A 57,671-nucleotide genomic window follows, 5' to 3' on the forward strand; every position below is an offset into this window, starting at 1 on the left:
GCCCGTAAAACGATTTGTTTCTCTAAATCTAAATGGCTTCATGATGCCGTGATTGGACTATTCATCAATCGCTATGAATTTGACTTAGATATCTAACTGCCAATCCACAGGTCTAGAACATTACCAAGAAGAGGAAGTGGAATTATTAGAGTATCACAATTTTGAGGAGGCATACCAAGAGATTGGCAAGTTTTTAGACGATGTTTACACGAAGAGAATTCATTCGTCGTTAGGATATTTAACGCCAACAGAGTTTGAGAATCAATGGAAAGAATGTAAAAAGAGTAAAGGAGAGATAGAAAATGTAATGACTTGATGTATGATGTGGAGAATAAATCAATTTGCCTAAAGCTGGCTTTTTGGATGTCCAGTTTTAGGGATGCATTACAGATATAAATTCGGGTTATCTGCCTGAAGGTGCTCTAACTGAGCAGCCCTGAGCAAGGGGGCTGATAAGTCAATGCATCCCATTGGGATTTTATTTTCACGCAACTCTCTTAGATCGTTTTCTGACTCATTCCTGTGCTGCGCTGTGCGATCGCTTGAACAGCGCAGTTGTTGCAGGCGTTTTCTGCTCGCTTAAGAATTGTTGATCGGTTGAAGCTCATGGAATAGATCTGAGTTCAAGAAAGCTTGGCTTGGTGTCAGGTCGGGTTGACAAGTCGGCATCCAAAGCTCCACTCCAGCAGGAACCAGCGATCGCCCGTGAACGGGGAGAGGATGGAGTCATTGCTGTTCAAGTGCCTTGATCTTATCTTAGACGACGCTCTTATCTTTATTGTGTAACGCTCAAGTCCTCTATGCCATCTGTCGAGCCATGAGTTGAGCAAATAATCCCGCTTGATTTTTCAGTTCTGTAAAACTTCCTTGCTGGACAATCCGACCAGCTTGCAACACGTAAATGCGATCGGCATTGCGGATGGTACTGAGTCGGTGAGCAATCACTAAGCGAGTTACCTGTAATTGATCGAGACTGGCACTGACAATCGCCTGAGTTTTATTGTCTAACGCACTGGTGGCTTCATCAAATAGCAATATTTTGGGTTTCAAAGCTAACGCCCGAGCGATCAACAGTCGTTGTCGCTGCCCTCCAGAGAGATTGGTGCCACCTTCACGACACTGTGTGCATTCCCATAGGCATCGCAGCAATGTCGTCTGCAAAGCCAGCTAGTTGGGCAGCGTCCCAGGTAGCATCCAGAGTCATCAGGGCATTTCCAGCAATATTCTCAAAGATCGAAGCCGACATTAATCGACCATTTTGGAGCACAACTCCTAACTTATTTCTAAGGATGCCATAGCTAACTCAGCAAAATGGTTCATTATTTGGTTCAGTTTTCTGGTTCATTGCGGGCTACAGTCTTTGCTCTTCAAAACGAGTTGCGAAGAGTTGATCCAAACTTTAGTCGAAGAGACCAGAGAGACGAAAATCTTTGTCCAGCTGCTGTAGAGATCGGCTCACTCATATTGATCAAAAACAGTTTGCAGTAATGGGCGATCGCCTCTTCCTCCCGTACTCAAACTTGTCTTGGCGCAAGGGAAGGTTTGACAAAAGTAGATAATTCATCCGAAAAGATTCTATATGGAGGTTCAGAGGCGATCGCCCGTTGCTCCATCAAACCAATGAATCGATTGAGTTGGCAGTGTCAGCATTATGGTCTGACCGCTGCTAATCCCTTCAGACGCTCTCAGGAGGACGCGCAAGGTATTCGGTTCTCCCAATGGATTTTGGACTCGTACACTGAGTAAATTGTGCATACCCAGATTCTCAATCAAGAACACCTGACCTTTGATAGTTTGTGGGTCTTCAGACGCTGCAAGGGTAAGATGTTCTGGTCGGATACCCAAGATAATCTCTTGAGAAGATGTAGAGAGGGTCAGGTCAAGAGGTAGAGGAATCCGAGTATTGCCAAAAAGTGCTGTATTGCCTTCATGGTGAAGCTTCAGAAAGTTCATTTGTGGGCTGCCAATGAAACCTGCCACAAATTGATTCGCAGGTTGAGAATAGATGCGTTCCGGCGTATCAAGCTGTTGTAAGAATCCGTTATCAAGTACTGCTACTTTAGTTGAAAGAGTCATCGCCTCTGTTTGATCATGAGTCACGTAAACCACTGGCGCATTTTGTTGCTCAAACAACTGCCTTAACTCAGCCCGCACACGTTCTCGCAAGAGAGCGTCTAAGTTGCTGAGGGGTTCATCTAACAAAAATACATCAGGACGACGAACTAACGCTCGTGCCACAGCGACACGCTGCCGTTGTCCACCCGAAAGCTGACCCGGTTTGCGGTTCATTAAGACCTGTAAGCCTAAAAAATCCCCAACTTCATTAACCCGTTGTTTAATTTCTGTTGCAGCAATTCTTTGCAGCTTTAAGCCGGAAGCAATGTTGTTATATACAGTCATGTGCGGGTAGAGCGCGTAGCTTTGGAAAACCATAGCAATATTACGATCGCCAGGTCTTAGTCGAGTGATGTTGCGTTGGTTCATCATGATTTGTCCGCTAGTCGGCTGCTCTAATCCAGCAATCAATCGTAAAATGGTTGACTTACCGCATCCTGATGGTCCTAATAAGGTTAAAAATTCTCCTTGGCTCACACTCAGATTCATCTGTTTAACAGGAACTATCTGTGGTGTATACGCCTTAGACAAATTTATCAGTTCAAGTTTCTTATCCATCACATCCTCTTCTGCTTGATCTTTTATTCTTCCTTCAGGAGAGCCAAAGGAACCACCAATCTTTTATCCCTTCACTGCTCCTGCCGTTAAACCTTGCACAATTCGACGTTGAAAGAACAGCACAAGCACCACTAAGGGTAAGGTGCCCAGAACGGTTGCAGCCGCAATTGGACCAAAGGGAATTTCAAAAGGTGAAGCACCAGCGAGTTGTGCACTTGCAACTGGAATCGTTTTCATAGACTCTTGTGTAATAAAGGTCAAAGCAAAAATGAATTCATTCCAGGCTGCAATAAATGTGAGGATACCTGTTGTAACAAGCGCTGGAATTGTCATGGGTAAAACGATTTCTAGCAACATCCGCCCAGTGCTGTAGCCATCCACCCTGGCAGCATCTTCTAGATCTTTGGGAAGATCTTGGAAGAAACTCCGCATGACTAGAATCGTTAGAGGTAGATTAATCGCAGTGTAAGGAATGATTAGAACTAGGTAATTATTAGCCAAGTGCAAGTATCGAACGACTTCTAGCAACCCGAGAAAAAGTAGAATAGGCGGAAATAAGGTGACGATGAGAATAGCTGCTAAAATTATGCTCTCACCCTCGAGTTTGAGACGAGCCAAGGCATAGGCAGCAGGAGCACCGAATCCTAGGGCAAGAATGCTTGAGAGTGTGGCGACGAGAACGCTGTTGAGCAGGTAGTTAATTAAAGGACGACGCGAAAATAGTTCGACGTAGTGACTAAGGGTGTACCGATGGGGAATATAGACGGTAGGAACACTGGAAATATCAGCATTTACTTTAAATGAAGTTAGTAATTGCCAAAGTATTGGAGTCAAACAGAATACCACCGTTAAAAGAATTGCCAGTGGTAAGACAATTCGCTGGAGGAGTTGGTGAACGATCGCAGGAGGGAAGTGTCGTTTAGTCTGCTCACGTGGAACTGTTGTCATTGATGATCTCCAGATATCCTAATTTTAGATTGATTGAGACAGAAATTAGCGATCGCCACCACCACAATCAACAGCACAAAGGTCACAACCACCAACGCTGCACCATAACCAAAATCCAGGTAGCGCATCACCGTTGTATAAATGTAAAGAGAAACCATCTCAGTAGCCCCACCGGGACCGCCGCCTGTCATCACTGCAATCAGGTCAAAGCTACCAAACGCCTGAGCAAAGCGAAATACTAGAGCAATCACAATTTGAGGCACCAATAATGGCAGCGTAATTTGATGAAAGCTTTGCCAAGAACTTGCACCATCAATAGCGTGCGCCTCATACAAATCGTTGGAAATTGACTGTAAGCCTGCTAACAACAAAATACTAATAAACGGTGTTGTTTTCCACACGTCTGCTACAATCACTGAAATCATTGCCAGTGTTGGATCGCCCAACCAGTTAACGCCTGCATTGATCAGTCCTAAACGAAGCAAGATATCATTAACGATACCGTATTGATCATTGAAGATCCACGTCCACGCTAAGGCAATTAGAGCGGTAGGTAATGCCCATGGCAATATGGCGATCGTGCGGACAACGCCCCGTCCTTGAAAGGATTGGTTGAGGACTAAAGCAATCCCCATTCCTAAAATCAACTCTAAAATAACCGACGCTCCAGTAAAGACGATCGAGTTCCATAGGCTCTGCCAAAACCTTCCATCCTGGATCATCCGTCCAAAGTTGTGCAAACCTGAAAATACAGGCTCTAACTCAGTTCCTAGATTTTGGGTAAACAAACTCTGCCAGAAGGCTCGACCAATCGGGTAAGCAAACACCAGTGACAAAATCAGCAAGGCAGGAATGAGTAATCCCCAACCTATTATTCGTTCTTGTGAGCGCATTATGTTCTAGAGAATCAAGGGAAAGAAGATGACTTAATTGTCTAATCTAGGCTTTATTGCCATTGTTTAATAGCGATCGCGTTTCGGTTGCAGCGGCTTGCATAGCCGCTTGTGAACTCATTCGCCCTGACAGGGCAGCACTGAGATATCGTTGCAAAATATCAGAGGTTTGAGCATATTGAGCAATGGGAGGACGCAAAACTGCATTATCTAATACTTGTAGCATGATCGGGAAAAAGCTGTATTTTTCTAATATTTGAGGATCGTTATAAAGCACTCGACGGCTGGGTAAATAGCCAGTATTCAAGACAACCTGACGTTGAGCCGCTTCGCTGGTGAGAAATTGCACCGCTTTCCAAGCTTCTTGAGGGTGCTTTGTAGTACTAGAAATACCCCATCCCCATCCTCCCAAACAAGCAGCACTGTCATAGCCAGAAGCATGAACCATAGGCTTGATTCCCACTTTGCCCTTAACCAGAGAATCTTCAGCATTCAGCAACGTCCAAGCGTAAGGCCAATTGCGCATCAAAAGCGTATTACCGCTTTGAAATAAACGACGAGGTTCGTCTTCTTGATAGGTAATCACTCCGCTCGGTGAGATGCCCTGTTGAATGGTATTGACTAAAAACTGAAGAGCGGCGATCGCTTGCGGTTGATCCAAACCAACCTCTTTCGTTTCAGAATTAATCCAAAACCCGTTGTTACCCTGTAGCACCTCCATAAACATGGCAACAACACCTTCATACTGTCGACCTTGCCAAACGTAGCCCCATTGAACTGCATTGTTCTTTTGCAATATTGTTGCAGCCTGTACAAGATCAGTGAATGTTTTTGGGGGTTGCAGTTCTGCTTGTTCTAAGAGATCTTTGCGATAGTAAAGCATTCCTGCATCTGTACGCCAAGGTAAACGATATATCTTACCGTTATAGCGTCCACCGTCTATATCGGCGGGTAAAAACGCTGTCAGTTCTGTATCAGAGATTAGACTAGATAAATCTTTAAGCCAGCCAGCGGCGGCAAATTTGGAAGTCCATGTTACATCTAGATTGATCAGATCGTAAGGCGAGTCTCCTAGTAAAAAAGCTGAAGTATTTAGATCTTCGATCAGATTTGAGGCAAGTGGACCTTCGACCATATTGAGACGAATTCCTGGATTTTGCTGCTCAAATTCCTGAATAATAGGTCTTAAGGGTTCAACCTCGGGTGCATTCATCAAAAAAGTTAGTATGACTGGCTGCGATGTTGCAGATATAGCCACCAGTAAACTACTCAGCAGGCACACCGCGAGCAAGCTAGTACCCCGAAATAATTTAGATCGTCGCCACAGATTTAAAAGAGTTCTGCTACACGGCATAAGTTTTTTCATACGTCAGCAACTAATCATTGTTTAAATGAATTTTGAGACAATTTTATGCTGATTCTGCTTCCTTTGACCTACACCCATCTGAAATTTAGCTCAGTTTTTAGCTCAGTTTTTAGCTCAGCTTTTAAATTGGCTTAGTTCGCAGACATTATATAGATAGAATAGGGTAGCTAAGATATACAGGCAGTCTAAAAAGATTGCTCTTTGTTGCCCTCAGACCCCCCATGAGAGACAATTTGCAGCTTCCATTACAAAAGCTTTTTCGACGGCTTAATGTTCGACGACCTTGGGCGCTTCTTGCAATTTTTCAAATAGTGTTGCTGCTAGTGCTGTTGCTCACACCTCGCCCCCCTGTTCCTGTAGCTTTTGTAGTGCCTCCCGATGAGGTGGAACAGTGGTCATCTTTGGTTAAAGAGTTTCATAAGCACCACTCAAATATTCGGATTAGTTTATATCGGGGTGGGATAACAACTGACCAAAGATGGGGAGTCTATACTTCAGATTTGAGAAATTCTGAATTAAAAAAAACCTCCCCTTATTACGATCTCGTCTACATGGATACAATTTGGGTGCCTATTTTTGCATCTTTAGGATGGCTAGCAGATTTGTCTAATCTCTTTTCTCCTGAGGAGTTAGAGCAATTTCTGAAGGCAGACATTGAAGCTGGAACATACCAAAATAAACTATACCGGATTCCCTTTCATTCGGGAGCAGGCGTACTTTACTACCGTAAAGACTTGCTGGAGAAACAAGGACTTAAACCTCCTCAAACTTTTCAAGATCTGGAGGAAATTTCTCAAAAGTTAAAAGCCAGCAAATTAGCAAATTGGGGTTACGTTTGGCAAGGAAACCAGTATGAAGGATTAGTCGCAACATTTTTGGAAGTACTTGAAGGATATGGTGGCTTTTGGATTGATGAAAAGGGCAATGTAGGTCTTGATCAAGAACCTGCACTGAAAGCAGCAAAGTTTTTGCGTGACACAATTAGGAAGAAAATTACGCCTCCAGATGTGATTACTTACGATGAAGTCCAATCTCTGCAAAAGTTTATGAACGATGAAGTCGTTTTTCTACGGAGTTGGCCTTATGCTTGGAAGCGATTGAATGAAGACGATCGCTTGAGAGGTCACGTGGGGTTCACCTCTGTCGTTCATGATGTCAACCAGCGCAGTACTCCTTGTCAAGGGGGCTGGGGGTTCGGAATTACCAAAAATTCTCAGCATCCTGAAGAAGCTCGGCAAGTCATTCAGTTTTTTGCCACTCAAGAGGTACAACGACAAGTTGCATTAGATTTGGGCTATTTACCAAGTCGGCGATCGCTCTTCAATGATCCAGCATTCGTTCAACAGTATTCTAGCTTTCCTGCTTTTTCTAAAATGATTGCTCAATCGGTGTCACGTCCCGCGATCGCTAATTACAACGATGTATCTCAATTATTGCAGGAGGCGCTTAGCAAGATTTTGAAGAAAGAAGCCTTTCCCGACCCAAAATACTCTGCTGTAGATTCTCAACAAATTGTTGAGAACACGATGCGTAATGTGGCGAAGGATACTCGCGGATTAATCAAAGAAGCTGAAAAATGACGAGATAACAGCGTGGCTAAGTATTACTTTGGACAAATGATTAACGGAATATTCTGATCGCTCAGATTGACGGAACTGACACTTTTAGAACATTGGTTCTGCATCTCTTGCCACTCTGCCCAATTCTTCCTCGCAGACAAACATGTGAATATCAGGAGAATAGATAACCCAATGTTGAAACACAATAATAAATTATTAGAAAGAAGATAGCGATCTTTCTGCAACCGTTCTAGAATTTCTTGAGCGTTCAGCGGTCGGTTCCCTGGGAAAGGAGACATTAGATCGTTAATTAAATTTGCGAACCACGAGGAAATGCCTGGAGCACTGTCTCGCCATTTTAAAGTACCTGTCTTGGCACTTTCTAGAAAATCGATGGGGTGTTTACCCGTCATTAAATGAACCAAAGAACGACCTAGAGCATAGAAATCAGACTGTGGAACAGCTTTACCATTTGCTTGTTCTAGAGAGGTATAGCCAGGAGACACAATGCCTGTAATATCGCGTCCACCGCCAACTTTTGCCAGGTAAGTGTTGGTAATTTGTCGTACTGAACCGAAATCTATCAGAACCAGTTGTCCATTAGGTTGCAGCATGATGTTGGAGAGCTTAATGTCTCGATGGAAAAGTTTGTTTTGATGCAGCAGATTAAGGATTTCGAGTAATTGCTTTAGCCAATCAACTGCCAGATCTTGGGAAATCGGCTTTTGTTGAGCTAACCATTGCTCTAGATTCTGCCCATCAATTTTTTCCATGACCAGACAATGGAGTTTCAGGGTTTTCCGGGAGTCGTTGCTGAGGGCAACGGTAAAGTAACCATCCGGCTCAACATGAGGAATACCAGGGTGTTGAAGGTGTTGAAGAGTTCTAACTTCCCGTTCAAACAGTTGTACCAAGTTTGGACTTCTGATAATCTTCAAAACTCGAATAATACCTTGATCGTCAACCTCGAAAACTTCAGAGTAACTGTGTTCATCGAGTTCTCGCAGGGGATGAATCAGCCGGTACCGATTTTGGATAAGCAGAGCGGTTCCACAAGACTGACAGAACTCCAATAAATCTGGATTCTGGCGATGAAGACACTTAGGATTAATGCAATAGCTCATGCTCGTTTCCTTTGACTTTATTCTCCTAATTGACAATTAATGTATTCTCTTACAACAGGAGGTAATGTAAACCCTGCACTGCTTTTCTCAAGGAACGATCGCCTGACCAACGATTCTACTGACTCATACAAGTTAGACGGCGATACCTGCTCTAAAGCCTGTTGCAGGGTCAGAAAAGACATAGGTTCCGTTGTCGATGCTAACTGAATCGTAACCTGCTTCTCTAGGCTTGATAATCGGCTGAACAGCACCTCAATGAAACGTCTTAAGTCTCCTGTAACAATTGTGCCGCTATTCCTGAGAAATTCCGAAACGTTGCCATTCCACGAATCTCCGATTGTTGCAGCAACCATTTTTAACATGATTGGATTACCTCGGTAAATTTGAATCAAGCCTCCCCATTGTGTTTCTTCAGTCAATCCTTTTGCTCTTAAAAGTTTCCGGGCTGCCTCATCGTCCAAACCTTTCAGTTGCAGGGAACGAACAGGCAGATTCACACCTTCTAATTGAGCGATCTCTGGAGTTTTCTCTCGACTAGTGAGCACTAAACAACTGTTATGAGACTCCTGTCCAACTCGTCTCAAAAGCTCACTGTAGCCTTTGTGAGCCTCTTGGTACTGTCCAGCGAAGCCATCGTTGCTTAAAATCGTTTCAAGTTGATCTAATACCAGCAAGGAGCGACGTTGCTCGAGACAATTAATGAGGCAGGAAATTTTACTATCTAGGGAGTCTGGAATAGTGAGTTCAGAATCATCTGTAAGGAACTGGATCAATTCATTGATAAACATACCAGCCGGGACAGTCGAAAGGAGAGATCGCCAAATTAGACACTCAAAATGAGTCTGAATTTGTTCAGCAAGTTTAGCCACTAACAGCGTTTTACCGATTCCGCCCATCCCCAGTAGCGCAATCACACGACAACGAGTCGATGTATCTCCAATCATCCATTGAGTTAAACTTGCAAGTTCTGCCGTTCGTCCATAGAATACTGAAACATCAGGCACACCATCCCACACTTTAACCAATGGACTCAAAGTTGTTTGATCAACGATGTCCTGCCAACGTGCCCCGACTGCTTCACAGAGACGAACAAAAGATTCTCTACTGACTGGTTCTCTTTGCCAGAATCGTTTTAAAGTTGCAAGTGTAGTAAGCGCCGTCTCATACCAGATTGAAGCCTGACGTTTCCAACCCCGTTTTATCCTGTGTTGATCGATGATTTCTAGCCCTCTAGCAGAAGCTCTAAGGGAGCCAGACAGATTTCCTACAATACTTTCATCAAACATGTTTACTACAATCCTTTCAGAGTAAATATGTAAGTTATGCCGTCAGTCCATGCTTCATTATCCGACAAGGTATCACGTTTATTCCAATAAACTCAACCTCGATTACTTGGGCATTGCAATACCATGCCTGAAAGCAGCATTAGGGAGTTGCGTGAAAATAAAACCCTAATGGGATGCATTGACTTATCAGCCCCCTAAATCCCCCATTCTGAGGGACTTCCGAACCTGTCAAAGTCCCCCAGAATGGGGGATTTAGGGGGCGGTTCGGGGCGTTATTTAATTGCAACTCCCTTACCTATTTCCAAAGCCGTTACAATCTAGATCACGTCCTTGAAATCTTAGGTTCTTGAGTTCTTGACCTGTGGTTTTAACTGAGCTAAAGATTGAACCAAATACTGAACCATTGCACTCATTTAATTCTGTTACGCTTCAAAGCAAGGTTAGTCGCTGACTTATAAGCTTCAAAGCAAGGTTAGTCGCTGACTTATAAACTTACGAATTGCTGTAGAGCGCAACGAAACGCTACCGTATTTTCTCAGATTAATACTCCAGACAGTTTTTTGAACGTTCTGCAAGACTTACAGAGCTTACAGTTCAAGAATTGAGCTACTGATGAAAACTTAGGTTTATCTCTGGTTTTGAAAAAAGATCCCGTCCACGACTGCACTCTGTTGACAGTAAAAAAGAATTAGATTTGACACTTAAATTTACATGAAGGGAGAAGAGCTATGTATGTATTAGAGAATCAATCTAGATTGAGATCACCCTATAGCGGCAAAGCTATTATAGACAAAGTTATCTGTCAAAATGAACGTTGTCGTGTTAAATTTCATGGGATTTATTGGTCGGCAGAAGCAGTGAATCCCTTTCCCCTTCATCAAAATGATTTCGTGAACGTCGTAGGACGAAAGGGTTTAGTTCTATTAATTAAACCGTTCTCTGATCGAATTATAAAAGATCAGGCGTTGCTGGATGACAGAGTAAGTTCACCCTAATTATCCTCTACCGCTAAAAGAAAGGTAACAATATGAGCTATTGTTTAAATTCTGGATGCCACACTCCGCATCATCTCGATCGCGCCGAAGTTTGTCACGCTTGTGGAACTGCTCTACTGCTAAACAGCCGCTATCTTGCCCTGCGAGTAATTGGACAAAACCGCTTTAGCAAAACATTTTTGGCGATCGATTGCAGTCAACCTAATCGATCCTCTTGTGTCATTAAGCAGGTTTTTCTTCAAAAGGAAACAACGCTGTTTCAGCAGGAAGCCATGCGGCTCAAAGAATTAGGACAGCATGACCAAATTCCTACTTTACTAGACGCTCTCGAAGACGAGGATGATCAATATCTAATTCAAGAATTTATCGACGGGGAAAATCTGGCAGAAGAACTGAAGTCAGGCTGTTTTAGTGAAATTAAAGTTCATTCTTTGCTATGATTCAGCAGCACTGCAAGATGTGCGTTTAATGCAAGCCAGAGTGCTTTCTACCGAAGCAAGCGGTTACACATCTAAATCTGCTGTTTCTAAACAGTTATCTTCAGTTAGTAAAAAACCTTTAGCAACTATCATGTCCGGGAAGATTCAATCTACGCCAGGGAATCGTATGTGCAGGAGAACTCATCATACACTCCAGAATTAATTGTTATGAAGAACGGCACTGAGTCCCCTCACCGGGTGTAATGAATGCTAGGGAACTGGATGAGTGAACTTTGGCAGTATGCCAGATTCCACGCGGCACCAGCACATAATCACCTGGAGTATTTAAGGCTACTAAACTTTCAGATCCATCTTGCTCCAGTACAAAATCAGGTTTCATAGTCCCACTTATCAACAAGTTTCTGTAGCCACTGATGGTTCCTTTTGTACTTCAGTTTTTATGGTTGACTCCTTTTGTTTTTCAATGTTTGAGAGCAGGAGCATCCATTTGTGGGAATTCCCTAAAATAAAAGGTTAGGCAGCTTGATCGCAGTTAATCATCCAAGGTGTTCCAAATTGATCGACTAGCATTCCGAAACGGTAAGCCCAGAAGGTTTGTTGGAAGGGCATTTGCACGGTTCCATTTGCTGCCAAGGCGTGAAAAATGCGATCGGCTTTTGCCGGATCATTCAGGTTAATCGATACAGAAAAGCCTTTCGCTGCTTCCCCATATTCTGATGGACTATCAGAACCCATTAATTCCTGATCGCCGATCGTCAGGTCGAGGGGATATGCCTTCACATCTGCTAACTCCAACTCACATCGTTCTAGAGAATGTTCAGAACACTATGTAGATAGGCGAAAGTATTCCGAACCCTGTCACACAATATTTCTTGAGTAGTACTATTTCAAAGTTAATGTATTTTTTCCTTTGATATAGACAAAAAGCTACATCCTTTAGAAAAACCTAGGTAGTACTGACATACCCGGAAGCGTTTTTGCAGGCTAAGGTCTCTAGAGTGTTCCTAGAGTAGTGGATTTAGAGCCTATGTCTCGCCATCTAGAACGGTTACTGCAACTTGATTCTTTACTGCGTTCAGAACACCGTCAGACCGCCAAGTATCTGGCTAATGCGTTAGAGGTCAGTGAAAGAACAATTCGTACTGATTTAGCTTTTTTGCGCGATCGCTATCACGCTCCGTTGGAGTTTAGTCGGCAGAAAGGCTATTACTATTCGGACTCAGACTGGCGATTGCCGACAATTCCGTTAACGCAGGGAGAATTATTTGCGTTGACATTGGGCGCAAATATGTTGCAAGCCTATGCAGGGTCAGCCTATCAGGTGGATCTAAAAGCGGCGATCGCCCGTCTAGCTGAACGATTACCAGAACAGACCTGGGTGGATTTACAGCAATTAGCGCAAGAGAATGTGGTATTTCGGGTAGGTGCAGAGTTAGATCTAGACCCGATCGTTTGGCATGAGTTAGAGAAGGCGATACAGAAGCGACGACGGGTACAAATGTCGTATTTTACGGCAGGTCGAAATGCAGAGTCGGAGCGAGAACTCGATCCATATGTATTGCATTTTGCACGGAATAATCCTTATATCACGGGCTGGTGTCATAAGAATCAGGCGGTGCGAGATTTTCGGGTGGATCGAATTCGATCGCTCTCTGTTTTGACAGAAACGTTTGAAGTGAGTGAAGAGTTCGATCGGAAGGCTCATTTTGCCCGGATGTTCCAGCATGAGGTAGGAACTGAAGTGCGAGCGATCGCCATTTGGTTTGAGGCGCGGAGTGCGCCCTATATCCGGGAGCGGCGCTGGCATCCGAGCCAGGTGCTGGAAGAGCATCCAGATGGAGCAGTGACGTTGAGGATGGATGTGCCAGGGCTAAATGAGGTAAAGCGGTGGGTATTGTTTTACGGGGCAGGTGCGCGGGTACTGGAGCCGCCGGAGTTGGTAGAGATGGTCAAGGATGAATTGGCTGGGATGAATGAGTTGTATTGGGAGGACTAGGTGATGAACTTTTTAGAGATTCAGTTTGCGATCGAAGGGACGACAAAGACTTTACCTGCTGATCATGGCTATGCGCTGTATTCTGCGGTGAAACAGGTTTTGCAGAAAGCCGAGATCGAGCCACAGAATATTCCGGCAGATGTGAAGCTCTGTAGCGTGCCAGGTGTGCCGAATCGAGAAGGCAAGATATATCTGCATCAGCGATCGCGTCTTCGACTTCGGTGTCCAGCCGATCAGGTGCAGACTTGGTATCGACTGTTGCAAAATCAGGAACTCAATATTCGGGGGCACAAGATTCGACTGGCGCGACCGCGTTTGACCTTGCCCAAAGCTTCTGAAACGCTCAAAGCGAGGATGGTAACTTTTAAGCTGGAGGCGATCGATCATCCAGAAGTGCCTCGTTACTTCCTGAAGTCTTGTCAAAAAGGATTGGAGCGTCTAGAGATTAAAGGGCAGTCTACATTTATTCCTAGTGATGACAATGGGAATTTGGCGCGACGAACATTGCAGATCAAAGAGAAAAAAATTGTGGGCTATAGCATTGTTGTTGAGGGCTTGAGTGAGGAAGACTCCCTGAAACTGCAATGGCATGGCTTGGGTGGACGGCAGCACTTTGGATGTGGTTGGTTTTATCCTTATAAGGAGGAAAATAATGCAGCCTAATGCAATGCCTCCTCAGTTAAAGCCAGATATCCTACTGGCAAAGTCGTCGATGCCAGGAAATGCGGATTGGAATGGTAGTTGTCACTTAGTCGGTCATACGGCGGCGGTCGTGCAGTCGGTGACAATTCTGGTAGACACGCTCAAGGATTTTTTGATTCCACAGTTTGGCTTAACTTGCGGTTTTGAGGAACTACGGGCGACAGCTCGGTTAGCCGCATACCTCCATGATTGGGGCAAAGCCAATGATCATTTCCAGATGGTGGTGCGAAATGATCTGAAAGCATTAGATCCGCAGTATCGACGTAATCCGATGCAGCATCCGCAGATGATTCGTCATGAGGTGGCTTCGACATTGATTGCTTGGGATTTTCGTGAGTGGCTTCAGCAATGTCCTAACGCTGATTTTATGATTGCTTTAGCAGCAGCAGGTGGACATCATTTGAAACTTGGCGGCAAGCAGGGTAAGGATACGGGTGAGTTTGGTGATTTTCGTGATGGTTCAGGAGAACTAGGAATTCATTGGTATGTCAAACATCCCTATTTCAAGAAACTCATTCGGTATGGGATGCAAAATTTTGGATTGCCTAAGCACCTCAAGGTTATGGGAATCAAGTCTTATTGGGATGTCCAGATGGTTAAGCAGAAGCGCCTTCAGATTCTTGACGAAGCGTTTGCTGAATGGGAACCCAATGAAGCTTTATTAGCTGTGGTGAAGTCGTTGCTGATTGCGGGCGATTCGATCGGGTCTGCTTCGGGTCAATCCTGTATTAATCTTCAGGATTGGATGGTGAAGGAACTAGAGCAACGGTTAACGATCGAGGATTTGCAAAAAGTAATTGATGCTAGACGTGAGCACAATGAGCTTCGCCCTTTCCAAGTAGCTTTGGGAGCGCCTAGGCAGCGCGTTACCCTGGCTAGAGCAGGTTGTGGTACTGGAAAAACTCTAGGTGCTTACAACTGGGCAAAAACTCATGCGGTAGGTCGTAAGCTCTTTTTCTGTTATCCCACCACAGGCACAAGTACTGAGGGGTTTCTGGACTATGTTCAGGATGAGGTCGAATCAGTTTTACTTCATTCTCGTGCTGCGGTTGATTTAGAGATGGCGGCAACGGGAGAGGAGGGAGTTAACGGGGCTGAATTGATCTTTGATGAAGCGACTGGCAAACTGATTCCCTTGTCTTATGAGAATGAAGCAGGAATAAAACTCGATTCTTTCAAGGCTTGGGGTCCAAAAGTGAGTGTTTGCACTGTGGATACAGTACTGGGGTTGTTGCAATGTAATCGTCGTCCGATGTACTGCTTTCCAGCGATCGCCCAAGCAGCTTTCGTTTTCGATGAGGTGCATTGCTATGATGATGCACTTTTCGGAGCGTTACTACGATTTCTCAAGTGGGTTAAAGCTCCAATGTTATTGATGTCTGCGTCATTTTTGCCTTGGCAGATTCAGGCAATCGCGGCAGCAGTAGGCGAAAAAGTTGAGATTGTTCAGGGATCTCAAGATCTGGAGGAGAAGCCGCGCTATCGATTCCATTTGGTAGAAAAGCCAGATTGGGAACGGGTTGAAACGGAGATTGCAGAAGGCGGCAAAGTGTTATGGGTATGCAATCAGGTGAATGTGGCGATCGCGGTCTATCAAGAAGCCCAGCGCCGCAATCTGAATGCTGTGCTATATCACAGTCGCTTCCGTTATGAAGATCGGGTGGGGCATCACCGCAGGGTTGTGGATGGGTTTCGACAGAATCGACCCATTTTAGCGATCGCCACTCAAGTTGCAGAGATGTCTTTAGATTTGTCGGCAACATTGTTAGTGACGCAGATTGCTGATCCGGCGGGGCTAATTCAGCGATTAGGGCGGTTGAATCGGCAGCATTGTGGGCGATCGCTAGATGCCCTGTTCTATCCTCCTGAAAGTCGCTATCCCTATGAGGACGCAGATCTCAATCAGGGTGAACAGTTGATTCAAGAACACAGTGGGGATGTAAATCAGGCACAGCTTGCGGCTTGGTTAGAGCAGTCCACTGATCAGGGAACCCTCAAGACTCGCATGGTGCTGCTGGATGGGAAGTGGCGAACCTATCCGGCGGCTTTACGGGAGGCAGGGTACACCGTGACAGCGTTGCTAGAGGTGGACAAGAAAAATTGGGAGGTGGCGAAAGCAAGTGATTTGGCGCGATGTGCGGTGCCGTTAAAGGCTAAGAAAACGACTCATTGGGAGCGGCATAAAAAAGGCTATCTGATTGCACCAAAAGAGGAATGGCGTTATTGCAAACATATTGGTGCTCAGGAGGTGAAATAAATCATGTCTGAATTTACGCTATCGATTTTTGATCCAAATACATTGCTTCCCCATCGGGCGGGTATTGCTGGATTGGCATTGGCTCTGTCAGTGCTCGATCTAAAGGATGCACCGCTAACTTGGGATGTGACGGAAGATTCGGTGAAGTTGGCTTGGGAGGGGAGCGATCGCGAAGTCGTCAAATGGCTTTTGGATAAGACTTATCAAGTGACAAAAGGTGGCTATCTCGATGTTCCTGCGCTCAAGCTGGATGATCAAGGTGGCTATACCTTCACAGAAGGGGTTACAGCGTCATTTCTGCAACATAGCAAACAGCGGACTCGTGATGAAACAGCAGTAGCCAAGACATTCACGATTGATGAAGGACAGCCAGAAATTAAGGTTGAATTTCGCCCTTTACTGAGTTGTTACTACACGGGCGATCTCAAGGAAGCCTTTAATAGCAAGGGTTTGTTCAAAGAAGAGATTTCCCTTAAGGGTCATCATTTACCTGGATTGGTCGAATGCTTCGTGAATGGAGCCTATCAAGAATCTGCTGAAGGGTTTTTGGCATTACTGTTTCTGCCGTTGGCTTGTGGCTATTACAGACTACCAAATTTCCGATCGGCGGTTGTGATTCCAGAGGTGATGAATCTTAAACAATGGGTGAATCGTCGTCGAGAATTTTCTGGGCGAACCTACCGCAACTTCCGTAGTAGTGGATCTGGAGAGTCAGCTTTGCATTTTCTGCTTCAAGAAAAGTTTTTAGAAGATGCCAAGTTGGAACGGGTCAATTACTGCGAGGTCTATCAACTAGGTAAACAAACCTGGGATGCGAATCAGTCTTATCTCAAACAAGCGGTTTATCGGATTGAAGTTAAAGACAGAGTTCTTGAGCTATACGATGCTGCTGTTCAGTTCTTCCCAGCCAGGGTGAAACAAACTGACAAAGGAGAAACCTGGCTAGCGATTTCCAAAGTATTGCCCTGGATCTGCGACAACTTGGTGGCTGGAAAGTCTTGGTTCGCAGGTTTTTTTGAATTTCACAAACGGAATGAAATGTATGAACGTGGAGGACTTGTCAAAATGACTGATACATTGGCTGATAAAGAGAAGACGCTATTTGATACGGTACAGGGTGCATTTAGTGTTTACCTGTGGAGACAGATTGTTCAGGCACAAAAGCAAGGACGCAAGTTGGATTATGGTCAGGTTACAGATAAAGTAATTTACCGAATGCAGCGACCGAGCACACAACAGGACTTTGCTACAGCATTGGTTGATTTCTTGAGTCAGTTTCGGAGCAAGTCATCTCGTGGGGTTGGTTTAGAGGTTTATCAATGGCTGCATGGCGAAAACTGGCGACAGGCTAGAGATCTAACCCTACTGGCGATCGCTACCTATACCAGTAAAAAAGGCGATGCATTAGATGGGCAAGAGGTTCCGATTGAATCTCTTTCTGAGTCTGAAGCTGAATTTTTTGAAATGACCGTTAAATAATCCAACCGTCTAATTTGACACTACTATCGAGGAACTAAAATCATGTCTCAACATCTTTTCATTACCGTTGTTACTCCCACCGCCGTTGCTGCCAATAACCGAGGTGAAGGCGATGGCAGCACTCTTTCAACTCTACAAAAAATCACTCGTGGCAGTGACCAATATACCACTGTCAGCGCTGAGGCGATTCGTTGGGGACTGCGTGAATTCTTTCAGAATAGTGATGAAGCCGCAACGAATCGAACATTTAACTCGGATACGGATAAGTACACGCTTAAGAATGAACGATTCAGCGCCAAAGACTTTATTGATGATGATTTGTTTGGCTACATGGATGCCAAGAAAGGTAAGGACAATAAAGATGCGACAACCAAGCGGCGAGGTGCTTTGGAAGTCAGCCGTGCCATTAGCCTTGATTCTTACTGGGGTGATATAGCGTTTGGATCTAAAGGAGGTGAGAAAAACAATACCTCGATTCACAGTACGGAAGTCCATTGCACAGCTTATCAGTACACTATTGCACTGACTCCAGAGAGTCTGAAAGATCCTAAGCGGGCGATCGCAGCCCTCAATGCAATCTCTGCAGTCCGTCATGTGGGTGGCAACCATTCACGTTTTCTGTTTGATTTCCGTCCTGAATCAATCGCCATTCGCATCACTGAAGATCCTAGCCCTTGGATTATGGATTGCTTCAAGCGGGTTGGGGATGGGGTTGGTTGTACGCGCTTAGTCCGTTTGGTAGAAGTGGGTGATGTAAAAGCTGATGAACTAATTGTGGGTGGTGAAATTTCTGATAACGTCCTCTACCGCGAACAATTAGAAAAACTAGGTGTGAAAGTTTGTCGCGGTGTGAAAGAGGCGATCGCCCTTGCCAAGGACTCTCTAAAATCAGGAGTGAAGGTTTAATGCAGCTCTACTTGGATTGCCCCTGCACAAGCTTTCCTAGAAGCTTTGCACGAGACTTTAAGGAAACCTATCGCTATCCACCACCATCAACAGTTTATGGACTGCTGCTATCGCTCGTAGGCGAAGTGAATATGCTAGCTCATGCAGGGGTGAAGTTGGCGATCGGTATCATTGGTAATGATCCACCAATTTCTCGCATTGTTCGCAAGCAGCGTCATCATAAATTTAGTGTCAAGCATCTAGGAACCTACCCTTCTAGCCAGTTTTCTAAGCCAAATCATCATGAACTTCTAACGGACGTGCAATTTGTTGTACGTATCGATTCGAGTAATGAAGCTGCAACAGTGAAGTTGATAGAGCGAGTGGCGATCGCACTATCGACACCAGAACAAATTACTCGATTTGGGGGACTAAGTTTAGGGGAGTCTTGGGCGATGCTGAACGGAGTGCGACGCTATCGTGAAACAGATGGTATGGTTCGCTGGTTGATGAAGGATCGGCGTGGATTAGTTGGTTTACCCGTTTGGATTAATCGCCAAACAACACAGGGTACGTTTCAGCGATTTTCATTCAACCATGACCTGACTGATGATTGTTGGGTCAGTATTGTTCCACCCATTGAGCCTGAAAAACCTGAAAAGAAGAAAACAAAGACGGAGAGTAAGTAAGAGGCGCGCGCTATTGGGAGAGATCCAGCTAGACTTAGCCGCAGGCAATGAACCCAAATCGACGTTATATTTAGAGCCGCAGGAGAACCTTTGGAGTTTCCTGCGGTCAGCCCACTCACGATATGACCATGGCTTCAACCCCCGTTGTATTTGTCACATCCGATCGCGCGATCGCCCTCCCTCCAGAGATTCAGGCAACCCTGCAACCGGGGGATGAGTACTTGGTGTGGCAGACAGACGACACAATTTTGCTAAAAAAGGTGCAGAAGCCAATGGCGATCGCTGACATTAGAGCCAAGGTAAAAGCTTTAGGCACCGATCCTGAGGAGCCAACATTGGAAGAACTCAGCCAGATCGTTCACGACGTTCATCAGCAAAGCTAAGCTTATGCGCGTCGTCTTGGATACGAATATCTAGTTATCAAGACTGCTGTGGGGTGGAGTCCCTGACCAAATTCTTCAACTCGTGGAACAGGTTGAGATCGAAGCGATCGGCTCAGAGGAAATTCTAGATGAATTGCAAAAAACATTGCAGCGACCTAAGCTGCAAAAACGATTAAAGCAGTTGGAAATAGCTGCTGATTCTGTCATGTTAATTGTCCAGCAAGTGATGACAGTTGTCCGTATTGAGATATTAAAAGTTTCGGGTTTGCGTGACCCTAAAGATGCCATCATCGTCGCCTCAGCCGTTTCAGGTCATGCAGATTTAATTGCTACAGGTGATCAAGATTTATTAGTTTTAAGAAAGTTTTCTAGAATTCAGATTCTATCTCCCAAAGATTTTTTAGCGGAAAAATAGTAATTTTGTACGCGGAAGCTATTTTGCAGGATTAGTCACGCATGGTGGAATCAGTTAACTTTTACTGGAGACACCGTGACCACTATTGAACCATTTAGTTTTTCTACTGTTCACGAATCTGTTCCGACTCTTCGAGTCTCAGCACTTCATGCGTTTGCGTACTGTCCGCGTTTATTTTATCTCGAAGAGGTGGAGGAACTGTACACACAAGATGCTGCGGTATTTGCAGGGCGAAGGCTGCATGTAGATTTGGAGAAAAAAGAGGATGAGGAATGGGAAGATCTATTTTTGGAGAACGCTGAGCTAGGGCTGCGAGGACGAGTGGATGCATTACGATCGCGCGATGGACAAACAATTCCCTATGAGCATAAGCGCGGTCGTTGTCATCGCGATGACAATCAGCAGCCCCAGGCATGGGCAAGCGATCGCCTCCAAATTCTTGCCTATGCGTACTTGATTGAAATGGCGCTGGGCATTCCGGTTCAAGAAGGTCGGATTCGTTATCACGCAGATAATACGATGGTTCATGTGCCGTTGAATGAGGCAGGGAAGGCGGATGTGCGAGAGGCGATCGCGCGTGCAAGAGAACTTAGCTTATCCACTCATCGTCCACCTGTAACCGAGAATGAGCGGATGTGCGCGCGTTGTTCTCTGTCGCCTGTTTGTTTACCAGAGGAGGCTCGGTTAGCTCATGATAAGGAGTGGCAGCCTGTACGATTGTTTCCAGAAGATGACGATCGCTTAATTTTGCATGTGCTGGAACCAGGAACGAGTGTGGGTAAAACGGGGGAGCAAATTAAGATTAAGCGTCGAGATCAACCTGATGAAAAGGTGGCGGCTCGACAGGTCGGACAGGTCGTGCTTCATAGTTATTCGCAGATTTCGACTCAGGCGCTTTATTTTTGTGCATCTCAAGATATTGGGGTGCATTTTGTGTCAGGTGGAGGACGCTATTTAGGAAGTTTGGATCGTCGGCAAGGGAGCATTCAGCGGCGGATTCGGCAGTATGGGGCGTTGAGTAATCCGGAGACTTGTTTAGCTCTAGCACGACGGCTGGTCGTTTGCCGAGGAAAGGGTCAGCGGAAGTTTTTGATGCGGGGGCAGCGGGGAATGGCAGAGATTCCTGAGAAGCTGGTAGAGGCGATCGCTCAGATGAAAGCGGTGCTAAAGCAAGTGACGAGTGCAAAATCTCTGGAGTCCCTGTTGGAATTTGAGGGGAATTTAGCGGCACTGTATTTTGGGGCGCTGCCTGAACTGATTTCTGAACAAGTTGATACGGCACTGCGGTTTAAGCATCGGAATCGCCGTCCACCCAAAGATCGATTTAATGCGCTGTTGAGTTTTGGCTATGCGCTGTTGTTAAAAGATGTCATGAATGCAGTGTTGGTGGTGGGATTGGAGCCTGCCTTGGGCTTTTATCATCAGCCTCGGACGCAAGCGCCGCCGTTGGCGTTGGATTTGATGGAAATTTTTCGGGTGCCGTTGGTTGACTTGCCGATTATGGGTTCGGTGAATCGGGGGCAGTGGGACGTGGATGCGGATTTTACGGTGCGGGGTGAGCAAGTGTGGCTCAGTGACAGTGGGCGACGAAAGTTTGTAAGTTTGTATGAACGCCGCAAGGAGGAAACTTGGAAGCATCCGATGACGGGCTATTCGTTGACATATCGACGCTTGTTGGAATTAGAGGTGCGGTTATTGGAGAAAGAGTGGTCGGGGGAGGGGGGATTGTTTGCGCAGTTGATTTTGCGTTGAGGGGTGAACGAACTGTAATCAGAGGAATTGTTAGCCATGGGAGAGTCTCAGAACTGGTATTTGATTTGCTATGACATTCGCGATCCGAAGCGATGGAGGAAGGCTTATAAACTTTTACAGGGTTATGGAGAATCTGTACAATTGTCGATTTTTCGGTGTCGGTTGACTCAGCGCGATCGGGAGAAGTTGCGATGGGAGTTAGAGCAAATTTTGGAGGTGGAAGATAGTTTGTTGTTAGCAGGGTTATGTCATCGTTGTGTAGAGCGTGTAGAGAAGTGTAATCGTCCCAGTGCCTGGGTGGTCAATGATGTGGGGTATCGATTGGTTTAAGCAGGGATCTGTGGATGAGACAGATGTGAAGGACAGTTGATTCTCATATCCCTTACAGAGGCTAGGGTTGAAGGTTTATTATGGTTGTAGTGGTGCTTGTGTTCCTTAAAACCTCCTGCGAGGAAAGGTTTTTATAGAGTTTGTATGGATGCTTTATCAATTTTCAAGTGGGATTACCCCCGTTATTTCCAAACTGCGATAAGATTCTTGCAGAACCTGCTAGGGAGTATTCTGCCATGGAGGTTTTGATGATCGCCGTGAGCGAACCTTTGATGCCGTAAGGCGTTGAGCACTCGATGCGGTTTCTGGGGTTAAGCCCCTAGAAGTGTGAGCGAACCTTTGATGCCGTAAGGCGTTGAGCACTGTACCCTGGAAATGTAACGGAGTATCGCTTAAAAAGTGAGCGAACCTTTGATGCCGTAAGGCGTTGAGCACAGGAAGATTCTCTCCCAAGGCTCCCTCTCCGCCGAAGTGAGCGAACCTTTGATGCCGTAAGGCGTTGAGCACATGTCACCAGGCTTGAAGGTGTCATAGGTTTTTAGTGAGCGAACCTTTGATGCCGTAAGGCGTTGAGCACGCGAAAGCGGCTCAGGCTGATGCCCAAGAAGAAATGTGAGCGAACCTTTGATGCCGTAAGGCGTTGAGCACAAGCTAGGGAATCAGGGCAAGTATTCCAAGGGGGAGTGAGCGAACCTTTGATGCCGTAAGGCGTTGAGCACATCTCTTGGCAGATAGTTGCGTATCGCGTTTCATTACCGTGAGCGAACCTTTGATGCCGTAAGGCGTTGAGCACTGGCGGGGATCTCAACCCGACGCGGCTGACCTTCAGTGAGCGAACCTTTGATGCCGTAAGGCGTTGAGCACCTTTGAACGGCACCCACATCAATTCGCAAAGCTCCGTGAGCGAACCTTTGATGCCGTAAGGCGTTGAGCACAGGGCGATCGGACAGATGCAGAGCGGTTGGACGATCGCGTGAGCGAACCTTTGATGCCGTAAGGCGTTGAGCACCACGTCGGGGATTTAATCGCGGGTCATCCCGTGACTGGTGAGCGAACCTTTGATGCCGTAAGGCGTTGAGCACTACCCGTCTGTTTCTAATACTTCCATAGAAGAAACGTGAGCGAACCTTTGATGCCGTAAGGCGTTGAGCACCATATTTTGGGCTACGGAATTAATAAGGAGGGCAATCAGTGAGCGAACCTTTGATGCCGTAAGGCGTTGAGCACGTTAAATTCATTGAATACGCCTTTTAACGACGATGAAGTGAGCGAACCTTTGATGCCGTAAGGCGTTGAGCACTGTGTGTAGTATGCTATGTACTAGCCAAAGAAATTTTGTGAGCGAACCTTTGATGCCGTAAGGCGTTGAGCACCCAGGTATTGTATTGGTGTTAAAATAAAACCATGGATCGTGAGCGAACCTTTGATGCCGTAAGGCGTTGAGCACCCTCCCAATGGCTAAAGTGATTGGGAAAAACACCCTCGTGAGCGAACCTTTGATGCCGTAAGGCGTTGAGCACTTATTTCAGCACCTTTATATTCGAGTTTTAAGCCGTGAGTGAGCGAACCTTTGATGCCGTAAGGCGTTGAGCACAACTAATCCGTGAATTACTTTTTTTTGTTCTTCGTTCGGTGAGCGAACCTTTGATGCCGTAAGGCGTTGAGCACTTGGAGATATTACTTGAATTAATTGATGACAAAGAAAAGTGAGCGAACCTTTGATGCCGTAAGGCGTTGAGCACTTTAAGGAATCGCCTGAGGGATTAGGTTTTGCGCCGTGAGCGAACCTTTGATGCCGTAAGGCGTTGAGCACGCTCTGTATTAGTTTTTTGTGTTAGCAGCTTAAGCGAGTGAGCGAACCTTTGATGCCGTAAGGCGTTGAGCACAGCTTGATAAAAACGTAGTCCTCCCTCAATAATTAAATGTGAGCGAACCTTTGATGCCGTAAGGCGTTGAGCACAGGAATATCGATACTGAGGACTGTCGCAGCCTCTTTGTGAGCGAACCTTTGATGCCGTAAGGCGTTGAGCACTTCAAGCCCATCGCCTTGATGGCGGCGACTTCTCCAGGTGAGCGAACCTTTGATGCCGTAAGGCGTTGAGCACATGCCTTCAGGGTTCTTCAGTTCCCAGTAGTTCTTTGTGAGCGAACCTTTGATGCCGTAAGGCGTTGAGCACAATCTACAGAAATTGCGATCGCGCTACCCTGATGGATGTGAGCGAACCTTTGATGCCGTAAGGCGTTGAGCACAGTACTTCTTCATCGCCGATCGCCCCTATCGGGTTGGTGAGCGAACCTTTGATGCCGTAAGGCGTTGAGCACACCTCTATCAGGAGTCCGCGATCGTTCGCAATGCTTGTGAGCGAACCTTTGATGCCGTAAGGCGTTGAGCACAAGTTCAGTGGCACACACTTTACACGGTTGCTCCTGTGAGCGAACCTTTGATGCCGTAAGGCGTTGAGCACATTTCAGCAGGCTTCTTGCCACTGGCGATCGCCCCCTGTGAGCGAACCTTTGATGCCGTAAGGCGTTGAGCACGTTGAATTATCCAAGTATTGTTAAGTCACGGCAGTTGTGAGCGAACCTTTGATGCCGTAAGGCGTTGAGCACCATATCTACCCTGAGTAGCCCCTGTTCATCCTGTAGTGAGCGAACCTTTGATGCCGTAAGGCGTTGAGCACGAGGATTTCAGGAAAGCTGGAGCGTCGGTGACCGTGTGAGCTAACCTTTGATGCCGTAAGGCGTTGAGCACCACGTAAAAACTGCGTACAAGCCCGCTCTTCCGTAATGGTGAGCGAACCTTTGATGCCGTAAGGCGTTGAGCACAAGACACGATTTGATTTTCGCCTTGAAGAATTCGAGCTTGTGAGCGAACCTTTGATGCCGTAAGGCGTTGAGCACATGCCTTCAGGGTTCTTCAGTTCCCAGTAGTTCTTGTGAGCGAACCTTTGATGCCGTAAGGCGTTGAGCACATACCTGGGCGAGTCCGTATCATCGCATGTGTACCATGGGGACTAAAACCTGCCCGCAATATCCCCTAAGGTTGTACTCAGCGATCGCCTGTTGTGCGATCGCCTCAGCCTTTCCTTCAGCAACGAGCGCGACACAAGCTCCGCCAAATCCGGCTCCCGTCATTCTTGCACCAAATACATTAGGTAGTGCTTGAAGAATATCAACCAGGGTATCGAGTCCAGCAATCGAGACTTCATAGTCGTCTCGTAAGCTGATATGAGAGGCATTCATTAGTTCGCCAAACTGTTTTGCACTAACACCGTTTTGAGCAGTTAAAACACGGTTGTTTTCAGTGATAACATGACGTGCTCGTTGTTGGAGAGGAGCAGGCAAATTAGCGATCGCTTCTATGATACTAACATCTCTTAGTGCTAAAACATTTAGCAGTTTAGCGGCTGCTTCACATTCTTCTCGTCGCTGATTATAGCCGCTTCCTGCTAAAGTACGGGGAATACCGCTGTCCATCACTAGGATTTCAGAGTCGGCAGGAATAGGTAGAATTTTGCGATCGAGCGATCGAGTGTCAAGAAATAGCAAGTGCTGGGTATCTGCCAAACTGGACGCCATTTGATCCATAATGCCGCACTGCACTCCAGCATATTGACGTTCGGCTTGTTGAGCAATTTGGGCAATGCAAACATCATCTAAGCTAAGGTTCAGTAGCGATCGCAATCCTCTTAACATCGCCACTTCTAAAGCCGCACTGCTAGAAAGACCAGAGCCAATTGGCACAGTTGAGGTCACAAAAACATTGAGGGGTGGAATTAAAAATCCTTTGGATTGTAGGACGCAAATACAGCCCCATAAATAGCTAGCAAAACCTTCAGGAATAGGATCAGAGAATGCAATATTAACCCGCTGAGACAGTTCTTGTGAATAAAAGTGGTACTGATTGTCAGCGCTGAATCCTAACGATACGACTGTTTGCTGCGGAATGGCAGTGGGCAACACAAAGCCATCGTTGTAATCGGTATGTTCTCCTAGTAAGTTAACACGTCCTGGTGCGCTGGCTTCAACTTCAGGAGCTTGATTAAATATATGCTGAAAATTCATTTCTTATAGATCCAGTTGTAGGGGAATAGGACGATCGCGCCCTGCCACAGTCACCATTGGCCAACTCGGATCCACCGTCAAATTTTCCAATGTGCCGTTAGCATGAATCATAAACGTATCTTCAATTTTAGCTCCTGGCAAACTTGGATTCCAAGCGATCGCCATGCCTGCGGTTAAAACATTTTCTGTAGTCGGAGTCGCTATAACTTCGCGCCCTAAATAACCCGTTGTTCCACCCTGATGATGCTGTTGAATAGCTTGGGGATATCCATACTGTTTGTAAGCTTGAGCGATCGAGTTATACACTAAATTCAAAGCTGTATTTGGCTGCGATTGATTGAGAATAGTCGCTTCAATTTCTCGCAACTGTTCATGCAATTTCACCTGTGCAGAAGACAGCGCCCCAAAATGAATAAAGCGAGTCAGGTTGGCGTACAAACCAGCCCCCCGCGCACAAAAAACCATCATTGCGACTTGCCCAATTGGGGCTTCAGTTGGCAACGGATGGCGGTAAAGCGGTAAGCGTCGCGCCCCTGCCACTAAAGTTAATGCTGGGTGCAAGCCGCGTGACCACATTGCCGCCGCTCCTGCTCCCGCGAGTTCATACTCTGTCCAGGTCGGCTTTGCTTGAGCCAGAGCTTCAGTCATCGCTTCACCCGCTAGTCGTCCCACTTGGCGGTAGCGATCGATTTCAATGGGCAGCAAAATTTGCTTGTGCTGGAGTAGGGTTGTCGGCAGAGCAACTTCCTTGAAAATCGGTCGATCGCTCAGAATTTTGCCATCCCCGATCACCTCTTGCACAAAGGTGGCTCGCTGCTCAGGCTGTGCCCACGGATTTACTTGAAGCTGAAAATCTGCGGGTAATTGCTCGTCAGTTAAGCGTTGTGCTTCAATTTCGTCAGTCAAAATCCAAGCATTGTGCGCTGTAACGAAAACTTCAGCAATACCCGTCTCTGCGGCTAACAAAACAGTATTAGAAGCCCCTCCGGTTGCCCAGGCAAACCAGTCTGTGCCCCGCAAACGAATTGCTGCTGCGCCAGCTTCGTCCAGCGCCTCTCGAATACGAGCTAACTTATAAACAATTTCTGCAATGGCAGTGGTCATGATTCGGAGGTTAATTTATCGTCAAGATCGATCGCCACTGCCTGAAGTTCACTGGCTTTTTCTTCAGGGAGAGCATCATTGGCAAACATTCCCGCCGCTAGTTCGGTTCCTGCAAGATATTTCAGGCGATCGCGGGTACGATAGGGCGGATAAAACTCTGCATGAAAGTGCCATTCAGGATGCGGTAGACCATCTGTAGGCGCTTGAAACCATGCCATTAAGTAAGGAAAAGGACGATTCCAAAGTCCATCAAATTTCAGCGTTACAGTTTTAATCGCTCTTGCTAAGCTATGGCGTTGCTGCGCTGACAAGTCTGAGAAACCTGTTAATGGCTGAATTGGAGCCAACCAAACTTCGTAAGGGTAACGGGCACACACTGGGACAAAAGCGATCGACCATTGATCACGGTACAAAATCCGGCGATCGTCTTCAATTTCCTTCTGAATTAAATCTTGTAAAAGTCCGTGTTGATGCAGTTGGTAATACGCTTGCTGAGTGGCTAGCATTCGAGCCGGAACTGGCGGGACAAAAGGATAAGCGTAGATTTGTCCATGGGGATGATGCAAGGTGACTCCGACTTCAACCCCTTTATTTTCAAACGGCAAAACGTACTGAATTTGGGAGTGACTCGCAATTGCCTGAGTGCGATCGCCCCAAACTTGCAGCAATAGTTCAAGGTGGTCGATGAGCAATGAACTGAGAGAAGCTTGCGGGTCTTGGGTAAAGACCACAACTTCGCAAATCCCCTGCGCCGGAAGCGTTTCGACAATGTGACCCGGTGGATCTTGGGACGCGATCGTCAGGGAGGGAAAGCGGTTTTCAAACACCGCTACGTCATATGCGCCTTCTGGCAGTTCAGTTGGAAATTCAGAATTCTTGGTCGGAGCCAGCGGATTATATTCTGGCGGCGGCATAAACGTCCGTCCTTGGCGATGGCTGGCGTATGCCACCCATTCGCTACGCAAAGGATGCCAACGCAAATGTGGGTTAGCTTTCACAGGTTCTTGGCTGGGGCTAGGCGCAACAATTCCATCAGGGATAGGAAGGCGACTGTAAAGCGTCAGCGATCGACCGTCTGGCTTAAGTAGATTTTGAAAGTGCATAAGAGGTTGTCTGAGAAGTCTAGGTTGCTATCCAATCCGCCCCCTAAATCCCCCATTTTGGGGGACTTTGAAGAAGGAGTGGCTCGGAAGTCCCCCAAAATGGGGGGTTGGGGGGCGAGTGTAAGAATCTTCGATACTTCTCAGACATCCTCTAAGATTTATGGATGTTGTGACCGATGCTAATGCTAAGCATCTGTGAGAACTATTTTTAGCGCCAGAACCTGCTGCTGAACGTTCAGAATATCATTCCAAATATGTTATGTCTTGTTAAAGTTTTTTAGTTCCAGTCTGATCTCAAACTCAAAAATCACTGACATTATTCTAGGAAAAGATATCAGAGTAACCAAAATTAAACATGACCGTTTCAGACAAAAGAATCACCCCTCCAAAGGGTGATTCTGCTGAGACATAATGGTTATATGTAACCCTTAGTACGATGCTAATGGCATTGACTGCCACAGTGAGGGAGAGGTTCAAGAGGTTCCCAAATATGCGGCGATGACTCTAGGAGAGGCAAACCACGACCCAGGGTAGCCGCCTTGATTTTTTCTAGAGGAAACTTAGGAGAGCGATCGGCATAAAGAAGCCCATTAGCTTCTTGAAAAGTATCTGTAAGCTGGGTGTAACAAAAACCGCTAAAAAGTTCGACTTGATTAACAGCCGCCAGCAAATCACCATAGCGGAGTTGTAGATCAGAGGAATTGGAAGAGCGGCTGTAGCCCCAAGTAGACTGTTCAAGTTGGCGATCGGTATAAGCAATGCCACCAAACTCGGTCAGCATAATCGGTTGACCCTGGTGCGGATAGCCATCCAGAGTGAGGACGCGCCCACCAGGACGTTGGCGATCGAACAAATCAGAAAGTTTCACCTCAGGGCCATAGCGCTTAGCAAGCCGCTGCGGCTGAATTTCGTAGTCATGAATCGCCAAAATATCGGTTGCTGCACTCTCCCAGCCATCATTGCCAATTACCGGACGAGTCGGATCAAGAGTTTTCGTGAGGTGATAAAGCGCTTGGACATAGTTGCGATGGGCAGGGGTAGCGCTCAGGTCAGGTACACCCCAAGACTCGTTAAATGGCACCCAAACCACAATGCAAGGATGGCTAGAATCTCGATTGATAACCTCAGTCCATTCGCGGGTGATCCGCTCTACGGCTTTAGACGTGAAACGATAGGCACTGGGCATTTCTTCCCAAACTAGCAGTCCTAAAACGTCTGCCCAATAAAGGAACCGAGGGTCTTCAATTTTTTGGTGTTTACGAACACCATTAAAGCCCATGGCTTTGACCAACTCTACATCACGGCGTAAGGCTTCGTCTGAAGGAGCAGTGGTGAGGGTATCGGGCCAGTAGCCCTGATCAAGCACAAGGCGGAGATAGTAGGGTTGCCCATTAAGCATAAAGCGATCGCGCTGAATCGAGACTGTGCGCATGGCGGTGTAAGACTGAACGCGATCGAGCAATTTACCATCGCGCCAAAGCTGAATTTCTGCATCAATTAGGGTCGGCTTCTCCGGTCGCCACAAGAGTTCATTGCGATAGTCATCAATGCCCGGATCAGAGAGCGCAATGCGGCGATGAATTTCGCCATTCAGCACAGCGTAAGTGTCGTCAACTAGAACCTGTTGTCCTACTGTGAGCCTAACCTTAAGCTGAAGATTATTTGTTTGCTCACCTGCAATGACTGCTTCTACACCGATTTCCCAACGCTCAAAGTGCGGTGTCCAACGAAGGCGATCGATGTAAGTAGCCGGAACACACTCTAGCCAAACGGTCTGCCAGATGCCGCTGGTACGAGGATACCAAATGCTATGGGGCTCAAGCTGCCAGTCCTGCTTACCTCTGGGCTGTGTCAGATCGTAAGGGTCATCCTGCGCCCAGACGGTGACAGTCTGCTGACTTTCAGGACGCAAAACATCGGTGATATCTACGTGAAACGGCGTATATCCACCTTGATGCTCCGCCATGAATTGACCATTAACCCAAACACGCGCCTCATAGTCTACTGCCCCGAAGTGTAAAATTACCCGTCCTCCGTTTGCAGACACCTCGAACTCGCGCTCATACCAGCAGTTAGGATGAAATCCGGTATCGTTAATGCCGCTACGGATGGACTCTGGCGCAAAGGGAACTTCGATCACGTGCGTCCAGGTCGCAATATCTTGAGGACGGTTGAACTGACCTGCGTCATCGTAGGCAAATCTCCACGAACCATTGAGCGACATCCAATCATCCCGGCGCAGTTGCGGACGTGGGTAGGCTGAGTCTACAGGTGCAGCGATCGCACCATCTAAATTGCAGGGATAGCGGTCTTCTAAACACCAACCAAATGATTTCATTCTCCAACCTCAGCTTTGCGCAACTTCAAAAGAGTTCTCAGTGACTTTTGCTATTTAACCCCTCTCTATGTCTTAAGACACAGTTTTAAGAAACAAATTCACCTCTTTAGCTCTTCTATTATATCTCCTGGGGTAGATGGAAAACGAACCGTAATCAGGGTGGAATCCGTCTCAGCTAACCAGTAGTGAGGTACTTTTGGAAGCCAGAGTGCGTAATCTCCTGTCTCAGCTAGAAGAACTTCATAATCTGGGAAGTAGAGCCTGAAGCGCCCGTGAATTAAGATTGACACGGTGGTAGCAGTGTGACTGGAACTCCACTGGCTACGGTGTTCTCCAGCCCTGTGAACGCCCCATTTAACTTCAACGTCGGCAGAACAGCGAATCGGATCGTCATCCATAAAATGTCCGATAAACCAACCGTGCCGAGTCATCCCCTCTGCCTGTGCATTTCCAAAAATGATCTGGGGTGAGTGATTAGAGATCATGGCGATTAAGTCAGTTGCAAATCTAAGGTTGCGAATCCAAGTTTGATCAAAGCTCAACTATTAATTTGATCAAAGCTCAACTATTAAGTCAAGAGTTCTATTTACAACAAGTTATTAATATTCCATCTTCAAGTCCAACACCCAGTACATTTCATTTTGTTCAGTAAGTTTGCACTTTGGGTATCCATTACTTGACATTAATTTGACATCAGTTTAATAAAGTTACATCTAATGATAGAGGCGAATATAAGGGGTAATAGGGCATTTATTAAAGTGCTACTCAAGAAATTGATTATAGCGAAATCATTCAGTAAATCGTTCAGTAAATCGACTTATTAATCAATCTAGGTTTCATCAAATGCTGACTCAATCGCAAGGTAATAATCATTGTAACGAAACACAAAATCAGCAAAAGCTTTTAGACTTCAATACTGCTCACAATCCTGCTCAACTGATGTCTACAGAAACATTGCAAACAGATTTATACTTGTCTTCATCGAAGTTTCCAACAGAGCGAAACCAGATTGAAACGGCGATCGCCACCTCTTCAGATTTAATTTGCTTTTCGCATTTACGTTGGGATTTTGTCTATCAGCGCCCTCAACATCTACTCAGTCGTTTTAGTCAGCAGCAGCGAGTATTTTTCATTGAAGAGCCGATTATAGAAGCAGAGGGCAAATCTTATTTAGAAATTGGTAATCCGATCGCTAATGTGTGGGTTGTGGTTCCTCATTTAACAGAAGGACTGGGTGAAATTGACCTAAATTTTACTCAGAAACGATTTGTTAATCAATTGTTTGCAGAGTACAGTATTAGTCATTACATTTTTTGGTATTACACGCCGATGGCGATCGCTTTTACGTCGCACTTGCAACCGCTTGCGATCGTGTATGACTGTATGGATGAGCTATCAGCATTTAAAGGAGCTTCACCTACACTCAAAGCCAGAGAAATAGAGTTATTGCGCCGTGCCGATATTGTATTTACAGGTGGTGAGAGCTTGTACGAAGCTAAGCGCAATCAGCATAACAATATTTATGCTTTTCCAAGTAGTGTAGACGTATCACATTTTGTCCAAGCGCGATCGATTACTGAGGAACCCAGTGATCAAGCAAGCATTCCGCATCCCCGCCTGGGCTTCTCTGGAGTAATCGACGAACGGATGGATATTGAACTGCTAACAGAACTGGCAGACATCCGACCAGATTGGCACTTTGTGATTATTGGTCCAGTGGTGAAGATTGATCCAATGATCCTACCGCAGCGCTTAAACATTCACTATCTTGGCAGTAAAAACTATCAAGAATTGCCGCATTATCTAGCAGGGTGGGATGTTGCGCTTTTGCCGTTTGCTCATAACGAATCAACGCAATTTATCAGCCCGACTAAGACACCTGAGTATTTAGCGGCAGGAAAACCAGTTATTTCAACTGCTATTCGAGATGTCGTCCGTCCTTATGGACAGCAAGAAATGGTACGCATTGCCGATACTACGAGCGAGTTTGTAGTAGCAGCAGAAGCGGCAATGCGTGAGGATACGCCGCGATCGAACTGGATGAGCCGAGTGGATGCTTTTTTAGATCAAATATCTTGGGATCGCACCCAAACTTCGATGCTAAAACTACTTGAAGAAGCGATCGCTGCTAAGTCTCCTTCGACAGTAGTTCCCCAATTTTCCACTGCATCACGAGAATTTGCGTTTGATTATTTAGTCGTTGGGGCTGGATTCTCAGGCAGCGTGATTGCAGAGCGTCTAGCGTCATCGGGTAAAAAAGTGCTTGTTGTCGATCGCCGAACTCATATTGCTGGTAATGCCTATGATCATTACGATCGCGCTGGAATTTTGGTTCACAAGTACGGTCCGCACATTTTTCACACTAATTCGCGGGAGGTATTTGATTATCTATCAAAGTTCACCGAGTGGCGTTCCTATGAGCATCGAGTGTTAGCTAGTGTAGAGGGTCAGTTGCTCCCTATTCCCATTAACCTAACGACCATTAACAAACTCTATGGACTGAGCTTAAATTCGTTTCAGGTTGAAGAATTTTTAGCATCATTAGCTGAATCTAGAGAACAAATTCATACCTCTGAAGATGTAGTTGTTAGTAAGGTTGGGCGAGAACTTTATGAAAAGTTTTTCCGCAACTACACGCGCAAACAGTGGGGGCTTGATCCATCAGAACTCGATCGCTCTGTACTAGCTCGGATTCCGACCCGCACAAATCGAGACGATCGTTACTTCACTGACACCTACCAAGCAATGCCGCTTCATGGCTTTACGAAGATGTTTGAGAACATACTCAATCATCCTAATATTAAAGTGATGCTTAACACTGATTACCGGGAGATTCAACATACGATTCCCTGCCGGGAAATGGTTTACAGTGGACCTGTAGATGAATTTTTCAACTATCAATACGGTAAGCTGCCCTATCGATCGCTAGAATTCAAACATGAAACTCATGACAAGCCCATCTTTCAATCAGCACCTGTAGTTAACTATCCTAACGAGCATCTTTATACTCGCATTACTGAGTTCAAATATCTCACTGGGCAGGAGCATTCAAAGAGCAGCATCGTTTATGAGTTCCCGCAGCCAGAAGGCGACCCTTACTATCCGGTTCCTCGCCCTGAGAATGCGGAAATTTATAAGCATTACAAAGCTCTTGCTGATGCCACTACGGGTGTGTATTTTGTGGGTCGGTTAGCAACATACAAGTATTACAACATGGATCAGTGTGTTGCTCAGGCACTCACAATTTACAAACAAATCGCTAGTACTCACAATGGAAGAGTAGCCTAGAAAGTCGCATAATCCCTACTGTCCCATCAACGAAAGATTGATAAGTGTTTATATTTGTTGAGCCAAGCCCTACATGATTGAGTAGGGCTTTTTTAATAGCTTTCAACAAATATGGGAGGTGCCTAGAAGCCACCTCCCATATTAGATTTTTTCTAAAGCCTAGTACCGCATCTCTAAGTAGGCTTTCGTTGACAACTTGCATTCAACCTAGAAGTAGTTTTGCAAAGTGTGTGATGCTATTTAGCTGAGACAGGGGGTTGGGGTACAGCATTAGTACCATGTAAACGAGGATCACCTTGAGGAGGAACAGGGGCTTCTCCTAAAGGCTCTGGATTGGCAACATACTCAAACTCGCCTTTGCCATCCATTGAAGCGCCTTTTGCCCAACGTCCTTCTGCACTTTCATTACCCTTGGAATGATTCCAGAACTGGTAAGAATGCTGCGTCTTCTCCAAGTCTTGAGGAAAAGAACTAGGTACAGGACTTGTTTCTAGCCCAGAAGATTCCAGATCTTCGATCGCTGCCAACCACTGATTTTGGTGCATAGTATCACGTGCAATCATAAAGCTGAGCGTATCTTTAACCCCTGCATCATCGCTCATTTCATACATTCGTACAGCCTGAAGACGACCTTGAGACTCTGCGTGTAAGTTAGAGCGAAAGTCAGCTAGCAAATTACCACTTGCCACAATGAAGCGACCATTCCAGGGGAAACCAACGCTATCTGAAGCAGTAGCCCCCAGCCCAGAAACGATCAAGTGTTGCGGATTCATGGTCGCAGCCATGATATCTGTAATGACATCTCGTGGCTTTGTACCTCCCATTACAGCGCCAACAATTGAGTCTTTAGCCCCTTCTTCCTGCATTTTGATAGGAGCTTTATCTAAGAGATGGGCAATCATAGTGGCTAACATTTCAACGTGCCCAATTTCTTCCGTTCCAATGTCAAGTAGCATGTCTCTATACTTAGCAGGCCCTCGGCAGTTCCAGCCTTGAAATAAATACTGCATCATCACGGTCATCTCGCCAAAGGTGCCGCCAATTAGCTCTTGAACCTTTTTAGCATAAACTGGATCGGGCTGTTCTGGTCGAGTATAGTACTGTAGTCTTTTGTCGTGAAAAAACATTCTTGATTCTCCTTAGGTGCAAGTTTTGGCAGCATAAGCACTGCACTGTTTCTTACCAAACAAGTCAGTAAGATATGATCAAAAATCACTAGGATTTGATTCTTTTTAACACTCTCATTTGTAGGGTTAATCAATCAAAAGATGGACAAAAATTGCTATCAGTCTTTAGAATAAAGTAGCCTTGCTTAAAGATGTTTCCAAAGATTTATTAGGTAGGTAGAAACTGTTAGTTCTAATTATTTAGGACTAACTATTAAGGTTAGAAAGAAAATAATACAGAATGCTGCCAATTTATATCGAAGAGCTAGAAAAGTATTTTACCTGAGTAGATTAAACATAGTGTAGAGGAACTATGACATTTATAAATGTTACAGTTCCTCTGCCTAGATAAATACAGTTCTAGTCTTGTTGCAACCCTATGATATCTTAGAATCTTTTAACCTCAGGTATCGTCGCCAAAACTGAGTAGAAATCATCTCTGGTGCAGCCTCTTTCCATTCCTGGCTAACCGACGACCATTGGGTTCGACCTTTAGCTGCAATTTTAAGCCATCTGGTTAAAAGCTTTATCCTATCTAGTTGGCTGACTGCTGTTTGATTCTCATAGGTTCGACTAAGCTTTATAAGATTAGGATGAAATACTTCTGGGTCAGAGTTTTTAATGAAATCTGAGCCTTGTAGATAATCTTCATAGGCTTTGATATACATTTGAGCCTGATCATAATTGGATTGGAGCAAAGACTGGATAATCACTTTTGTAAAGTGACTAACTACCTCCATATATCCCAATGAAAAATGAATAGTGTAAGCAATTAAGTCATTGCGAGCATAATAATACGTTTCCCAGTTCAGGTTTTTAGCAGAAGCAGGTTGATGCCATACTGCGATCGCAGGAAATGCCACAATTGGAATCTTTAAATCTTTTCTGATTCGTAGGCCAAACTCTACATCATCAATTTTAATAAAGAGTGGCAACGGTAGCTTGCTTTTTTCAATGATCTCCTTAGAAAAACAGAAGCACCAGAACCCTCCATAATCTGCATCTTCTTTTGGCAAGAGATGATTAAGTCCCTTAGTAGTTCGTAGATCAACATTGTAGTTTAAGGCAGTTAATGCTCCCGGTCCAAATCCTCTAGTTTTAGAACCCTCGTTATACAGAGCCCCTGCCTCGTATAGCATATGCTGATTATTGAGATCTAATAAGGCACCTGCTACTGCAAACTCACTCGTAGCATATTCGTACAAAGAGATTAACCGATAAATACTTTCGCTTTCTAATTTTATGTCATCATCCATCAGAAGAAAATGAGAGTAAGTATTTTGATCTAAAGCTTCAACGAGTCCTCTTGTAAAACCGCCACTCCCACCTGCATTAATATTAGAAACTAACGTAAACTTTGGATGGATAAATTGCTCTGGCTCTAGAGTTCTACCATTGTCAACGATGAAGACATTAAAGCTTTTATTTTGCAACAAGCTATCTTGTAGAATAGCAGCCACGGTATTCTTGACGTAAGCTTCTTTTTTGAAGGTACAAATGATAATTCCTAAGTTTACCTCTCTAACTTTAGACTCATCTGTTAGCAGCAAGCCTTGGCCAAAACTACCCTCTTCACTCAGACAGAGAACTTCAATATAAATTCGACCTGCATTCTCGTTTTGAAGAAGATCGATTGGCGGTGTTTTGACAGGTTCTAAAAACTTACAGTCTTTAAATTCTTCCTCAAAAATAACCTCCCTACTATTCTTTGTACTAAATTCTCGATTAATTGAAACTTTGAAATCGCCTTCTAGTTGCAATACATAGAAAAACGATTTGAGAGACGTATACTTAGTATAAAAGATTTCGTAAAATGAAGAAAAATAAGAATTTGAGGAGATAATACCTCCCTGCCTCAACCTGACTTTTGTATTATCTTCTTGATAAGTAATGGAAACGAATTCATTACAGCGCAGATACAGATCGGAAACTTCAGCAGATTTAGGTACCTTTATCCTGCCGATCGCATTACTGTTCACATAATGTCCGTCTGTTTGCTCAGTTAACTCTGTTTGCTCAGTCAACATAATTGTTTAGTCCAGTCTATTTTTTAACTACAGTAATTAAAAAGAAATAGATATAACATCACTCTTTTGATTGATTCGATCGCCTCAACGAAATCTAGTTAACTCGCTTGAATCTACAATTTTAATCAAATTGAATACTTGAGTTTTTATGAAGTTTTCTTTTAAATAAAGAATTAAAGTTGCCTAGTTTTTATGTATATTATCGTCAAATTTTAATAATGAAGATCTATCATTGGGGTGATGAACAAATCTAGACTTTATCCAGCGATTAGTTACCTTAAAGCTGTCAACTTATATGAAGCGTGAAATTAACATTAGTTCAGTTATTCGCCTAAATGAAGCCTCTCTGTCTGAGTTACCTAGAAATGTGCGTGTTCCTCACTACGATCGCAGTTTGCTCAAGTCTGGGATTGTCCATATTGGCGTAGGCGGATTTCATCGGGCACATCAAGCTCTTTACCTAGATAATTATTTTCATCACACCTTGGATCGGCAATGGGGTATTTGTGGAATCGGGTTACTCGAACAAGATCGACGATTGCGCGATGCATTTGAGGCTCAAGATTGTTTGTATACTCTAGTTGAGCGAGGTCACGCGGACGATACAGCACGAATCATTGCCTCAATTCATAGATACTTGTTTGCACCCGATAATCCTCAAGCAGTAATTGAAGCTCTGGCTGCTCCAGAATGTCGAATTGTGACCCTTACCATCACTGAAGCAGGCTACTATTACCTTGAAGGAAGTCGCGAGTTTGATGTTAATCACCCCACTATTCAGAGCGATCTACAACATCCTGAGAGCCCGGTTGGGACTTTTGGCTTTTTAAGCGCTGCCCTCAATCGTCGTCGTCAACAAGGATTAGCGCCCTTTACAGTCTTATCGTGCGATAACTTACAGGGCAATGGCGCGATCGCTCGGAAAATGTTGACCGCTTTTGCAGAACTGTGCGACCCTACCTTAGGAAACTGGATTGCTGAAAATGTTGCTTTCCCAAATAGTATGGTTGACCGGATTACGCCAGTCACAACTGAACTTGAGAAGACAATGGTCGTTGAACAATTTAAGATCACTGATGCTGTTCCGGTTGTTGCAGAACCCTTTCTTCAATGGGTAATCGAAGACTCGTTTTGTGCAGGTAGACCCGACTGGGAAACCGTTGGCGTTCAAATGACAAGTGATGTTCATCCGTACGAGTTAATGAAAATTCGTCTGCTGAACGCCAGCCACGTCTTGATTGGTTATCTTGGCTTGTTAGCAGGCTACCGTTACGTTCATGAAGTGATTGCCGATGCGGTTTTTCGGGAAGCGGTGGTCGCTTTAATGGAAGAGGTAACAGCGACACTACAACCTATACCTGGCATTGATTTAAGCCATTACAAAAGTACGTTAATTCAGCGGTTTGCTAACCCCAAAATTCAGGATCAGTTGCCTCGACTTTGCTTAAATGGTTCTGCTAAATTGCCAAAATTTATCTTAGGCTCGCTACGAGATCAATTAGCCCGAGACGGCGCGATCGATTACTTGAGTTTGGCGATCGCGGCTTGGTGTCTTTATCTCAAAGGTCGAGACGAACAAGGGCAAGTCATCCTCATTGAAGATCCTCTAGCTGACCTACTTCAGGAGCAAAGTCACTCAGGCAAACTAGACCCCAGCCCCTTGCTCGGCATATCTGAGATTTTTGGTGATGATCTCTTGCATTCTTCTCACTTCGTCGATACGGTAACTCGTGAGCTAGGCGAATTAAGTGAAATCGGCGTTAGAGCGACGCTTGTGAAGTTAGCCGGTACTGAATTTGCTACGTAAGTCCTTCAGAGTCCTTTTCCTTTAACAGAGGCGTCAAAGAAAGATTTCCCAAGATTTAGCATTATTTAAGGTCACTCGCTAAGGCAACTGCGCCCCATAAAGGCGCTTCATCTCCTAAAGCCGCAGGTACTATCTCAAAATGGACTTCAGGTAAGGCAGTTGCCCTTGCCACTCGACGAACCGTATCCCAAAAGAGTGCGCCTGCTTGGGTTACTCCTCCACCCAGCACAAACCGCTGGGGATTGATCAAGTTTGCAACATTGCCAATACTTACCCCTAGTGCCCAACCCGCCGTTTCTAACACTTCACAGGCTAAATCATCCCCTTGAGCCGCTGCCTGGCTGACGGTTTGAGCCGTAATGTCTTCCAAATTGCCCTGCACCAAATCACGCACGCCCTGACCTCGGCTGGGAGAATCTTGAATTGACTCTCGAACCTGTTGCGCCATGTAAGGCCCTGAAGCCAGTCGCTCTAAGCATCCTCTTTTTCCACACAAGCAAGGTAACCCAGCTGGATCAACAACCATATGCCCAATTTCGCCCGCCATCCCTTCTGCACCTCGCCATGACTGACCATTCAAGATCCAGCCGCCGCCAACACCTGTGCTAATGGTGATATACATCAAACTGTCGTATCCTTGACCTGCTCCAAAGCGATGCTCTCCCAAAGCTGCGACATTTGCATCATTATCCACGCTAACAGGCACGCCAAATTCTTTTGATAACAGAGCCATGAGGGGAAGGTTTTCCCAACCGGGGACATGGTGCGAGAGTCGAACCTCTCCGATCGCCGCATTGACAGGGCCGCCAAAGCTAACCCCGATCGCCGTAGGCTGACAATCTTGAAGTAAATCATAGATCAGCGATCGCATCAGCTTTAAATCAGTACTAGCATTAGCATGACGAGGTGAAAGGGCGCGTCGGTGAGCATGCCACTGTTTCTCTCCATCCACTATCACAGCGGCGGCTTGCTTAGTGCCACCGAAATCCAGCGCTAGAAGTACCTTATCTTTACTTTCCAAGCGGCTCTCCTTAGCTTATCCTACGGCGCATTCCGTTTCATGTGACAGCAGTTCAATCAAATCAGACATTCGCTCAATGATGCGATGGGCACCCATCGATCGCAACGCCAAAGCACGACTACTCCGTTCATTTTCGCTGATATGAGTGCCGCCAACATAGCCAATAACCTGTGAAATTCCTGCCATAACCGCCGACTGGACTCCGCTAACTGAATCTTCAACTGCCAGGCAATTTGAGACAGAAGTACCCAATTTACTAGCAGCGTGCAGATAGATATCAGGCAGAGGTTTAGGTCGCCTGATGGGAAGAGAATCGTGGGCGCTAAAAACCAAATGGGGAGGAAAATAGGAAGTTAAGGCAGATGCAGTGAGACAGGCATTGAGCCGCCGTAAACTACTATTGCTGACTAAGGCAAACCTAAATTCACTGTTGCGCAAATAAGATAAAACTTCAGGGGTTCCAGCAGTGGCTTTTGCCTCTAGTTTCAAATGTTCGATCGCCCTATCTTCTTCCTCTGCCACTAATTTTTCAATCTCTGGCTCATTTAATGCTGTGGGGGCACCTACGTAGATTTGGGTCAATATTTCACGATAGGGTTTACCTGCAAAACTTTGAATAAATTCCGGTAAGTCATAAAGCTGAGCGCCTGGAAGGGCAGTTGTCACCTCAGTCGTTAATTGCCACGCGCTTTTAAGGGCAACTATTTCGCTGTCAACAATTGTGCCGTCATGGTCGAAAAGAACAACTTTATGCGGCTGCATCAATTTCATCCAGATCTTCCTCACAGTATTGCTTAAGAGTCGCCAATAGCCCTTGAACCTGAAGATCATGCAACGCTTTCTCAATCTGGCGATCGACCACAGTTATGCATTCACTCGGCTCTAGTCCTAAAATCTGGCTCAGGCTTGCTCCAGATTGAATAGCTGCAATGACGCTCAAAGTATCCTTAGCATCATACGGTTTCCCGGACTCAATTGCACTTTCTTTAACCGTAAGCATCCAGGCAGCGATCGGTAAAATTAAGCGTTGCAAATTAACTTGTTGGCAGTATGCATCCTGAAAAATTGGCAAGATATACTTGTTTAATTTTCTAGCCGTCTCGGCTGCAATTCTCTCAATTGAGTCTGGCAAAGCTTCGTTGTTGAACCTGCGTAATACCTCCGAGCGATAGTGTTCACACATCTGACGAGACACAGGTGTCGCAGCAGCAATATCATCTGTGAGCAGTAGAGTGAACCTTTCAAATTCTGGCAGCCTCACAGTTTCATGAACGTAGTTTACACCTACTCTTACCGCCAAACAGGCAACAAAGGAATGGAGGGCGTTCAAAAACCTCGACTTTAGGTACAGATAAGGAGTAATGTCATCGGTCATCGTAACGCCAGTGCTTTCCCAATTCGGTCTATCACTACTAAACTTGTTTTCTACAACGAACTGATAAAACGGCTCTGTGACAATTGCGCCCCGATCGCTCACCTGCAACAGTTGAATGGGATAATCCTGATCAGAGTCGTGCGATCGAGGCACAATTCTATCAACCACAGTATTGGGAAAGGTAACATGATTGCTAATATAGTGGGCAAGCTGAGAATTGAGCCGCTCTGCGTAGGTGAGAACTGCTTTTTTCAAAATCTCCCCATTCTTAGGAAGGTTGTCGCAAGAGAGCGTTGTAAAGGGAGCTAATTCACAATCTCGTCGTCGGCGAATTGCTTCTACGATAAAACCAATTACAGTCTTTGGATTAGAAGGATTTTTTAGATCATGAGCGATCGCCTCATGACTAGTATTGAGATTGAAACTTTGATCCAGATAATAGCCTGCCTGAGTTACAGTTAGGGTAACAAGATGAACAGAAGAAGATGTCATCACCTCTAGGACAGCATTGCACTTTGTCCTACCGTCAATAACTTGGTTAATGGAACCAACGACCTCGGCTGACTCATGATTTCCGTTACAGCAATAGCGTTCAACCAGCGTATAAAGAAAATCCTGAGGTTCTAAAGTCGCAATAGTAGAGCAGCTATTGAGGCTAACTCCACAAATACCCCATCTTCGATCTGCGCATTCCTGCTGAGCCAAATATCGATGAATAATAGGAGCAAGGTGCCCTCTGAAAAACCGTCCAGGCCCAAAATGAACAATTCCCGTATCAAGATTAGTGCGATCGTAGGGGGTGTGTTGGCTCCACAAGTCAATTACAGTATTGTGGCAACTGGAAGCAACTATGCCAGGCTGTGCCTTTTGAAAAAGCACAAAGTTAGGTAACGCAACGGTTCTGTTCATAATTGTGATCACCAGAGTATATTAATTGCAGCAAGTGTTGCAAATGCGCTGGTCGAACTATCTAGAACACTTGTCACTGCAAATTGAACCGCTAATTAAACAGGCTCGAACAGAGGTTAACCCTCGCTGCAATTTTGAGAACTTAACAGTGAGAGTCTTCAGTTCGCTCAACGGTTTCGTCCATGTTAATTGCCATTGGTAGTTTCTCTTATCCCTCTTTAGTCACAACGTACAGACTTCTTAAGGAATGCTGCCTCAAAATTCTAGTGCAATGAGTTAGAGTCATTCGGAGGTCACAAAGGAAATAAGCAGTGGGTCTGGTTAGCTCTTGAGACAGACACTCGTGAGATTGTTGGGTTTATATTGATGCACGGGATGAAGCAGCAACGCACAAAATCATGGCAATCCTTACCTTCTAGTCGATCGCCGCTACACAATTGCCTCCTCTGGCTTCTGGGTGGTCTACAGTGCAGTTCTACTGAGCAAGCGCTATCAGATAGTTGGAAAGACTAGCAATACGTTGAGGCAACGGAGGTCTTGGCTAGTTCAAAAAGCCCTGTCCCTTACTAAGTTGTTAAAATACTAAGTTGTTAAAAAATTACACTAGTGCTACTTAGCACTTCTACTACTGAAGCTTATCATTACGTTTTTGGCAGCACCGCCATTTTTATGTCAACCATGGCTGGTGGATGACCTCATTTTCATTCTTGAGGGAAACTAAATGATCAGGCAGACTTCCATGACCCTAAAGGAAAGAAGAACACACGGCTACGACATGATCTGGCTCGGTTACATTGCAAGACCTGCATTGCAAAACTCTGGGTGACTTTAAATCTGGGGAAATGCTGAAGCACTCGATTCGATTACTACTCGACTACGCCATATCTGAGACGTGCCCATTCCTGCCTAATTCATCCCGCTATTCGACAATGCCTGCCAAAAGTAATGTTTCTAATCTTACTTGAGCAACATGAGAGCTATCTCATGAATTCTTTAATTACATTTCATGATGAACTGACAATCTATAAGGTAGCGGTAACACAACGTGAAAGCGTCAGTTCTAGTTGTGTCAGTCCTAGTCGTTGAGTCTCATGTATCAGGGTTTGTAACTCATCCTTTAGGCATATTGGTAAAGAGGAATCTTTATGAAAGTTTGTGTAGTCGGTACTGGATACGTTGGTCTAGTCACAGGTGCATGTTTAGCTTATGCAGGGCATCACGTCATTTGCGTAGATAATAACAAAGCGAAAGTGACCTTAATGCAGTCCGGAAAGCTGCCTATTTATGAACCTGGACTATTAGAAATTATTCAAGCATCTGTACAAGCAGGTCGATTAGAGTTTACCAGTGATCTAGGTACATCTGTGGCTCGCAGCAATGTAGTGTTCATTGCTGTAGGCACGCCACCGCTTCCAACTGGAGAGAGTGATACACGCTACGTGGAAGCTGTTGCTCAAGGTATTGGCGCTCATTTAACTTCGGGCTATAAAGTCATTGTAAATAAATCGACAGTGCCGATCGGTTCTGGAAACTGGGTACAGCGGATTATTATAGATGCGGTTGTAGAGCGATCTGATCTAGTAACGGCAAACTTTGATGTTGTTAGCAATCCAGAATTCTTGCGGGAAGGGTCAGCAATTTATGACACGTTTAACCCCGATCGCATTGTGCTAGGCAGCGATAGTGAGAGGGCAATTCGCCACATGCAGGAACTCTACGCCCCTATCATCAATCGTCAGTTTGCTGAAGATGCTAATCTGGATCCTGTGCCTGTTGTGGTCACGGATTTGAGTTCGGCTGAGATGATTAAATATGCTGCTAATGCATTTTTGGCAACCAAGATCAGCTTCATTAATGAAATTGCTAATATTTGCGATCGGGTGGGAGCAGATGTCACTCAGGTGGCGCAGGGCATTGGTTTAGATTCTCGTATTGGCAGCAAGTTTTTGCAATCGGGAATTGGCTGGGGAGGGTCATGCTTTCCAAAAGATGTAGCAGCTTTAATTCACACGGCAAAAGACTATGGCTATGAAGCCCAGTTACTGCAAGCTGCGGTTAGTGCCAATCAGCGACAGCGTTTGCTAGCAGTTGAAAAGCTTCAGCACGTGCTAGGCATTCTTAAAGGCAAGACGATCGGCTTACTTGGACTTACCTTTAAGCCCGACACAGACGATATCCGAGATACGCCTGCTCTTGATTTAGCGGCTTATCTTAATCGTTTGGGTGCAAAGGTGAAAGCTTACGATCCTATGTATGTAAAAGAAATGTATGTAGAAGAAACGCATAGCTTTCACGCAATTCCAGACTCTGTAATTCTCAGTGCTACACCCGAACAGTTAGCGGAAGGCTGTGATGCGATCGTTCTTGTAACTGATTGGAAACAGTTCCGTAAACTCAACTATGCCCTGCTATCAGAACGAATGAATACAGCTATTATGATCGACGGTCGAAACTATCTTGATCCAGCCACATTAGCAGCAGCAGGCTTTTACTACGTCGGCATTGGTCGCCCTTCAGTTGGCAATTTACTTGAAGTGACACGAAAACCGCGCATGGCGATCGCTCAGGTTGCCTAAAGCAGTTGAAGTATCATCTGGTTCTAAACTTCTGCATACTATCCGCATCGAAGAGGTTTACAAATGAGGCTTATCGTTTATTCTCACGATGCATTCGGTTTAGGTAACATTCGCCGGATGCTGGCGATTTGTCAGTATCTTATTAAGGTATATCCACAAGTTTCAATTCTAGTTATTTCAGGTTCACCTGCGTTACACAGTCTGCGTTTACCTCAAGGATTAGATTACATTAAGCTACCTTGCTTAGGACGAGATGAATTGGGTACTGTATCTTCTAAATATCTCGAAACCAACCTGGACGATGCGGTAAAATTGCGATCAGATCTGATTCTGTCTACTGTTCAAAACTTTAAGCCAAACCTCATCTTAGTCGATAAAAAACCAGATGGTTTGCAGCAAGAGCTTCAGGAAACACTGAGCTACATTAAAACGCACCAGCCTGAGACTAAGTTGGTGTTGCTATTGCGTGACATTCTCGATCGTCCAGAAGCAACGATTGCTCAATGGCAACGGCATGGATACTATGACACGATCGCAAAACTATATGACCAGGTTTGGGTAGTAGGAGTCCCAGAAGTCTTTGATGTCTGTCGAGAATATCAGTTCCCGCCTGCGGTGGTTCAAAAAACTCGATTCTGCGGCTATATTCGCCGCGAACCAGGGCTTAAGTCTCGCCAGGTTCTGCGACAAGAACTACAGCTTCAACCAGAAGACAAACTAGTGTTGTTAACGCCGGGTGGCGGTGCAGATGGCTATCACCTAATAGACACCTACTTGCGTGGGCTAGAAACCCAACCTTCTAATTGGCGATCGCTCATCATTTCTGGCTCAGAAATGCGTGCTGACCAGCGTGAACAAATACAGCAGCGTGTCGCCCACCTTCCTTTAGCTGCACTGCTGGAGTTTACTGATGATTTAGTTGGATATATGGATGCAGCCGACTTGGTCGTGTCGATGGGCGGCTACAACACCGTTGGTGAAATTCTGTCGTTGCAAAAGCGAGCAATTGTTGTACCCCGTCTCCAGCCTGTTGAAGAACAGTGGTTACGGGCAGAGCGAATGGCAAAGATAGGATTGTTCCAGGTAATTCACCCCAATAATTTAAATCCTACTCACCTGATGCAATTGATTCACAACGAACTGCGGGCGATCGAAACATCGGTGTCCTCAGCACAGCTAGATATGAATGCATTACCACGCATTGCCAAGTATTTATCTCGCCTAGTTTGCCAGCCTGCTTTTTGCCCCGCTTGGAGCAATATCTCACATCCAGTCTTAGTCGCTACAGCAGATTGTTAGTTATTTTATTTCATCCTAGGGGATCAACCTAATGCAGCGTCTCATGTTTTATTGCCAACATATTCTGGGTATCGGGCATTTAGTTCGGAGCATGGAAATTGTCCGAGGATTACTTCCCGATTTTGAAATTTTCTTTGTGAATGGGGGTGAGGTCGTCCAGGGCTTTGAAGTTCCGACTGGCGTACAGATGATCAACATTCCGGCTATCAAAACCGACAGCGAGTTTAAAGAGTTGCACATTCCTGATGGCTTTCAAGATGTTGAACAAGTGCTAGAGTACCGCCGAGATCTGCTGCTGCAAGCTTTTGAGCAAATCCAGCCGACAGTCCTTATGGTAGAACTCTTTCCGTTCGGACGCAGACGATTTTCAATAGAACTCATTCCTTTAATAGAACGTGCTAAAAGCTCATTCACTAAAGTGATATGCAGCCTTCGAGATATTGTGGTGACGAAGCAGGATCAGGCACGACATGAGGAAAAAATTTGCCGTTTAATGAATCAATATTTTGACCTGCTCTTGATCCATGGCGATCCTAAATTTATGCCGCTTGAAACCAGTTTTTCCCGTATTGAGGATCTCAACTGCGAAGTTCACTACACAGGTTATGTTGCTCAATCACAACCTGATCTGCCTCAAGATCTACCCCAGCCCCTTATTCTCACCAGCATTGGCGGGGGACGATTTGGGCATGAACTGCTAGATTGTGTGGCAGAGGCAAGTGAGTTGCTGCAATCCCAAATTCCGCATCATATTCAGATGTTTACCGGACCTTTCTGCCCTGATGAAGTGTATCAGCGGTTAAAACGAATTGTCACACAGCGTCAAAATATCTCAGTCGAACGTTTTACACCCCATTTACTTCAACATATGCGACAGGCAGATCTATCAATTAGCATGGCAGGTTACAACACTACTATGAATGTTTTGACAACAGGTGTACGATCGCTTCTCTTACCTTTTACGGGTAATGATGATCAAGAACAGCAAATACGATCGAAACGGCTAGAAGAACTGGGAATTGTTAGTGTTATTGATCGAGAAGAACTGAAGCCAGAACGGTTTGCTCAAAAGGTGATTACCTGCTTACAGCAAACGCCTTCATCCCTGAAGTTTGATATGCAGGGTGTTGAGAAAACAGCACAGTACGTGCGCTTGTGTGCTCGTCAACAGGCGAGCGCGGCGTAAAGCGAATCACTTACTGTGGCACCTTTTACAGTGACAGCACTTGTCCTCAATAGGTTTAGAGGAATACCGAGATGAAAAAAATTATGTTCTACTGCCAATACCTGGCAGGCATGGGTCACTTAGTCAGAAGCACAGAAATTATTCGCAGTTTGGTCAAAGAATTTCAGGTTTGTTTTGTGAATGGTGGACAGCCAATCTCTGAATTTGAATTTCCGGTTGGTGTTACAGTCATTCATTTAGCGCCTATTTTAGAAGAAGAGGGCAAACTAGCAGCCGTTGACCCCACGCAAAATATTGAAGCAGTAAAAGAAATTCGTCAAGATCAACTCCTGCAAATTTTTGATCAATTTCGTCCAGACTGTTTGATGATTGAGTGTTTTCCCTTTAGTAAACACAAGCTCAAGTTTGAGTTGTTGCCTCTGCTCGATCGCGCCAAAAACACTCAGACTAAGGTTGTTTGCAGTCTTAGGGATTTGATCATGACTCAGACGCTATTACCCGCAGCTTGGGCAAAAAGATACGACAAAGTCTGCAATTGGGTTAACCAATATTTTGATCTAGTGTTGATACATGGCGACCCAAAATTGCAACGGTTGGAAGAACAATTTCCTCACGTCGATCGGCTTAACTGTGAACTGTATTACACAGGGTATGTGGCTCAATCGTCGCCCCGATCGCTCCTTAGTAATGAAGATGTCGCAAGTCTGAACCAACTCACGCCCCTAATTGTTGCTAGTGCTGGTGGAGGCAGATTTGGCTATAAGTTACTTCAGGCAGTGGCAGCCGCTAGCGCAATTCTAGGGACAACACTGCCCCATCGATTTCAGATTTTTACCGGACCTTTTATGCCAGAGGAGGAGGTTGATAAGTTGCAATCTTTTAGTAATGGTAAACTGATCGTTCGCCGCTACACCCCTCATCTGCTTAAGTATCTAGAGCGGTCTGACCTCTCCATCAGCTTGGGTGGCTACAACACCACCATGAATATTCTAAGAACAGGCGTGCGATCGCTAGTCTTTCCAGGAGCATCGGAGGAGCAAACTGGAGAACAAACTATTCGAGCCAAAAAGCTTGCAGCCAGAGGCGTTCTAAGGATTCTGGAGCCTGAAGATCTTCAGCCCGATCGCCTCACCGAAAAAATTCTATCCTACCTGAAACAAGCACCTGTTTCGCACACTTTTGATCTAAACGGGGCAGAAAAAGCGGCGCTTCGGCTCAAAGAATTGCTTTACGGTATGGCGATTACAGCATAAGCAAGTTTCTTTACAAACAATCCACTCACGCATTTCCAACAAAATTTAAGGGAGCGAAGAAACCTCTATGTCACAACCTAAAGTCGTACTCATTGTTGGCCCCCGCGAACGATTCAGTTCAACTCAAACTTCATTAGAGAGCATTTATCGGGATACTGATTATCCCTTCGACTTGATTTATATAAATGTTAACTCACCAACTCCAATTCGTCGTTATTTAGAAGCCCAGGCTCAAGAAAAGCAGTTCAAACTGCTGCACACCGACTATTATATTTCTCCAACTGAGGCAAAGAACATTGGGCTACGGTATCTCCTGAGTCATGCCGAAGAATCATACAAATATATTGTCTTTGTTGAGAATGATGTAATTGTCAAGCGTGGCTGGCTTACAAAGCTGGTTGAGTGCGCCGAGCAGACAGGTGCAGCGATCGTCGGACCACTTACCTGCATTGGTCAACCTGCCCATCAAGTGATTCACAATGCGGGCGGCAAGTCCTACATTAGCACTGAAATTAAGGATGGTAAGACCCAACGATACATTCACCAAAGTGCCGCCCTGACTGGACAAGCAGTCGATGATGTGCCTGATAAACTACACCGCAAAAAGACAGACTATGTTGAGTTTCACTGCATGTTAGTGCGAACGCAGATCTTTGAAGAGATTGGACTTCTAGATGAAGGGATGCTAGCAACTCGCGAACATATTGATTTCTGCTTTATGGTAACGCAAGCGGGCGGCAGCATCTACAGTGAACGCAACGCAGTAATCACCACTGATACGATTGGCATTGAAACTAATCAAACAGGCTTAGTCAATTGGTTTGGTGACATTCAGCTTCCAGACTTTAAATGGTCAGATTTGCCTTACTTCATGGTGCGCTGGAACGACGATTGGGATCTGGCAAGTTTGCATCACCTGCGACAAAAGTGGAACCTGGCGGAAGATGAGTACTTCAAAAAACGCTACAAAAAAGTAGGCGCACGTCGTCATGAACTATTGATTAAACCGATCGCGCGTCGCCTCACTTTTGGTAAAGGCAATCTATGGCTAGAAAAACTACTGATGGCGATCGAACGCCCCATCAACCGCTATATTTATCAACGCCATCTTTGGCACAAATCGCGCATTCTTAACCAGACTCTGCAACAAAAAAGAGAACTGAGTGCAAAGTCAAAAGTTAGAATATCTGACGAGTATCGCGGATTGAGTTAGAGATAGATTGCATGGATGCTGTAGAGATCTAGTTTTGTAAGCAAAATTTTTCATTGAGAGAACGCTACATGAAACCAAAAGTTTGTATCACAACATTAGAGTTTCCACCGGATGTGGGAGGCGTGGGCGAATCAGTTTATCGCATTGCCCAAATGCTAATTCACCTGGGTTATGATGTTCACGTCGCGGTCTTTCGGGCAATTTTTCGCAATGAGCGCGAGAAGGCTCTGGCAGGTGAATATCAGCGGGCGGGCTACATTACCACTGAGCGAGATGGGATTATAGTTCATCGTTTGCACCCGGCAATTCGCTCTAACATTGGCAAAGAGCAGGACTATCTCAGCGATTTGTATGATCAACTCTGTGTTTTGCAGCAGCGGCATTGCTATGATCTGTTCCACGCTTTTTTCATCAATGAGATGGGGTTTCTAACGACATTGCTAGCAAAAGAAAGTAGAGTGCCCGTAATCAATAGTGTTCGGGGCGCTGACTTGCACAAACACATTTTTAGCCCACAACAGCATGGGCAAATTACTTGGACGCTGGAAAACTCAAGCTGGACAACTTTTGTGAGCCGTGATTTGATGCAGCGTGGTAAGGCGCTAGTGCCCCAAATTGAGCAGCATTCTTCGGCATTTTGGAACTCGATCGCCCCTATTGAGTTTGATCGACTTCCTGTGCCTACCCTGGTCGATCGTTTGCAAGGTCTGGTAATTGGATCGGTTGGCAGCTTTCGCGATAAAAAAGGGGTTGAGTATCTGTTAGATGCTTGCCAGACCTTGCGCGATATAGACTTTACTCTTCTCTTTGTGGGTGATTTTGTGGGGAAAGAGGACGAATATTGGCGGCAAGAATTGCAGAACAGTGGCGTTACCGATCGAATTCTCATTACTGGTAAAATTAGCCGTGCTGAAGCGATCGCCTATTTGCCTTACATGGATATTTTTACCATTCCTTCCATTCACGATGGTTGCCCTAATGCTTTACTTGAAGCCATGCTAGCAGCAAGAGCGATTATAGGAACCTGTGTTGATGCGATCGGCGAAATTTTGGAAAATGGGGTGAATGGTTTAGTGATCACTCCTTTCTCTAGCAAAGAATTGGCAGATGCAGTTCGGTTGTTGAGCAGTCAGCCTGATCTTCGACAGCAGTTGGGAATTGCTGCCCGAAACAAAGTGCTAACGCAGCTTGCCCCTGTCGTTGAACAGCAAAATTGGCAGCAGATTTATCAACAGGTGCTTGGAAAGACTACACAGCTTCAATGCTTCAATGGCAGATGAGTTAACATAATCATTCTTTTTGCAAGAAAACGAGATTCAGCAATTAAGGAGACTGCTTCCATGTCAACTCCCGAAGTAACCATCATTGTTGTGCCGCGAGAGCGATTTCAATTTGCTCAAGCCTCTCTGGAAAGCCTTTACAGCCAGACACCACAATTATTCGATTTAATCTACATAGACAACAATTCACCTGCCAAATTGCGAAATTATCTCCAGGCTGAGGCAGCGCAGAAGGGCTTTCACCTAATTCGCTCAGATCGGTTTCTCTCACCTAATCAGGCTCGAAACCTGGGTCTAAATCAGGTTCGTAGTCAGTATGTTGTGTTTGTGGATAACGATGTAATTTTTGCTCCAGGCTGGCTACAAGCCCTGATAGATTGCACTGAGGAAACTGGAGCAACTGTGGTTGGTTCGCTAGTCTGCCAGTATCAGCCTGTGCATACGATCGTTCACTGTGCAGGCGGAGAGTACATGCCGCCTGAAGCTTATGCCAAGTTCATTAAAGACGAGCCAACTGTGCCGCGATCGCCCGATACCAAAGGCAAATGGCAAATCAACGAAAAAACTTACTACCAGAATCGCAAGGTTGAGGAGGTGCAGCAGCATCTTAAACGAGAGCCTACTGGTTTTGTCGAGTTTCACTCAATGCTAGTACGAACTGAAATATTCAAAAAAATTGGAGTTTTGGATGAAGGCTTCTCTTGCACAAAGGAATACCTTGACTTTTGCATGTTGGTGGCACAAGCAGGCGGTAGCATTTACCTCGAACCTGCCTCAGTTGTCACCTTTTTGACCCATCCGCCTGCACCTGCACTGCATTGGTCTGATCTACCCTACTTTATGGTGCGCTGGAGCGATGCTTGGGAACGAGAGAGCCTGCTGCATTTTCAGCAGAAATGGGATCTGGTAGAGAGTAAATATTTCCTCAAGCGCTTTAAAAAACTAGGACGACGGCGTAGAGAAGAAATGATTCATCCCATGATTGAGAGATTCAATTTTTTGGGAGCAAATCGCCGTAAATGGCTAGAAAAGAGACTTGTCTCTTTAGAAAAACTGGTCAATCGCTATGTTTCAACCCTGATGGCGAATTGAATTTACCGCAGATTTATCGCAATTATTTAGGAGTTAACCATGCTTTATCATCAATTTGGCAACACTGGCTTAAATGTCTCTGCGATCGGGATGGGAACCTGGAATATTGGTAATCAGTGGGGTGAGATCGAGGAAGAGACCGCACTGCAAACGGTTCGGAGTGCGGTAGACAATGGCATTAATTTGTTTGATACAGCAGAGTCTTATGGAATTCCGACCGGGCTATCAGAAGAGCGGTTGGGCAAGGCGTTGGTGGGGATGCGCGATCGCGTTCATTTGGTTTCTAAAATTGGTCGCTGGGGCAGAAGAACTGGACAGATGGTGCCGATGACAACAGTAGATATGGTGCGTCTTTGCGTTCATGCATCGCTTTACCGACTGCGTACCGACTACGTTGATGTGATGCTTTGTCATGAAGGTAAAATTGAAGATCCAAGCGTTTATCTTGAAGGGTTTGAGTTGTTAAAAGCGCAAGGCTTGATTCGTGCCTACGGCATCTCAACCGACAAACTTAAGGTGCTGAAGCGATTCAACGTAAACAATACCTGTCAAGTTGTCGAAGTTGATTATTCGCTGCTCAACCGCAAGGCAGAAGCGGAATTTTTGCCCTACTGTCAAGAACAGGGCATTGCTGTTCTGGTGCGGGGTCCACTCAACAAAGGCTTACTCTCCGGTAAATACTCCACCGATTCAGTCTTTACTGACACTGTGCGATCGGAGTGGTACATCGACGAAAATCGCAGCAGCAAACTTGCCGCAGATCTAGCTAAAGTCGATCGACTAAAAACAGTTTTACAGCCTGGAGAAGAGATGGTGACTGCTGCTCTGCGATTTGTTACCTCTCATCCTGCGCAGCCTGTGGCTATTCCGGGGGGAAAATCTCCTGAACAAGTTGCCATGAACGCCAGAGCCGGATCTGCCCGACTCTCTGCGACCGATCGATCGAGATTAATATCCCACCTGGAAGCAGATGTATCTTCTAATTTGCTAGAAATACCTGTGACAGCAGCGAGATAGATAGTTCTCTCTAGTCCCCTCCTCTTTAAAGAGGGTGAGGGAGGAGCAGAGAGTTTTAAAACACGCACTAGGAGGAGGACAAATTTTGCTGTTTGTCCCTTTCTTTAGCAACACTAATCAAGTTTTTTCTTGCCCAAGTTGAAAATTGACCTTTGCTAGAAGTTCCTGAAAGCGGAAAGGCTTTGTAATGTAGTCATTTGCGCCACGCCTTAAACTCTCTGCACGATTGGTTTCACCTTCACGAGCCGTAACAATCACGATCGGTAGCGTCTGTCCGCTCTTGCGAAGTTCGTCGATCACTGTCCATCCGTCTTTTCCAGGCAAACCCAAATCGAGCAAAAGCAAATCAAAAGTACCTTGCTGAGACTGATCGATCGCATCTTGTCCACGGGTGACAACAGTTGTCTCAAATCCGTTTTGTCTTAAACCCTTTTCTAGAAACGCTACAATGCGAAGCTCATCTTCAGCAATGAGAACTCGGTACATTTTTTTCTCGGCGGCTGTAGTAGTTTTGAAGCATAAGCAGGTTTAATAAATTTGCTACTTTCAGCTTGTTATCTGCTGTTAGATTCATGATTCACTTCATAAATCTATAACTACAGACGATAAGGTTGTATCAAACGATGCTAATCTCTCCACACTTGCAGGCGCACGTGAGACGAAAATTAAGCTTTCATGAGAAATTTCTCATGTTCTGAAAAACTGAGATTCCAGGCTAAGCCATCTGGCTAAAAGCTGAGACGTTTCTACTGTCCCAGCATCCGATAGCCCATTCCCCGCACCGTTTCAATTAATCCATCGCCCAGCTTTTTCCGCAAATAGCCGACATAAACATCCACAATATTTGAGCCCGGATCGTAGTCATAGCCCCATACATGGTTAAGCAATTGTTCGCGGCTCATAATCTGGTCAGGATGGCGGATGAAAGTTTCTGCTAGGGTAAATTCGCGCATGGAAAGATCAACAGGACGATCGCCAACCAGAACCCGCCGCGATCGCAGATCAAGAGTAATATCGCGAAACTTTAGTAGCATTTCCGATTCACCCGTCGAGGAAAAGCTCCGCAGCCTTGCTCGTACTCGTGCCAGTAGCTCCTCAAATCGGAAAGGCTTAGTCACATAGTCATCTGCGCCGCTCTCTAAGCCAGCAATCTTGTTGGGCATATCAGTTCTAGCAGTCAAAATAATGATAGGAAGCTGGATACCCTGCCCGCGCAGTTCCTCCAATACCATAAATCCATCTTTGCCAGGTAGCCCCAAATCAAGCACAATCAAGTCGAACTCGCCGTTTAATGCCATCTGGCTGGCTTCTCGTCCATCTCTAATGACCTCTGTCGTAAAGCCGTTAGACTGAAACCCCTTCTCCAGAAAAGCACTGATTCGTGATTCATCTTCGATGATTAAAAGGCGCGGCATAGCAGATCAAGGTTTGAGAGAATTTGCAAAGGCTGGGCAATATTCTTACTCTACTTCTATTGAAGTAGCAATGACGGGCGGCGTAATCAGAAGTTCCCTGCTTTTTCGGGGAGTAGACGGTTGCAGCGGAATAACCAAAGTAAACGTTGACCCTGCCCCTACATGGCTCACTAGTTCAATCCAGCCTTGATGTGCCATGACGATCGCCTTAACAATCGCCAGCCCCAGCCCCACGCCTTCCGATCGACGATAGCTGTTAGCTGCCCGTGCAAACCGATCAAAAATGCGTTTCTGGTCTTCCAGAGAGATGCCTTCGCCGCTGTCTCGCACCCAAAAGCGAACCGTCGCTTCATCGGAAACAGCGCCTATTTCAATCAAGTCATTGGGCTGCGTGTGCTGAGTGGCATTTTGCACCAAATTGAGGACAGCGCCTGTCAGCCGCTGCCGATCGCCAACCCACGTTTCGCTACAGCGATTCACGAGATGCCATTTGCGATCGGCTAGGCTAGTTGCTTTTGAGAACAAGTCATCTATAAAAACGGCTGTATCAATCAGGTCTGACTGTAGAAAATCTCCCCGTTCAGCCTTTGCCAACAAAATTAAATCGTTAACAAAGCGATTCATCCGATCAAGTTCATCCATGACTAGATCGATCGTTTCCTGCTGTTCTGGAGGCACTTCTCCAATGAGTTCTAGGTGTCCTTGAATGATGGTAATGGGAGTTCTTAGCTCATGTCCAGCATCATTAATAAAATCGCGCTGAGTATCAAAAGCTTTTTGAATCCGCTCCATCATTGCATTAAAAACTTCAGTCATTTCTGCCAATTCACCGTTGCCTTGCACGTTGGCAATGCGTTGGCTGAGATCAGATTCACTCACGATCGCCCGTGCAGTTTCTGCCAACTGACGCACGGGAGCCAGCAGCAGCCCTGTGGCTAACCAAGCCAGTAGGAACGACAGCAGCACGACACCAACCGCCACCCCTGCAAAAATGTAGACACCTACCAAGGCTTCAACGCGTTCTCCGGCAGATAGGTGAGCCACCGCAAAGACCCCTTTGAGGCGTCCATCTAACATTAAGGGCTGAACTAAATAAATCACTTTGCCGATTTTAGGGTCTCCTGTTTCGCGTTCCCCAATCGTGGGCTCAACCAGATTACTCCAGCGGTTAACCAGGTCAGAGTTAGGGCGTAGCGGTTCAACCAAAACACTAGGGCTAGATCTATAAAACTGCCCATCAATGACAGCAATAAAAAAATTATCGTCTTCCGGTAATTCTGCCGATAAAAATCTATCAATAAATTGCCTTAGCTCGATTGTGCTTTGCTCTGGCAGATCTTCCCAGGCTAGATAAGATTCGCGAAAGTCTGCCATTTCCTCAGCTAAATCACTACGAACCCGACTATCAACGCTGGAGAAGAGGAGCCAACGAAAAATAGGCACTGCCGCAGCAGTAATCAGCAGCATGGAAAGCAAGTAGGTCAGCAGAATCTTGGTTCGCGTCTCCCTAAAAAAAGACTGCCACCGAAACCTCTTTAACGTTTTTGCTGCCTTTGCTATCACTGACAATTAGTTGATTAAGGAAAACTATATCCACCGAATACTTACACAAATGTTAACCCTTTTGCAAGTTACACGGTGCTCAGCCAGATGTAGTAATCCTAATCATTAATGAAAGGCAATCGTTTACTGCTCTACCATAACTTTATCTCTCTGAAGAATAGAGGCTTTGAATTTTAAGTTAGCAGGCAAGCGCAGAGATTGCTTCTTGACTTGCAAGAGAATTGTAGTAAGCACGATACCACTTAACAAAACGAGGGATGCCCTCCTCGATCGCCACTTGCGGTGTAAAACCCACTACCTCCGTTAAATCCGCAACATCTGCATAAGTCTCCAGCACATCTCCCGGCTGGAGCGGCAGAAAATTCTTTTTGGCTTCAATGCCTAAGCTATTTTCTAGCACTTCAATGAACCGCAGTAGTTCGATCGGCTGATGATTACCAATGTTGTAAATTCGATAGGGAGCATGGCTACTGCTAGGCTCTGGAGCATAAGGTGACCAGGTGGCGTTCGCTGCTGGAACCCGATCTAGAACGCGAAGAACACCATTTGCAATGTCATCAATATAGGTAAAATCGCGTTGCATTTTACCGTGGTTATAAACATCGATCGTTTTGCCTTCTAGAATGGCTCTGGTAAATGTAAATAGTGCCATGTCGGGTCTGCCCCAGGGGCCATAAACTGTAAAAAATCTCAGTCCAGTTGTAGGAATTTTGTAGAGATGGCTGTAACTGTGTGCCATGAGTTCATTGGCTTTCTTCGTGGCTGCGTAGAGGCTGAGAGGATGATCAACAGAATGCTGAGTTGAGAACGGGATGACGCGATTAGCGCCATAGACTGAGCTAGAAGAGGCATAGACCAAGTGCTGTACCTTGTGTTGCCGACAACCCTCCAAAATATGCAAAAATCCTACGACATTGCTGTCTACATAGATATGAGGATTTTTCAGAGAATGGCGAACGCCTGCCTGAGCCGCTAAATGAATAACGCGATCGGGCTGATGCTGCGCGAATAAATTTTCCATGCCCTGGCGATCGGCAAGATCAAGCTGGTGAAACTGGAAGTTGGGGTGCTGTAACTGGCTCAGGCGGCTAAGTTTCAGCGCAACGCTATAGTAGTCATTTAGATTGTCTAACCCGATCACCGTTTCGCCCTGCTGCAACAGCATTCGACTGATGTGAAATCCGATAAATCCAGCGGCTCCAGTCACTAAAATTTTAGACATCGCTTAACTCCTTAAGAATTGGTTAGATGCTTTCCCTGAAGCCCTTGTCCTATGCAAAGTTGAATGCTTGCAGCACAGGCGAATTGGCAACAGGATAGTGCAGCACGCTCAGGGCACCTGGCTGAGGTTGCAAACGCCAATGTTGATCGCGGCTGAGCCCGATCGCGGCTCCCACAACCT

At 45.5% G+C, this 57,671-nt stretch carries 46 protein-coding genes, 2 pseudogenes and 1 CRISPR repeat array (1 of these 49 running past the window's edge); of the genes and pseudogenes, 24 read left to right on the forward strand and 24 right to left on the reverse strand.

The features are described from left to right. Positions 1-96, forward strand: a 96-nt coding sequence (locus tag KME11_20925) for an IS1 family transposase (GenBank protein MBW4517676.1), incomplete at its 5' end; no start/stop codon positions are given. Between the two features lie 702 nt (positions 97-798). Here the strand turns inward: KME11_20925 and KME11_20930 are convergent. The 5 genes and pseudogenes from KME11_20930 to KME11_20950 all read right to left on the reverse strand — a co-directional run bounded on the left by KME11_20930 (position 799) and on the right by KME11_20950 (position 5,880). Continuing rightward, positions 799-1,246: pseudogene (locus KME11_20930) on the reverse strand (ATP-binding cassette domain-containing protein). 341 nt (positions 1,247-1,587) lie between these two features. Continuing rightward, the gene (locus tag KME11_20935) at positions 1,588-2,673 is read right to left on the reverse strand and encodes an ABC transporter ATP-binding protein (GenBank protein MBW4517677.1); all 1,086 of its coding nucleotides are present in this window, start codon (positions 2,671-2,673) and stop codon (positions 1,588-1,590) included. 63 nt (positions 2,674-2,736) lie between these two features. Beyond that, positions 2,737-3,621 (reverse strand): carbohydrate ABC transporter permease, encoded by an 885-nt coding sequence (locus KME11_20940; protein MBW4517678.1) that lies wholly within the window; start codon positions 3,619-3,621, stop codon positions 2,737-2,739. Continuing rightward, complete coding sequence (locus tag KME11_20945; GenBank protein MBW4517679.1) at positions 3,618-4,514, reverse strand: sugar ABC transporter permease; 897 nt, start codon at positions 4,512-4,514, stop codon at positions 3,618-3,620. The genes KME11_20940 and KME11_20945 overlap by 4 nt, the downstream gene beginning before the upstream one ends. A 46-nt stretch (positions 4,515-4,560) precedes the next feature. Beyond that, positions 4,561-5,880 (reverse strand): ABC transporter substrate-binding protein, encoded by a 1,320-nt coding sequence (locus tag KME11_20950; protein MBW4517680.1) that lies wholly within the window; start codon positions 5,878-5,880, stop codon positions 4,561-4,563. A 221-nt stretch (positions 5,881-6,101) separates the two neighbouring features. Here KME11_20950 and KME11_20955 point away from each other — a divergent pair, with 221 nt between their 5' ends. Continuing rightward, positions 6,102-7,460, forward strand: a complete 1,359-nt coding sequence (locus KME11_20955; GenBank protein MBW4517681.1) for an ABC transporter substrate-binding protein — start codon at positions 6,102-6,104, stop codon at positions 7,458-7,460. A 23-nt stretch (positions 7,461-7,483) separates the two neighbouring features. Here the strand turns inward: KME11_20955 and KME11_20960 are convergent, their stop codons facing one another. Together KME11_20960 and KME11_20965 are read right to left on the reverse strand one after the other, a co-directional pair. Further along, entirely contained in the window at positions 7,484-8,563 is a 1,080-nt protein-coding gene (locus KME11_20960) for a serine/threonine protein kinase (protein MBW4517682.1), read from the reverse strand. 17 nt (positions 8,564-8,580) lie between these two features. Continuing rightward, on the reverse strand, positions 8,581-9,849 hold the full coding sequence (locus KME11_20965; protein MBW4517683.1) for an NACHT domain-containing protein: 1,269 nt from the start codon (positions 9,847-9,849) through the stop codon (positions 8,581-8,583). 1,027 nt (positions 9,850-10,876) lie between these two features. Between KME11_20965 and KME11_20970 the strand changes: the two genes are divergently transcribed. Next, the gene (locus tag KME11_20970) at positions 10,877-11,284 is read left to right on the forward strand and encodes a protein kinase (protein ID MBW4517684.1); all 408 of its coding nucleotides are present in this window, start codon (positions 10,877-10,879) and stop codon (positions 11,282-11,284) included. A 205-nt stretch (positions 11,285-11,489) separates the two neighbouring features. On the opposite strand, the gene KME11_20975 is transcribed toward KME11_20970, so the two are convergent. After that, entirely contained in the window at positions 11,490-11,663 is a 174-nt protein-coding gene (locus tag KME11_20975) for a hypothetical protein (GenBank protein ID MBW4517685.1), read from the reverse strand. 134 nt (positions 11,664-11,797) lie between these two features. Further along, the gene (locus KME11_20980; protein ID MBW4517686.1) at positions 11,798-12,019 is read right to left on the reverse strand and encodes a hypothetical protein; all 222 of its coding nucleotides are present in this window, start codon (positions 12,017-12,019) and stop codon (positions 11,798-11,800) included. A gap of 292 nt (positions 12,020-12,311) precedes the next feature. On the opposite strand from KME11_20980, the gene KME11_20985 reads away from it, so the two are divergent. From KME11_20985 to cas2, 10 genes are all read left to right on the forward strand, one after another. Beyond that, positions 12,312-13,280 carry a transcriptional regulator gene (locus KME11_20985; protein MBW4517687.1) on the forward strand — a complete coding sequence of 323 codons (969 nt, stop codon included), beginning with the start codon at positions 12,312-12,314 and terminating at the stop codon, positions 13,278-13,280. Positions 13,281-13,283: 3 nt separating this feature from the next. Further along, positions 13,284-13,943, forward strand: a complete 660-nt coding sequence (gene cas6 / locus KME11_20990; protein ID MBW4517688.1) for a type I-MYXAN CRISPR-associated protein Cas6/Cmx6 — start codon at positions 13,284-13,286, stop codon at positions 13,941-13,943. Between the two features lie 4 nt (positions 13,944-13,947). Further along, positions 13,948-16,239 carry a CRISPR-associated helicase Cas3' gene (cas3, locus tag KME11_20995; GenBank protein MBW4517689.1) on the forward strand — a complete coding sequence of 764 codons (2,292 nt, stop codon included), beginning with the start codon at positions 13,948-13,950 and terminating at the stop codon, positions 16,237-16,239. A 3-nt stretch (positions 16,240-16,242) separates the two neighbouring features. Beyond that, a complete protein-coding gene (gene cas8a1, locus KME11_21000) occupies positions 16,243-17,718 on the forward strand; it encodes a type I-MYXAN CRISPR-associated Cas8a1/Cmx1 (GenBank protein ID MBW4517690.1) in 1,476 nt (491 codons plus the stop codon). 42 nt (positions 17,719-17,760) lie between these two features. After that, on the forward strand, positions 17,761-18,624 hold the full coding sequence (gene cas7i / locus KME11_21005) for a type I-B CRISPR-associated protein Cas7/Cst2/DevR (protein ID MBW4517691.1): 864 nt from the start codon (positions 17,761-17,763) through the stop codon (positions 18,622-18,624). Beyond that, complete coding sequence (cas5, locus tag KME11_21010) at positions 18,624-19,292, forward strand: CRISPR-associated protein Cas5 (protein ID MBW4517692.1); 669 nt, start codon at positions 18,624-18,626, stop codon at positions 19,290-19,292. The genes cas7i and cas5 overlap by 1 nt, the downstream gene beginning before the upstream one ends. Positions 19,293-19,420: 128 nt before the next feature. Beyond that, the gene (locus KME11_21015; protein ID MBW4517693.1) at positions 19,421-19,675 is read left to right on the forward strand and encodes a hypothetical protein; all 255 of its coding nucleotides are present in this window, start codon (positions 19,421-19,423) and stop codon (positions 19,673-19,675) included. A gap of 43 nt (positions 19,676-19,718) precedes the next feature. Continuing rightward, positions 19,719-20,090 carry a putative toxin-antitoxin system toxin component, PIN family gene (locus KME11_21020; protein ID MBW4517694.1) on the forward strand — a complete coding sequence of 124 codons (372 nt, stop codon included), beginning with the start codon at positions 19,719-19,721 and terminating at the stop codon, positions 20,088-20,090. A gap of 84 nt (positions 20,091-20,174) precedes the next feature. Further along, positions 20,175-21,842 (forward strand): type I-MYXAN CRISPR-associated endonuclease Cas1, encoded by a 1,668-nt coding sequence (gene cas1 / locus KME11_21025; protein ID MBW4517695.1) that lies wholly within the window; start codon positions 20,175-20,177, stop codon positions 21,840-21,842. Positions 21,843-21,878: 36 nt separating this feature from the next. Next, on the forward strand, positions 21,879-22,172 hold the full coding sequence (cas2, locus tag KME11_21030) for a CRISPR-associated endonuclease Cas2 (GenBank protein ID MBW4517696.1): 294 nt from the start codon (positions 21,879-21,881) through the stop codon (positions 22,170-22,172). Between the two features lie 257 nt (positions 22,173-22,429). Beyond that, positions 22,430-25,144: a CRISPR direct-repeat array (repeat unit 36 nt; unit sequence GTGAGCGAACCTTTGATGCCGTAAGGCGTTGAGCAC). 19 nt (positions 25,145-25,163) lie between these two features. Here cas2 and galK read toward each other — a convergent pair. The 5 genes from galK to KME11_21055 form a co-directional block, all read right to left on the reverse strand. Further along, complete coding sequence (galK, locus tag KME11_21035) at positions 25,164-26,237, reverse strand: galactokinase (GenBank protein MBW4517697.1); 1,074 nt, start codon at positions 26,235-26,237, stop codon at positions 25,164-25,166. Between the two features lie 3 nt (positions 26,238-26,240). Then, complete coding sequence (locus tag KME11_21040; GenBank protein MBW4517698.1) at positions 26,241-27,341, reverse strand: M24 family metallopeptidase; 1,101 nt, start codon at positions 27,339-27,341, stop codon at positions 26,241-26,243. Continuing rightward, positions 27,338-28,444: a galactose-1-phosphate uridylyltransferase gene (galT, locus tag KME11_21045; protein MBW4517699.1), complete on the reverse strand. Its 1,107-nt coding sequence runs from the start codon at positions 28,442-28,444 to the stop codon at positions 27,338-27,340. The genes KME11_21040 and galT overlap by 4 nt, the downstream gene beginning before the upstream one ends. Before the next feature lie 439 nt (positions 28,445-28,883). Then, the gene (locus KME11_21050) at positions 28,884-30,782 is read right to left on the reverse strand and encodes a glycoside hydrolase family 2 (GenBank protein MBW4517700.1); all 1,899 of its coding nucleotides are present in this window, start codon (positions 30,780-30,782) and stop codon (positions 28,884-28,886) included. 98 nt (positions 30,783-30,880) lie between these two features. Further along, positions 30,881-31,267, reverse strand: a complete 387-nt coding sequence (locus tag KME11_21055) for a hypothetical protein (protein ID MBW4517701.1) — start codon at positions 31,265-31,267, stop codon at positions 30,881-30,883. 454 nt (positions 31,268-31,721) lie between these two features. Here KME11_21055 and KME11_21060 point away from each other — a divergent pair. Beyond that, positions 31,722-32,897: pseudogene (locus tag KME11_21060) on the forward strand (glycosyltransferase family 1 protein). Next, a complete protein-coding gene (gene glf, locus KME11_21065) occupies positions 32,880-34,070 on the forward strand; it encodes a UDP-galactopyranose mutase (GenBank protein ID MBW4517702.1) in 1,191 nt (396 codons plus the stop codon). Before KME11_21060 ends, glf begins: the two are co-directional and overlap by 18 nt. Positions 34,071-34,306: 236 nt before the next feature. Here glf and KME11_21070 read toward each other — a convergent pair whose 3' ends face one another. After that, positions 34,307-35,197 carry a manganese catalase family protein gene (locus KME11_21070; protein ID MBW4517703.1) on the reverse strand — a complete coding sequence of 297 codons (891 nt, stop codon included), beginning with the start codon at positions 35,195-35,197 and terminating at the stop codon, positions 34,307-34,309. 416 nt (positions 35,198-35,613) lie between these two features. Beyond that, positions 35,614-37,263: a glycosyltransferase gene (locus tag KME11_21075; protein MBW4517704.1), complete on the reverse strand. Its 1,650-nt coding sequence runs from the start codon at positions 37,261-37,263 to the stop codon at positions 35,614-35,616. Positions 37,264-37,558: 295 nt separating this feature from the next. Between KME11_21075 and KME11_21080 the strand changes: the two genes are divergently transcribed. After that, a complete protein-coding gene (locus KME11_21080) occupies positions 37,559-39,070 on the forward strand; it encodes a mannitol dehydrogenase family protein (GenBank protein MBW4517705.1) in 1,512 nt (503 codons plus the stop codon). A 61-nt stretch (positions 39,071-39,131) separates the two neighbouring features. On the opposite strand, the gene KME11_21085 is transcribed toward KME11_21080, so the two are convergent. From KME11_21085 to KME11_21095, 3 genes are read right to left on the reverse strand one after another with little or no spacing between them, the layout of a single operon-like run. Further along, positions 39,132-40,091 (reverse strand): ROK family protein, encoded by a 960-nt coding sequence (locus tag KME11_21085; protein ID MBW4517706.1) that lies wholly within the window; start codon positions 40,089-40,091, stop codon positions 39,132-39,134. Between the two features lie 15 nt (positions 40,092-40,106). Then, entirely contained in the window at positions 40,107-40,862 is a 756-nt protein-coding gene (locus tag KME11_21090; GenBank protein ID MBW4517707.1) for an HAD family phosphatase, read from the reverse strand. Next, positions 40,840-42,375: a mannitol dehydrogenase family protein gene (locus KME11_21095; GenBank protein MBW4517708.1), complete on the reverse strand. Its 1,536-nt coding sequence runs from the start codon at positions 42,373-42,375 to the stop codon at positions 40,840-40,842. Before KME11_21095 ends, KME11_21090 begins: the two co-directional genes overlap by 23 nt. 1,145 nt (positions 42,376-43,520) lie before the next feature. Here KME11_21095 and KME11_21100 point away from each other — a divergent pair. From KME11_21100 to KME11_21135, 8 genes are all read left to right on the forward strand, one after another. Continuing rightward, positions 43,521-44,951, forward strand: a complete 1,431-nt coding sequence (locus KME11_21100; GenBank protein ID MBW4517709.1) for a UDP-glucose/GDP-mannose dehydrogenase family protein — start codon at positions 43,521-43,523, stop codon at positions 44,949-44,951. A gap of 63 nt (positions 44,952-45,014) precedes the next feature. Next, a complete protein-coding gene (locus KME11_21105; protein ID MBW4517710.1) occupies positions 45,015-46,250 on the forward strand; it encodes a glycosyltransferase in 1,236 nt (411 codons plus the stop codon). A gap of 31 nt (positions 46,251-46,281) precedes the next feature. After that, entirely contained in the window at positions 46,282-47,436 is a 1,155-nt protein-coding gene (locus tag KME11_21110) for a glycosyl transferase (protein MBW4517711.1), read from the forward strand. A gap of 71 nt (positions 47,437-47,507) precedes the next feature. Further along, positions 47,508-48,689: a hypothetical protein gene (locus tag KME11_21115; protein ID MBW4517712.1), complete on the forward strand. Its 1,182-nt coding sequence runs from the start codon at positions 47,508-47,510 to the stop codon at positions 48,687-48,689. A 67-nt stretch (positions 48,690-48,756) separates the two neighbouring features. Continuing rightward, positions 48,757-49,902 carry a glycosyltransferase gene (locus KME11_21120; GenBank protein ID MBW4517713.1) on the forward strand — a complete coding sequence of 382 codons (1,146 nt, stop codon included), beginning with the start codon at positions 48,757-48,759 and terminating at the stop codon, positions 49,900-49,902. 68 nt (positions 49,903-49,970) lie between these two features. Then, positions 49,971-51,182, forward strand: coding sequence for a glycosyltransferase (locus tag KME11_21125; GenBank protein ID MBW4517714.1), 1,212 nt, complete (start codon positions 49,971-49,973; stop codon positions 51,180-51,182). A 60-nt stretch (positions 51,183-51,242) separates the two neighbouring features. After that, positions 51,243-52,274 (forward strand): glycosyltransferase, encoded by a 1,032-nt coding sequence (locus KME11_21130; protein MBW4517715.1) that lies wholly within the window; start codon positions 51,243-51,245, stop codon positions 52,272-52,274. A 39-nt stretch (positions 52,275-52,313) separates the two neighbouring features. Then, complete coding sequence (locus KME11_21135) at positions 52,314-53,291, forward strand: aldo/keto reductase (protein MBW4517716.1); 978 nt, start codon at positions 52,314-52,316, stop codon at positions 53,289-53,291. 117 nt (positions 53,292-53,408) lie between these two features. Here KME11_21135 and KME11_21140 read toward each other — a convergent pair whose 3' ends face one another. The 5 genes from KME11_21140 to KME11_21160 all read right to left on the reverse strand — a co-directional run. Continuing rightward, entirely contained in the window at positions 53,409-53,777 is a 369-nt protein-coding gene (locus KME11_21140) for a response regulator (protein ID MBW4517717.1), read from the reverse strand. A gap of 260 nt (positions 53,778-54,037) precedes the next feature. After that, on the reverse strand, positions 54,038-54,706 hold the full coding sequence (locus KME11_21145) for a response regulator transcription factor (GenBank protein MBW4517718.1): 669 nt from the start codon (positions 54,704-54,706) through the stop codon (positions 54,038-54,040). Positions 54,707-54,751: 45 nt separating this feature from the next. Next, entirely contained in the window at positions 54,752-56,173 is a 1,422-nt protein-coding gene (locus KME11_21150) for a HAMP domain-containing histidine kinase (GenBank protein MBW4517719.1), read from the reverse strand. A 274-nt stretch (positions 56,174-56,447) separates the two neighbouring features. Next, complete coding sequence (locus KME11_21155) at positions 56,448-57,491, reverse strand: NAD-dependent epimerase (GenBank protein ID MBW4517720.1); 1,044 nt, start codon at positions 57,489-57,491, stop codon at positions 56,448-56,450. Between the two features lie 49 nt (positions 57,492-57,540). Beyond that, positions 57,541-57,671 carry the 3' end of a histidine phosphatase family protein gene (locus tag KME11_21160; protein MBW4517721.1) on the reverse strand. It continues 1,060 nt past the right edge of the window, so the window shows 131 of its 1,191 coding nt (coding positions 1,061-1,191); the start codon falls outside the window, past its right edge; its stop codon occupies positions 57,541-57,543.

It is taken from the genome of Timaviella obliquedivisa GSE-PSE-MK23-08B, from assembly GCA_019358855.1.
Taxonomy (GTDB): Bacteria; Cyanobacteriota; Cyanobacteriia; order Elainellales; family Elainellaceae; genus Timaviella; species Timaviella obliquedivisa.

What these genes read in the sequence shown, in the direction of transcription:
- KME11_21140 (MBW4517717.1), bottom strand. Translation starts at nt 53,777, where the DNA reads ATGTACCGAGTTCTCATTGCTGAAGATGAGCTTCGCATTGTAGCGTTT.
- KME11_21105 (MBW4517710.1), top strand. Translation starts at nt 45,015, where the DNA reads ATGAGGCTTATCGTTTATTCTCACGATGCATTCGGTTTAGGTAACATT.
- KME11_21090 (MBW4517707.1), bottom strand. Translation starts at nt 40,862, where the DNA reads ATGAAATTGATGCAGCCGCATAAAGTTGTTCTTTTCGACCATGACGGC.
- KME11_21125 (MBW4517714.1), top strand. Translation starts at nt 49,971, where the DNA reads ATGAAACCAAAAGTTTGTATCACAACATTAGAGTTTCCACCGGATGTG.
- galT (MBW4517699.1), bottom strand. Translation starts at nt 28,444, where the DNA reads ATGCACTTTCAAAATCTACTTAAGCCAGACGGTCGATCGCTGACGCTT.
- KME11_21095 (MBW4517708.1), bottom strand. Translation starts at nt 42,375, where the DNA reads ATGAACAGAACCGTTGCGTTACCTAACTTTGTGCTTTTTCAAAAGGCA.
- KME11_21155 (MBW4517720.1), bottom strand. Translation starts at nt 57,491, where the DNA reads ATGTCTAAAATTTTAGTGACTGGAGCCGCTGGATTTATCGGATTTCAC.
- KME11_21070 (MBW4517703.1), bottom strand. Translation starts at nt 35,197, where the DNA reads ATGTTTTTTCACGACAAAAGACTACAGTACTATACTCGACCAGAACAG.
- KME11_21100 (MBW4517709.1), top strand. Translation starts at nt 43,521, where the DNA reads ATGAAAGTTTGTGTAGTCGGTACTGGATACGTTGGTCTAGTCACAGGT.
- KME11_20950 (MBW4517680.1), bottom strand. Translation starts at nt 5,880, where the DNA reads ATGAAAAAACTTATGCCGTGTAGCAGAACTCTTTTAAATCTGTGGCGA.
- KME11_20940 (MBW4517678.1), bottom strand. Translation starts at nt 3,621, where the DNA reads ATGACAACAGTTCCACGTGAGCAGACTAAACGACACTTCCCTCCTGCG.
- KME11_20985 (MBW4517687.1), top strand. Translation starts at nt 12,312, where the DNA reads ATGTCTCGCCATCTAGAACGGTTACTGCAACTTGATTCTTTACTGCGT.
- KME11_21150 (MBW4517719.1), bottom strand. Translation starts at nt 56,173, where the DNA reads ATGCTGCTGATTACTGCTGCGGCAGTGCCTATTTTTCGTTGGCTCCTC.
- KME11_21130 (MBW4517715.1), top strand. Translation starts at nt 51,243, where the DNA reads ATGTCAACTCCCGAAGTAACCATCATTGTTGTGCCGCGAGAGCGATTT.
- KME11_21075 (MBW4517704.1), bottom strand. Translation starts at nt 37,263, where the DNA reads ATGTTGACTGAGCAAACAGAGTTAACTGAGCAAACAGACGGACATTAT.
- KME11_21145 (MBW4517718.1), bottom strand. Translation starts at nt 54,706, where the DNA reads ATGCCGCGCCTTTTAATCATCGAAGATGAATCACGAATCAGTGCTTTT.
- KME11_21115 (MBW4517712.1), top strand. Translation starts at nt 47,508, where the DNA reads ATGAAAAAAATTATGTTCTACTGCCAATACCTGGCAGGCATGGGTCAC.
- KME11_21120 (MBW4517713.1), top strand. Translation starts at nt 48,757, where the DNA reads ATGTCACAACCTAAAGTCGTACTCATTGTTGGCCCCCGCGAACGATTC.
- KME11_21015 (MBW4517693.1), top strand. Translation starts at nt 19,421, where the DNA reads ATGGCTTCAACCCCCGTTGTATTTGTCACATCCGATCGCGCGATCGCC.
- KME11_21135 (MBW4517716.1), top strand. Translation starts at nt 52,314, where the DNA reads ATGCTTTATCATCAATTTGGCAACACTGGCTTAAATGTCTCTGCGATC.
- cas6 (MBW4517688.1), top strand. Translation starts at nt 13,284, where the DNA reads ATGAACTTTTTAGAGATTCAGTTTGCGATCGAAGGGACGACAAAGACT.
- cas7i (MBW4517691.1), top strand. Translation starts at nt 17,761, where the DNA reads ATGTCTCAACATCTTTTCATTACCGTTGTTACTCCCACCGCCGTTGCT.
- KME11_20945 (MBW4517679.1), bottom strand. Translation starts at nt 4,514, where the DNA reads ATGCGCTCACAAGAACGAATAATAGGTTGGGGATTACTCATTCCTGCC.
- KME11_21055 (MBW4517701.1), bottom strand. Translation starts at nt 31,267, where the DNA reads ATGATCTCTAATCACTCACCCCAGATCATTTTTGGAAATGCACAGGCA.
- KME11_20965 (MBW4517683.1), bottom strand. Translation starts at nt 9,849, where the DNA reads ATGTTTGATGAAAGTATTGTAGGAAATCTGTCTGGCTCCCTTAGAGCT.
- KME11_21080 (MBW4517705.1), top strand. Translation starts at nt 37,559, where the DNA reads ATGAAGCGTGAAATTAACATTAGTTCAGTTATTCGCCTAAATGAAGCC.
- KME11_20980 (MBW4517686.1), bottom strand. Translation starts at nt 12,019, where the DNA reads ATGGGTTCTGATAGTCCATCAGAATATGGGGAAGCAGCGAAAGGCTTT.
- KME11_20960 (MBW4517682.1), bottom strand. Translation starts at nt 8,563, where the DNA reads ATGAGCTATTGCATTAATCCTAAGTGTCTTCATCGCCAGAATCCAGAT.
- cas5 (MBW4517692.1), top strand. Translation starts at nt 18,624, where the DNA reads ATGCAGCTCTACTTGGATTGCCCCTGCACAAGCTTTCCTAGAAGCTTT.
- KME11_21040 (MBW4517698.1), bottom strand. Translation starts at nt 27,341, where the DNA reads ATGACCACTGCCATTGCAGAAATTGTTTATAAGTTAGCTCGTATTCGA.
- cas8a1 (MBW4517690.1), top strand. Translation starts at nt 16,243, where the DNA reads ATGTCTGAATTTACGCTATCGATTTTTGATCCAAATACATTGCTTCCC.
- KME11_20970 (MBW4517684.1), top strand. Translation starts at nt 10,877, where the DNA reads ATGAGCTATTGTTTAAATTCTGGATGCCACACTCCGCATCATCTCGAT.
- cas3 (MBW4517689.1), top strand. Translation starts at nt 13,948, where the DNA reads ATGCCTCCTCAGTTAAAGCCAGATATCCTACTGGCAAAGTCGTCGATG.
- KME11_21050 (MBW4517700.1), bottom strand. Translation starts at nt 30,782, where the DNA reads ATGAAATCATTTGGTTGGTGTTTAGAAGACCGCTATCCCTGCAATTTA.
- KME11_20955 (MBW4517681.1), top strand. Translation starts at nt 6,102, where the DNA reads ATGAGAGACAATTTGCAGCTTCCATTACAAAAGCTTTTTCGACGGCTT.
- cas2 (MBW4517696.1), top strand. Translation starts at nt 21,879, where the DNA reads ATGGGAGAGTCTCAGAACTGGTATTTGATTTGCTATGACATTCGCGAT.
- galK (MBW4517697.1), bottom strand. Translation starts at nt 26,237, where the DNA reads ATGAATTTTCAGCATATATTTAATCAAGCTCCTGAAGTTGAAGCCAGC.
- KME11_20975 (MBW4517685.1), bottom strand. Translation starts at nt 11,663, where the DNA reads ATGAAACCTGATTTTGTACTGGAGCAAGATGGATCTGAAAGTTTAGTA.
- glf (MBW4517702.1), top strand. Translation starts at nt 32,880, where the DNA reads ATGCTAAAACTACTTGAAGAAGCGATCGCTGCTAAGTCTCCTTCGACA.
- KME11_21110 (MBW4517711.1), top strand. Translation starts at nt 46,282, where the DNA reads ATGCAGCGTCTCATGTTTTATTGCCAACATATTCTGGGTATCGGGCAT.
- KME11_20935 (MBW4517677.1), bottom strand. Translation starts at nt 2,673, where the DNA reads ATGGATAAGAAACTTGAACTGATAAATTTGTCTAAGGCGTATACACCA.